This is a genomic window from Streptomyces sp. NPDC032091, from assembly GCF_055580265.1.
Map to the genome: position 1 here is coordinate 117,031 of NZ_JBVILR010000014.1, position 55,142 is coordinate 172,172.

At 73.7% G+C, this 55,142-nt stretch carries 51 protein-coding genes and 1 tRNA gene (2 of these 52 only partly in view); 22 read left to right on the plus strand and 30 right to left on the minus strand.

The window, feature by feature from the left end:
- Positions 1 to 264, minus strand: the 5' portion of a protein-coding gene (locus tag ACZ5NJ_RS22765) for a vitamin K epoxide reductase family protein (protein WP_468766935.1). 375 nt of this gene lie to the left of the window's left edge; only the first 264 of its 639 coding nucleotides appear in the window; its start codon is at positions 262 to 264; its stop codon lies beyond the left edge, outside the window.
- A gap of 191 nt (positions 265 to 455) precedes the next feature.
- Here ACZ5NJ_RS22765 and ACZ5NJ_RS22770 point away from each other — a divergent pair, with 191 nt between their 5' ends.
- Positions 456 to 1,268 (plus strand): DUF6227 family protein, encoded by an 813-nt coding sequence (locus ACZ5NJ_RS22770; RefSeq protein WP_468766936.1) that lies wholly within the window; start codon positions 456 to 458, stop codon positions 1,266 to 1,268.
- Between the two features lie 87 nt (positions 1,269 to 1,355).
- Here ACZ5NJ_RS22770 and ACZ5NJ_RS22775 read toward each other — a convergent pair whose 3' ends face one another.
- On the minus strand, positions 1,356 to 2,924 hold the full coding sequence (locus tag ACZ5NJ_RS22775; protein ID WP_468766937.1) for an MFS transporter: 1,569 nt from the start codon (positions 2,922 to 2,924) through the stop codon (positions 1,356 to 1,358).
- A gap of 62 nt (positions 2,925 to 2,986) precedes the next feature.
- Here ACZ5NJ_RS22775 and ACZ5NJ_RS22780 point away from each other — a divergent pair, with 62 nt between their 5' ends.
- Positions 2,987 to 3,943: a helix-turn-helix transcriptional regulator gene (locus tag ACZ5NJ_RS22780; protein WP_468766938.1), complete on the plus strand. Its 957-nt coding sequence runs from the start codon at positions 2,987 to 2,989 to the stop codon at positions 3,941 to 3,943.
- Between the two features lie 93 nt (positions 3,944 to 4,036).
- Here the strand turns inward: ACZ5NJ_RS22780 and ACZ5NJ_RS22785 are convergent, their stop codons facing one another.
- From ACZ5NJ_RS22785 to ACZ5NJ_RS22800, 4 genes are all read right to left on the minus strand, one after another.
- Complete coding sequence (locus tag ACZ5NJ_RS22785) at positions 4,037 to 5,014, minus strand: sigma-70 family RNA polymerase sigma factor (RefSeq protein ID WP_468766940.1); 978 nt, start codon at positions 5,012 to 5,014, stop codon at positions 4,037 to 4,039.
- 407 nt (positions 5,015 to 5,421) lie between these two features.
- On the minus strand, positions 5,422 to 6,216 hold the full coding sequence (locus ACZ5NJ_RS22790; RefSeq protein ID WP_468766941.1) for a dioxygenase family protein: 795 nt from the start codon (positions 6,214 to 6,216) through the stop codon (positions 5,422 to 5,424).
- A 146-nt stretch (positions 6,217 to 6,362) separates the two neighbouring features.
- On the minus strand, positions 6,363 to 7,916 hold the full coding sequence (locus ACZ5NJ_RS22795; protein WP_468766942.1) for an MFS transporter: 1,554 nt from the start codon (positions 7,914 to 7,916) through the stop codon (positions 6,363 to 6,365).
- Positions 7,917 to 8,020: 104 nt separating this feature from the next.
- A complete protein-coding gene (locus tag ACZ5NJ_RS22800; protein ID WP_468766943.1) occupies positions 8,021 to 8,698 on the minus strand; it encodes a TetR/AcrR family transcriptional regulator in 678 nt (225 codons plus the stop codon).
- A gap of 330 nt (positions 8,699 to 9,028) precedes the next feature.
- On the opposite strand from ACZ5NJ_RS22800, the gene ACZ5NJ_RS22805 reads away from it, so the two are divergent.
- Both ACZ5NJ_RS22805 and ACZ5NJ_RS22810 read left to right on the plus strand, forming a co-directional pair.
- Positions 9,029 to 10,306 carry a M6 family metalloprotease domain-containing protein gene (locus ACZ5NJ_RS22805; protein WP_468766944.1) on the plus strand — a complete coding sequence of 426 codons (1,278 nt, stop codon included), beginning with the start codon at positions 9,029 to 9,031 and terminating at the stop codon, positions 10,304 to 10,306.
- 46 nt (positions 10,307 to 10,352) lie between these two features.
- Complete coding sequence (locus tag ACZ5NJ_RS22810; RefSeq protein ID WP_468766945.1) at positions 10,353 to 10,832, plus strand: RidA family protein; 480 nt, start codon at positions 10,353 to 10,355, stop codon at positions 10,830 to 10,832.
- 9 nt (positions 10,833 to 10,841) lie between these two features.
- Here the strand turns inward: ACZ5NJ_RS22810 and ACZ5NJ_RS22815 are convergent, their stop codons facing one another.
- Positions 10,842 to 12,056: a cytochrome P450 family protein gene (locus tag ACZ5NJ_RS22815; RefSeq protein WP_468766946.1), complete on the minus strand. Its 1,215-nt coding sequence runs from the start codon at positions 12,054 to 12,056 to the stop codon at positions 10,842 to 10,844.
- Positions 12,057 to 12,096: 40 nt separating this feature from the next.
- Positions 12,097 to 12,885 (minus strand): alpha/beta fold hydrolase, encoded by a 789-nt coding sequence (locus ACZ5NJ_RS22820; RefSeq protein WP_468766947.1) that lies wholly within the window; start codon positions 12,883 to 12,885, stop codon positions 12,097 to 12,099.
- A gap of 191 nt (positions 12,886 to 13,076) precedes the next feature.
- Between ACZ5NJ_RS22820 and ACZ5NJ_RS22825 the strand changes: the two genes are divergently transcribed.
- Positions 13,077 to 13,736, plus strand: a complete 660-nt coding sequence (locus ACZ5NJ_RS22825) for a TetR/AcrR family transcriptional regulator (RefSeq protein ID WP_468766948.1) — start codon at positions 13,077 to 13,079, stop codon at positions 13,734 to 13,736.
- Between the two features lie 57 nt (positions 13,737 to 13,793).
- Positions 13,794 to 13,869 (plus strand) — tRNA-Arg (locus ACZ5NJ_RS22830).
- 158 nt (positions 13,870 to 14,027) lie between these two features.
- Here ACZ5NJ_RS22830 and ACZ5NJ_RS22835 read toward each other — a convergent pair.
- From ACZ5NJ_RS22835 to ACZ5NJ_RS22845, 3 genes are all read right to left on the minus strand, one after another.
- Complete coding sequence (locus ACZ5NJ_RS22835; protein WP_468766949.1) at positions 14,028 to 14,249, minus strand: hypothetical protein; 222 nt, start codon at positions 14,247 to 14,249, stop codon at positions 14,028 to 14,030.
- Between the two features lie 79 nt (positions 14,250 to 14,328).
- Positions 14,329 to 16,158 carry an MFS transporter gene (locus tag ACZ5NJ_RS22840; RefSeq protein ID WP_468766950.1) on the minus strand — a complete coding sequence of 610 codons (1,830 nt, stop codon included), beginning with the start codon at positions 16,156 to 16,158 and terminating at the stop codon, positions 14,329 to 14,331.
- A gap of 259 nt (positions 16,159 to 16,417) precedes the next feature.
- Positions 16,418 to 19,429 (minus strand): D-alanyl-D-alanine carboxypeptidase, encoded by a 3,012-nt coding sequence (locus ACZ5NJ_RS22845; RefSeq protein WP_468766951.1) that lies wholly within the window; start codon positions 19,427 to 19,429, stop codon positions 16,418 to 16,420.
- 506 nt (positions 19,430 to 19,935) lie between these two features.
- On the opposite strand from ACZ5NJ_RS22845, the gene ACZ5NJ_RS22850 reads away from it, so the two are divergent.
- From ACZ5NJ_RS22850 to ACZ5NJ_RS22860, 3 genes are all read left to right on the plus strand, one after another.
- The gene (locus tag ACZ5NJ_RS22850; protein WP_079427798.1) at positions 19,936 to 20,676 is read left to right on the plus strand and encodes a GOLPH3/VPS74 family protein; all 741 of its coding nucleotides are present in this window, start codon (positions 19,936 to 19,938) and stop codon (positions 20,674 to 20,676) included.
- Between the two features lie 319 nt (positions 20,677 to 20,995).
- Positions 20,996 to 21,880: a helix-turn-helix domain-containing protein gene (locus ACZ5NJ_RS22855; protein ID WP_468766952.1), complete on the plus strand. Its 885-nt coding sequence runs from the start codon at positions 20,996 to 20,998 to the stop codon at positions 21,878 to 21,880.
- A gap of 198 nt (positions 21,881 to 22,078) precedes the next feature.
- Positions 22,079 to 22,282, plus strand: a complete 204-nt coding sequence (locus ACZ5NJ_RS22860) for a DUF397 domain-containing protein (protein WP_351882617.1) — start codon at positions 22,079 to 22,081, stop codon at positions 22,280 to 22,282.
- 121 nt (positions 22,283 to 22,403) lie between these two features.
- On the opposite strand, the gene ACZ5NJ_RS22865 is transcribed toward ACZ5NJ_RS22860, so the two are convergent.
- On the minus strand, positions 22,404 to 23,261 hold the full coding sequence (locus ACZ5NJ_RS22865) for a hypothetical protein (RefSeq protein ID WP_468766953.1): 858 nt from the start codon (positions 23,259 to 23,261) through the stop codon (positions 22,404 to 22,406).
- A gap of 136 nt (positions 23,262 to 23,397) precedes the next feature.
- Between ACZ5NJ_RS22865 and ACZ5NJ_RS22870 the strand changes: the two genes are divergently transcribed.
- Positions 23,398 to 24,597, plus strand: coding sequence for an aminotransferase-like domain-containing protein (locus tag ACZ5NJ_RS22870; RefSeq protein WP_468766954.1), 1,200 nt, complete (start codon positions 23,398 to 23,400; stop codon positions 24,595 to 24,597).
- Between the two features lie 12 nt (positions 24,598 to 24,609).
- On the opposite strand, the gene ACZ5NJ_RS22875 is transcribed toward ACZ5NJ_RS22870, so the two are convergent.
- The gene (locus ACZ5NJ_RS22875) at positions 24,610 to 25,536 is read right to left on the minus strand and encodes a helix-turn-helix domain-containing protein (RefSeq protein ID WP_468766955.1); all 927 of its coding nucleotides are present in this window, start codon (positions 25,534 to 25,536) and stop codon (positions 24,610 to 24,612) included.
- A 410-nt stretch (positions 25,537 to 25,946) separates the two neighbouring features.
- Positions 25,947 to 27,707: an AMP-dependent synthetase/ligase gene (locus ACZ5NJ_RS22880; RefSeq protein WP_468766956.1), complete on the minus strand. Its 1,761-nt coding sequence runs from the start codon at positions 27,705 to 27,707 to the stop codon at positions 25,947 to 25,949.
- Positions 27,708 to 27,825: 118 nt separating this feature from the next.
- On the opposite strand from ACZ5NJ_RS22880, the gene ACZ5NJ_RS22885 reads away from it, so the two are divergent.
- Positions 27,826 to 28,836 (plus strand): AraC family transcriptional regulator, encoded by a 1,011-nt coding sequence (locus ACZ5NJ_RS22885; RefSeq protein ID WP_468766957.1) that lies wholly within the window; start codon positions 27,826 to 27,828, stop codon positions 28,834 to 28,836.
- A 121-nt stretch (positions 28,837 to 28,957) separates the two neighbouring features.
- A complete protein-coding gene (locus tag ACZ5NJ_RS22890) occupies positions 28,958 to 30,115 on the plus strand; it encodes a lipase family protein (protein WP_468766958.1) in 1,158 nt (385 codons plus the stop codon).
- Between the two features lie 28 nt (positions 30,116 to 30,143).
- Here the strand turns inward: ACZ5NJ_RS22890 and ACZ5NJ_RS22895 are convergent, their stop codons facing one another.
- Together ACZ5NJ_RS22895 and ACZ5NJ_RS22900 are read right to left on the minus strand one after the other, a co-directional pair.
- Positions 30,144 to 31,676, minus strand: coding sequence for an alpha/beta hydrolase (locus ACZ5NJ_RS22895; RefSeq protein ID WP_468766959.1), 1,533 nt, complete (start codon positions 31,674 to 31,676; stop codon positions 30,144 to 30,146).
- A gap of 304 nt (positions 31,677 to 31,980) precedes the next feature.
- Positions 31,981 to 33,852: an AMP-dependent synthetase/ligase gene (locus ACZ5NJ_RS22900; protein WP_468766960.1), complete on the minus strand. Its 1,872-nt coding sequence runs from the start codon at positions 33,850 to 33,852 to the stop codon at positions 31,981 to 31,983.
- Positions 33,853 to 34,089: 237 nt separating this feature from the next.
- Between ACZ5NJ_RS22900 and ACZ5NJ_RS22905 the strand changes: the two genes are divergently transcribed.
- Entirely contained in the window at positions 34,090 to 34,878 is a 789-nt protein-coding gene (locus ACZ5NJ_RS22905; RefSeq protein WP_468766961.1) for an LppU/SCO3897 family protein, read from the plus strand.
- Here the strand turns inward: ACZ5NJ_RS22905 and ACZ5NJ_RS22910 are convergent.
- Positions 34,863 to 35,822 carry a DUF1648 domain-containing protein gene (locus ACZ5NJ_RS22910; RefSeq protein WP_468766962.1) on the minus strand — a complete coding sequence of 320 codons (960 nt, stop codon included), beginning with the start codon at positions 35,820 to 35,822 and terminating at the stop codon, positions 34,863 to 34,865. The two genes, ACZ5NJ_RS22905 and ACZ5NJ_RS22910, sit on opposite strands and share 16 nt — an antisense overlap.
- A 77-nt stretch (positions 35,823 to 35,899) precedes the next feature.
- Between ACZ5NJ_RS22910 and ACZ5NJ_RS22915 the strand changes: the two genes are divergently transcribed.
- Positions 35,900 to 36,226: a hypothetical protein gene (locus ACZ5NJ_RS22915; protein WP_468766963.1), complete on the plus strand. Its 327-nt coding sequence runs from the start codon at positions 35,900 to 35,902 to the stop codon at positions 36,224 to 36,226.
- Between the two features lie 12 nt (positions 36,227 to 36,238).
- Here ACZ5NJ_RS22915 and ACZ5NJ_RS22920 read toward each other — a convergent pair whose 3' ends face one another.
- Positions 36,239 to 36,673 carry a MarR family winged helix-turn-helix transcriptional regulator gene (locus tag ACZ5NJ_RS22920; RefSeq protein ID WP_468766965.1) on the minus strand — a complete coding sequence of 145 codons (435 nt, stop codon included), beginning with the start codon at positions 36,671 to 36,673 and terminating at the stop codon, positions 36,239 to 36,241.
- A 122-nt stretch (positions 36,674 to 36,795) separates the two neighbouring features.
- On the opposite strand from ACZ5NJ_RS22920, the gene ACZ5NJ_RS22925 reads away from it, so the two are divergent.
- A complete protein-coding gene (locus ACZ5NJ_RS22925) occupies positions 36,796 to 37,656 on the plus strand; it encodes an MBL fold metallo-hydrolase (protein ID WP_468766966.1) in 861 nt (286 codons plus the stop codon).
- 28 nt (positions 37,657 to 37,684) lie between these two features.
- On the opposite strand, the gene ACZ5NJ_RS22930 is transcribed toward ACZ5NJ_RS22925, so the two are convergent.
- Positions 37,685 to 38,356 (minus strand): TetR/AcrR family transcriptional regulator, encoded by a 672-nt coding sequence (locus ACZ5NJ_RS22930; protein WP_468766967.1) that lies wholly within the window; start codon positions 38,354 to 38,356, stop codon positions 37,685 to 37,687.
- Between the two features lie 108 nt (positions 38,357 to 38,464).
- Between ACZ5NJ_RS22930 and ACZ5NJ_RS22935 the strand changes: the two genes are divergently transcribed.
- Complete coding sequence (locus tag ACZ5NJ_RS22935) at positions 38,465 to 39,358, plus strand: alpha/beta fold hydrolase (protein ID WP_468766968.1); 894 nt, start codon at positions 38,465 to 38,467, stop codon at positions 39,356 to 39,358.
- Between the two features lie 8 nt (positions 39,359 to 39,366).
- On the opposite strand, the gene ACZ5NJ_RS22940 is transcribed toward ACZ5NJ_RS22935, so the two are convergent.
- The 3 genes from ACZ5NJ_RS22940 to ACZ5NJ_RS22950 all read right to left on the minus strand — a co-directional run bounded on the left by ACZ5NJ_RS22940 (position 39,367) and on the right by ACZ5NJ_RS22950 (position 42,742).
- Complete coding sequence (locus ACZ5NJ_RS22940; RefSeq protein WP_468766969.1) at positions 39,367 to 40,893, minus strand: glycosyltransferase family 39 protein; 1,527 nt, start codon at positions 40,891 to 40,893, stop codon at positions 39,367 to 39,369.
- A gap of 272 nt (positions 40,894 to 41,165) precedes the next feature.
- Positions 41,166 to 41,981 (minus strand): helix-turn-helix domain-containing protein, encoded by an 816-nt coding sequence (locus ACZ5NJ_RS22945; RefSeq protein WP_468766970.1) that lies wholly within the window; start codon positions 41,979 to 41,981, stop codon positions 41,166 to 41,168.
- A 344-nt stretch (positions 41,982 to 42,325) separates the two neighbouring features.
- The gene (locus ACZ5NJ_RS22950) at positions 42,326 to 42,742 is read right to left on the minus strand and encodes an ATP-binding protein (protein ID WP_468766971.1); all 417 of its coding nucleotides are present in this window, start codon (positions 42,740 to 42,742) and stop codon (positions 42,326 to 42,328) included.
- Positions 42,743 to 42,898: 156 nt separating this feature from the next.
- On the opposite strand from ACZ5NJ_RS22950, the gene ACZ5NJ_RS22955 reads away from it, so the two are divergent.
- The 4 genes from ACZ5NJ_RS22955 to ACZ5NJ_RS22970 all read left to right on the plus strand — a co-directional run bounded on the left by ACZ5NJ_RS22955 (position 42,899) and on the right by ACZ5NJ_RS22970 (position 47,439).
- The gene (locus ACZ5NJ_RS22955) at positions 42,899 to 43,756 is read left to right on the plus strand and encodes a helix-turn-helix domain-containing protein (protein WP_468766972.1); all 858 of its coding nucleotides are present in this window, start codon (positions 42,899 to 42,901) and stop codon (positions 43,754 to 43,756) included.
- Positions 43,753 to 44,007, plus strand: a complete 255-nt coding sequence (locus ACZ5NJ_RS22960; RefSeq protein WP_468766973.1) for a DUF397 domain-containing protein — start codon at positions 43,753 to 43,755, stop codon at positions 44,005 to 44,007. The genes ACZ5NJ_RS22955 and ACZ5NJ_RS22960 overlap by 4 nt, the downstream gene beginning before the upstream one ends.
- Before the next feature lie 12 nt (positions 44,008 to 44,019).
- Positions 44,020 to 46,161 carry a WD40 repeat domain-containing serine/threonine protein kinase gene (locus tag ACZ5NJ_RS22965; RefSeq protein WP_468766974.1) on the plus strand — a complete coding sequence of 714 codons (2,142 nt, stop codon included), beginning with the start codon at positions 44,020 to 44,022 and terminating at the stop codon, positions 46,159 to 46,161.
- A gap of 66 nt (positions 46,162 to 46,227) precedes the next feature.
- Complete coding sequence (locus ACZ5NJ_RS22970; protein ID WP_468766975.1) at positions 46,228 to 47,439, plus strand: hypothetical protein; 1,212 nt, start codon at positions 46,228 to 46,230, stop codon at positions 47,437 to 47,439.
- Between the two features lie 11 nt (positions 47,440 to 47,450).
- On the opposite strand, the gene ACZ5NJ_RS22975 is transcribed toward ACZ5NJ_RS22970, so the two are convergent.
- The 6 genes from ACZ5NJ_RS22975 to ACZ5NJ_RS23000 form a co-directional block, all read right to left on the minus strand.
- A complete protein-coding gene (locus tag ACZ5NJ_RS22975) occupies positions 47,451 to 48,416 on the minus strand; it encodes a glycosyltransferase family 2 protein (RefSeq protein ID WP_468766976.1) in 966 nt (321 codons plus the stop codon).
- Between the two features lie 120 nt (positions 48,417 to 48,536).
- Positions 48,537 to 49,859: a dicarboxylate/amino acid:cation symporter gene (locus tag ACZ5NJ_RS22980; RefSeq protein WP_468766977.1), complete on the minus strand. Its 1,323-nt coding sequence runs from the start codon at positions 49,857 to 49,859 to the stop codon at positions 48,537 to 48,539.
- A gap of 394 nt (positions 49,860 to 50,253) precedes the next feature.
- Positions 50,254 to 50,559, minus strand: a complete 306-nt coding sequence (locus tag ACZ5NJ_RS22985) for a DUF4229 domain-containing protein (protein ID WP_468766978.1) — start codon at positions 50,557 to 50,559, stop codon at positions 50,254 to 50,256.
- 96 nt (positions 50,560 to 50,655) lie between these two features.
- The gene (locus ACZ5NJ_RS22990) at positions 50,656 to 51,180 is read right to left on the minus strand and encodes a GNAT family N-acetyltransferase (RefSeq protein WP_468766979.1); all 525 of its coding nucleotides are present in this window, start codon (positions 51,178 to 51,180) and stop codon (positions 50,656 to 50,658) included.
- Positions 51,181 to 51,288: 108 nt separating this feature from the next.
- Positions 51,289 to 52,452 carry an aminofutalosine synthase MqnE gene (gene mqnE / locus ACZ5NJ_RS22995; protein ID WP_468766980.1) on the minus strand — a complete coding sequence of 388 codons (1,164 nt, stop codon included), beginning with the start codon at positions 52,450 to 52,452 and terminating at the stop codon, positions 51,289 to 51,291.
- A 64-nt stretch (positions 52,453 to 52,516) separates the two neighbouring features.
- Complete coding sequence (locus ACZ5NJ_RS23000; RefSeq protein WP_344151061.1) at positions 52,517 to 52,972, minus strand: Lrp/AsnC family transcriptional regulator; 456 nt, start codon at positions 52,970 to 52,972, stop codon at positions 52,517 to 52,519.
- A gap of 121 nt (positions 52,973 to 53,093) precedes the next feature.
- Between ACZ5NJ_RS23000 and ACZ5NJ_RS23005 the strand changes: the two genes are divergently transcribed.
- Positions 53,094 to 53,228, plus strand: a complete 135-nt coding sequence (locus tag ACZ5NJ_RS23005; RefSeq protein WP_281187172.1) for a hypothetical protein — start codon at positions 53,094 to 53,096, stop codon at positions 53,226 to 53,228.
- Here ACZ5NJ_RS23005 and ACZ5NJ_RS23010 read toward each other — a convergent pair.
- Positions 53,225 to 53,896 (minus strand): UbiX family flavin prenyltransferase, encoded by a 672-nt coding sequence (locus tag ACZ5NJ_RS23010; protein ID WP_468766981.1) that lies wholly within the window; start codon positions 53,894 to 53,896, stop codon positions 53,225 to 53,227. The genes ACZ5NJ_RS23005 and ACZ5NJ_RS23010 overlap by 4 nt on opposite strands.
- An 82-nt stretch (positions 53,897 to 53,978) precedes the next feature.
- Here ACZ5NJ_RS23010 and ACZ5NJ_RS23015 point away from each other — a divergent pair, with 82 nt between their 5' ends.
- A complete protein-coding gene (locus ACZ5NJ_RS23015) occupies positions 53,979 to 54,587 on the plus strand; it encodes a rhomboid family intramembrane serine protease (RefSeq protein ID WP_468766982.1) in 609 nt (202 codons plus the stop codon).
- Here ACZ5NJ_RS23015 and ACZ5NJ_RS23020 read toward each other — a convergent pair.
- On the minus strand, positions 54,580 to 55,142 hold the 3' portion of the coding sequence (locus ACZ5NJ_RS23020) for a Uma2 family endonuclease (RefSeq protein ID WP_468766983.1). Its footprint extends 22 nt past the window's final position; 563 of the gene's 585 nt are visible here — the last part of the coding sequence; its start codon lies beyond the right edge, outside the window; it ends in the stop codon at positions 54,580 to 54,582. The two genes, ACZ5NJ_RS23015 and ACZ5NJ_RS23020, sit on opposite strands and share 8 nt — an antisense overlap.

Genomic DNA, 55,142 nt, shown 5'->3' on the forward strand with positions numbered 1-55,142 from the left:
GTTGGGGAAGCCGAAGACGGCCGCCTGGGCGCTCTTCATGACGCTGCCGCAGGAGACGACCGGGTTGAGGCTGCACGCGGGCTTGAAGTCCGGGTCCTCCAGCAGGAGGAACTTGTCGAGGGTGATCACCCAGGAGGCCAGCAGCCCGGCGGCGCCGGTGGCCACCAGCAGCCAGGCCAGGGACCTGGGGGCGTCGGGTTCGTCCTCGGATCGGGTACGGGAGCGCCGCCGCTGGCGCGGGACGTCCACGGTGTTCGTTGCCATGCCGCCCATACTCCCGCGTATCGCCACAAGCCCTGACGAACCCGGGCCATTCAGGGGCAAGTTGACCTGAAGGTGTGGCGGGAACCCCTGATGCTTCCCGGACGTTTTACCGAATCCCGGACGTGATGTCAGAGCCAGGGGCTACGTTGTGCTTCCGCTAAGTGACAAGCTGCGACGGCCTGGAGCCCACCTTGAGCGATCCGTACGAGACAACCGAGGCGCATCTCGGCCGACTCCTGGGCCGCGCCCTCAACTCCTTCGACCTTCCCGACGCGTTGGTCGAGCGCCTCGGCACCGCGCTCGCCCACAGCTCCTCCCTCTACACGACGCACCACAGCCCGTCGGCCGGCGTGTGGCGGGAGACCCACCGGCACACCTACCTGCTCTCCGACGGCGAGACGGTCTCGCTGTGGGAGCTGGCGTACCGGCTGCGGGGCGACGACGGCACCCGGTACGAGGTGTTCGCCGGGCGGGAGGAGCTCACGTGGGCCGGGGCCCGGCTGTTCGGCGAGGCCGGGGCCGGGCCGTCCCCGGCCCCTGTGCCCGGACAGGGCGGAACCGAGGACGGGGACGGGGATGGGGACGGGGGCTGGGGCGTGGACGGGACGGAGGAGGACCTGGCGCTGCTGAGCGCCCTGTTCGCCGCCCCGGATCCGCGGGAGCGCCACCGCGAGTACACGGTGGAGGAGTCCGCCGACCACGCCCGGCGGGTGCTGCGGCGCGCGGAGAACGGCGACCGCCCCGGGCCGGAGGTGGCCGCACGGCTGCGTTCGGCGTACGCGCACCGGATCACCCAGGCCTTCGGCGGGCGGCAGTTCCTGGCGGACGGCCGGGACGCCGGGTTCAGCCTGTACGAGCACGCGTTCGTCCTGCTGGACGGCAGCGAGTGCAGCCTCTGGGAGGTCGAGCACACGGCGACGCCGGACGGGCGCCACATGTGCGAGGTCTACACGACCGAGGCCGCCGCGCGCGGGGCGATGGAGCTGCGCACACGGGTCCGCTAGGGCCTGTCACCGGCGGCGGTGACCGGCGCCGTCCAGTGGAGGGCGCCGGCCGCGTCGACAGGAGCTGCCCGCGCGGGTGCCGGGGTCTCAGGCCTGTGCGGCCTGTTCGACGGCGCCCTCGCGCTCCGAGAGCGGGACCTGCTTGCGCGGCAGGACGAACATCACCGCGAAGATCACGACGAGCACCGCCACTACCCACCACAGCGCACCCCGGAAGGCCTCGACGTAGGGGGCGCCGAGGACGCGGTCGTCATCGATCGACCCGAAGAAGACCACGGAGGTCAGGGCGAGGCCGAGGGCGTTGCCCATCTGGCCCGTCGTGTTGATCAGGCCGGAGGCCGAGCCGGCGTGCTCGCGCGGCACCTGGGACAGGATGGTGTCGTTCAGCGGGGCGACGATCAGGCCCATGCCGGCGCCCATGACGATCAGCGGGGCGGCCATCTGCCAGGAGGCGATCTCCATGCCGTACCGCTGGGACTCCCAGATGTAGAGCAGCAGCCCCGCGGCCATGACCAGCGCACCGGCCTGGAGCACCTTGCGGCCGAAGCGGGGGACGAGCTTCTCGACGGAGAGGCCGGCGGCGACGGAGACGGCGATGGAGAAGGGGATGCCGGTGCTGCCGGCGTGCAGCGGGGTCCAGCCGAGGCCCATCTGCATGTAGAGGGTCCAGACGAGGAAGAAGATGCCGGTCGCCAGACCGAAGGCGAGCTGGACGGTGATGCCGCCGGCGAAGCTCTTGACCTGGAAGAGGGAGAGCTCGACGAGCGGGGAGCCGTCCTTCTTGATCTTGTGCTTCTCGTACGCGATGAAGACGGCGAAGACGACGGGCGAGGCGATCATGCAGGCGAAGCCCCACAGCGGCCAGTCGTTCTCCCGGCCCTGGGTGAGGGGGTAGATCAGCAGGACCAGCGCGAGGGTCGCGAGGACGACGCCGACCAGGTCGAGGCGCAGGGCCTTGGGGGCCTTGGACTCGGAGATGTACTTGCGGCCCAGGATCACGGCGGCGATGCCGACGGGCAGGTTGATCAGGAAGATCGTGCGCCATTCGAGGCCGAAGAGGTTCCACTCGGTGAGCAGCGCGCCGAGCAGCGGTCCGGAGACCGCGCCGAGGCCGACGATCGCGCCGAACATGCCGAAGACCTTGCCGCGCTCGTGCGGCGGGAAGGTGACGTGGATGATCGCGAGGACCTGCGGGACCATCAGCGCCGCCATGCCGCCCTGCAGCAGGCGGGAGGCGACGAGCATCGACGGGTCGGCCGCGATGCCGCAGAGCAGCGAGGCGGCGGTGAAGCCGGCCACGCCGACGAGGAAGAGCCGCTTGCGGCCGTAGATGTCACCGAGACGGCCGCCGGTGATCAGGCCGGCGGCGAAGGCGAGCGCGTAGCCCGCGGTGATCCACTGGATCGCGCTGGTCGAGGCGCCGAAGTCCTGACGCATGCTGGGTATCGCGATGTTGACGATCGTGACGTCGACCAGGTCCATGAAGGACGCGGTCATCACGATGGCCAGCGCCAGCCAGCGCAGGCGGTCGGCCGGGGCGTCGGGAGTGGCCGGGTCGGCGGCGCCGTCCGGTGCTGCTGCGGCGGCCGCGTTCCCCTCTTCTCGTACGGGCCCGTTCTCTCTTTCGGGCGATGCTGTGGGCGTCTCGGTGCTCATGGGGAGAAACGTAGACGGGAACTAGGCCAGGGTGTGTCCTATTTACCTGGCAATCTTGAAGGATGAACGACACACCCGCCCGGCTGCTCACCCTGCTGTCCCTGCTCCAGACCCCGCGCGAGTGGCCCGGCAGCGAACTGGCAGAGCGGCTGGGCGTGAGCGCGCGGACGATCCGGCGGGACATCGAGCGGCTGCGGGACCTGGGCTACCCGGTGGAGGCCACGCTGGGCGCGGTCGGCGGCTACCGGCTGGTGGCGGGTGCGGCGATGCCGCCGCTGCTGCTGGACGACGAGGAGGCCGTGGCCATCGCGGTGGGGCTGCGGGCGGGGGCCGGGCATGCGATCGAGGGGGTCGAGGAGGCTTCCGTACGGGCGCTGGCCAAGCTGGAGCAGGTGCTGCCGGCCCGGCTGCGCCGCCGGGTGGGGGCGCTGCAGTCCGCGACGGTGGCGGTGACGCGGGGCGACGGGCCGAGTGTGGACCCGCGGACGCTGACGGCGATGGCCGCGGCGGTGGCCGGGCCGGAGCGGCTTCGGTTCGCCTACCGGGCGCGGGACGGGGCGGACTCGCGCCGGCTGGTGGAGCCGTACCGGCTGGTCAGCACGGGCAGCCGCTGGTACCTGGTGGCCTTCGACCTGGAGCGGGAGGACTGGCGCACGTTCCGGGTGGACCGGGTGAGCGAGCCGTTCCCGACGGGGGCGCGGTTCAGCCCGCGGCCGCTGCCGATGGAGGCGGCCGAGTTCGTCCGGCGCGGGCTGCGGGGCGGGGAGACCTACCCGGTGGACGTCCGCTTCGCGGCGGCGCCGCAGGAGCTGCCGGGGTGGCTGCGGGAGGGGGCGGTGGCGGAGGGGCCGGGGTCGCGGGTGCGGTTCGAGAGCGGGGACGCGCCGGAGTGGCTGGCGGCCCGGATGGCGCTGACGGGGCTGGAGTTCACGGTCCGGGGGCCCGAGTTCCTGGCCCGGGCGGCGGGCGCGCTGGCCGAGCGGCTGGCCGGGGCGGCGGCGGGGGGCGGGCCGGGGTAGGGGGGAGCCCCGGCGCCTGGGGGGGATAGGCGCCGGGGCTCGTCTGGGGGGTCTCCGGGGAGGTCTTGTCCGGGGAGGCCTCGTCCGGCTGGGTCAGGCGACGGCGTCGAAGCCGGTGTCGCGGGCCATCCGCTTCAGTTCCAGCAGGGCGTGCTTCTCGATCTGGCGGATCCGCTCGCGGGTCAGCCCGTGCTGCTTGCCGACCTCCGTCAGGGTCCGCTCGCGGCCGTCCTCGATGCCGTAGCGCATCTTGATGATCGACGCCGTGCGCTGGTCCAGCTTGCCGAGGAGGTCCTCCAGCTCCTCGCTGCGCAGCAGCGCGAGCACGGACTGCTCGGGGGAGATCGCGGCTGTGTCCTCCAGCAGGTCGCCGAACTGGGTCTCGCCCTCGTCGTCGATCGACATGTTGAGGCTGACCGGGTCGCGCGCCCAGTCCAGGACGTCGCCGACGCGCTTCTCGGTGGAGTCGAGCTCGGCGGCGATCTCGGCGTGCTCCGGGTCCCGGCCGTTCTCACGGTTGAACTCGCGCTGGATCCGGCGGATCCGGCCGAGCTCCTCCACCAGGTGGACGGGGAGGCGGATGGTGCGGGACTGGTCGGCGATGGAGCGGGTGATGGCCTGGCGGATCCACCACGTGGCGTACGTGGAGAACTTGAAGCCCTTGGTGTAGTCGAACTTCTCCACGGCGCGGACCAGGCCGGCGTTGCCCTCCTGGATCAGGTCGAGGAGGGGCAGTCCGCTGCGCGGGTAGCGCCGGGCGACGGCCACGACCAGGCGGAGGTTGGAGCGGATGAAGACCTCCTTGGCCCGCTCCCCCTCGGCGGCCAGGGCCTCCAGCTCCTCGCGCGCCGGGGTCTCCCCGTCGCGCTCGACCTCTCCGTCGAGGATCTGGCGGGCGTAGACGCCCGCCTCGATGATCTGCGAGAGCTCCACTTCCCGGGCGGCGTCGAGCAGCGGGGTGCGCGCGATCTCGTCCAGGTACATGCCGACCAGGTCGCGGTCGACGATCTCGCCGCCCGCGGCGCGGGCGCTGCTCGTGGACTGACGACGGGCGACGGCGCGGGTTGCCATGCGGTGCTCCCTTGCGATGCGATGAACGGTCGCGGTGCGTCTTCGGACACTCTCCCGAGTGCCCGCTTCCGAGGGAAACAACGACTGGAATCGGGACAGAATTCCCACACGCCTCCCTCTTTCCCGGGATCTTGCAGTATCCTGCCCCGCTACCGCCCTGCCCGGGCGGTGGCGGCAGGCCGCGAGAACCCGAAGAGGTGCAGGTCAGGCCCGCCCCGGAGCCACCCGGGCGGCCCGCACGGCCACATCGTCGATGAGACCGCCGTCACACGCGGCGCGTCCGTCCCAACGGTCTCCGCGGGCTGCACTCCCACCCCCCAAGACGGCCCGCGCCGGGTTCTGGTTGCCTGCCCGCCACCCGTTCGGGTGCGGTTCGGGCATATTCCTCCGGCACGGCCGCCAGGGGGCTAGCCGAACTGCAGCGACCGCTTCGACAGCCCCATCCAGAAGCCGTCCACCGGCGTGCTCTGCGCGCCCAGGTCGGATTCGGCGGCGCCGAGGGTGACGAACAGCGGGGCGAAGTGCTCCGTGCGGGGGTGGGCCAGGCGGCCCGCCGGGGACTTGGCCTCGAAGTCGAGCAGGGCGTCGACGTCGTGGGCGGCCAGGGCCTCGCGGCCCCAGGCGTCGAACTCCGCCGACCAGCCGGGCACCCCGGGGCCGGTGTGCCGCAGGGCGGCGAGGTTGTGGGTGAAGAAGCCGCTGCCGACGATCAGGACGCCCTCGTCGCGCAGCGGCGCGAGCCTGCGGCCGAGGTCCATCAGGCGGGCGGGGTCCAGGGTGGGCAGGGAGATCTGGAGGACCGGTACGTCGGCCTCCGGGTACATCTCGACGAGGGGGACGTACGCCCCGTGGTCCAGGCCGCGGCCCGGGATGTCCTGGACCGGGGTGCCGGGGGCCTTCAGCAGGGCGCGGACCGAGGCGGCGAGCTCCGGGGCGCCGGGGGCGTCGTAGCGGACCCGGTAGTAGTGCTCGGGAAACCCCCAGAAGTCGTACACCAGCGGGGCGGGCTCCGTGGCGCCGAGGGCGAGGGGGGCCTCCTCCCAGTGGGCGGAGACCATCAGGATCGCGCGTGGCCGGGGCAGCTCCGCCGACCAGGCGGCGAGCTCGGACGGCCAGAGCGGGTCGTCGGCGAGCGGGGGCGCGCCGTGGCTGAGGTAGAGCGCCGGCATGCGGGCGGGGGCGGGGGCTGCGGGGGTGGTCATCGGGCGCTCCTCGGGCCGTCGGGCCGCTCGTACGGCGTACGTCGTCCGCGGGGAGGGCGTACTCGGTTCACCCGAAAAGACTAACCCCGCTTCGTTCAAATTTGAACGAAGCGGGGTCTTCAGTCATTCCCGCACACGCGCCCCCGTCAGTGGGCGATCACCGGGACGGGCAGCTCGGCGTCCTCCGAGGCCGAGCCGGAACCGGCGGCCACCGGGCCGCCCTGGCCCGGACGGCCCGTGTTGATCAGGGTGAAGGCGAGGGTCGCGCTGACCGCGAGGATGCCCACGGCCCACCAGATCGCCGACGAGTAGCCCTCCACCATGGCCTGCGCCTGGACCAGCTTGGCCGCGACGCCGCCCGCCGAGGCCTCGGCCGCGTGGTCGGTCAGGTACGCCGTGGTCGCCGAGGCGGCGATGGTGTTCAGCAGGGCGGTGCCGATCGCGCCGCCGACCTGCTGCGAGGTGTTGACCATGGCCGAGGCCACACCGGCGTCGGCCGGGTTCACCCCGTACGTGGCCAGGGACATGGCCGGCATGAACGCGGTGCCCATGCCGAGGCCCAGCAGCAGCTGCGCCGGCAGGATCAGCGCCGGGTAGGAGGAGCCGACCTCCAGCTGGGTCAGCAGCAGCATGCCGGTGGCGGCGAGCAGGAAGCCGGGGCCCATCAGCAGGCGCGGCGCAACCCGGGTCATGAGGCGGGCGCCGATCTGGGTGGAGCCCGTGATCATGCCCGCGATCATCGGCAGGAAGGCGAAGCCGGTCTTGACGGGCGAGAAGCCCTTCACGACCTGGAGGTAGTACGTGAGGAAGAGGAACAGGCCGAACATCGCGATGACGGCGAGGCCCAGCGAGAGGTAGACACCGCCGCGGTTGCGCTCCAGCAGGACGCGCAGCGGCAGCAGCGGGGACTTCACCCTGGCCTCGACGGCGACGAAGGCGGCGAGCAGCACGGCGGAGGCCACGAACAGGGCCACGGTGACGCCGTCCGTCCAGCCGGCCGACTCGGCGCGGGTGAAGCCGTACACGAGCGAGACCAGACCCAGGGTCGAGAGGACCACGCCGGGGATGTCGAGGCGGGCGCCGTTGCGCGAGCCGGCCGGCTCGCGGATGACCATCCAGGCACCGGCGGCCGCGACGACCGCGAAGGGGATGTTGACGAAGAACGTCCAGCGCCAGTTGAGGTACTCGGTCAGGAAGCCGCCGAGGATCAGGCCGACGGCGCCGCCGCCGCCCGCGATCGCGCCGTAGATGCCGAAGGCCTTGGCGCGCTCCTTGGCGTCGGTGAAGGTGACCGCCAGCAGCGAGAGCGCGGCCGGGGCGAGCAGCGCGCCGAAGGCGCCCTGGAGGGCGCGGGCGCCCAGCATCATCGCCTCGCCGTTCGCGGCGCCGCCGAGCGCGGAGGCCAGGGCGAAGCCGGCGAGACCGGTGATGAAGGCGTTCTTGCGGCCCCACTTGTCGGCGATACGGCCGCCGAAGAGGAGCAGTCCGCCGAAGGCCAGCGCGTACGCGGTGATGACCCACTGGCGGTTGCCGTCGGATATCCCGAGGTCGGTCTGCGCGGAGGGCAGGGCGATGTTCACGATGGTCGCGTCGAGGACGACCATCAGCTGCGCCAGTGCGATGAAGACCAGGGCCTTCCAGCGACTGGGATCGGCGCCGGCAGCGGCAGCCGGCGAGGCGGACGCGGCTGTTTTGGACATGGGGGTACCCACTTCACTGAACGAAAAAGAAAGGAATGACTGAAAGGGGGGAGATGAAAGGAAAAGTGGCGGTTTCAGAGACTAGGGAAGGAGGGGTCGCCGCGTCACATGGTTTTCACAGGGCCGGCTTTCCGGCTGAGGTCCTGCAACGTGACGGCCGTACCGGGGAGTTGGGAGCGGGCGGGGGCCCGCAGCCCGTCGAGGAAGAGCTGGAGGTGGCGGTGGACGAACCCGGCCACCGTCGTGCAGTCCGTCCCGGGGAGGGGGCGGGCGAGCTGGGAGAGGGCGAGCATCAGGTCGCCGGTGCCGACGTCGGCGCGGAGCAGGCCCGCGCTCTGGCCGGCGCCGACCAGGGCGTCCACGGCGACCCCCAACGCCTCGCGCGCGGCGAGGAGTTCGGGATGGTCGTGGTCGAAGCCGTCGGCAAGCATCGGGCACAGGGCGCCGATCCGCTCGTCGGCGGCGGCGTGGGTGAATCGGCACAGGGCCGCGAAGGCGTCGGGCTCCTCGGCGAGGGCGTCCTCGGCCTGGGCGGTGACCCGGTCCATCACGTAGAGCACCACGTGGTGGACGAGGTCGGCCCGGTCGGGGAAGTGCCGGTAGAGGGTGGCGTTGCCGATGCCGGCCCGGCGGGCGATCTCGTCGAGGGGCGCGTCGGCGCCGAACTCCACGAACATCTCGCGGGCCGCGCCCAGGATCCGCTCCCGGTTGCGCACCGCGTCGGCGCGCGGCTTGGGCATCCGGGTGGCGGGGGCCGGGGCGGTGGCGGTGGCGCTCTGCATTCCGGGCCTCCCTGGGCTGGAACTCGTACGGGCTGACGGTCGCGGGGGTCGCGGGCCCACGGGTCACGGGGTCGCGGGCCCCGTGTCACGGGGGTCGCGGACGGAGCACCGAACCGGGGACTCGTTCCCCGCTTGTGGGGACTCTCTTCCAAACGGGGAACCAGTCCCCGGTTATTTCACTCCTCCGCGTGACCTGCATCACACCCGATTCCTGCGGTTTCCTCCCGTTTGGCCGCTTTCGACGGGCGGGCGTGTCGCGGCCGTCGGAGGGTGAGCGCACAGAGAGCAGCCCGGACCCGGCCGGCTGCCGCGCACCCGAAGGCGATCTCCATGCCGCAGACCCGCCACCGGATACGCAGACCCTGCCGCACCGGCGCGTTCATCGGCCTCACCGCGCTGGCCCTGGGCGTCACCGCCACCGCCGGCGACGGCGTCCACGGCCGGGACCACACCACCTCCGGCCCGAAGGCCGCCACCGCCGAATCCGTCCTGGCCCCCTGCCGGATCTCCGCCACCATGGGCGTCCAGCTGTCGGAGGGCCTGCCCACGGCCCCCGGGTACTCCCGCTCGACGGGCGAGATCCGCGCGCTCAACCTGATGATCGACTTCCCCGACGCCAAGGGCGAGGGCTCGGCCATGGACCGGCTGGCGGAGTTCTTCCCCCAGACCTCCGAATGGTTCCGCACCAGCTCCTACGGCCGGCTGACCTACCGGGCCGAGGCCCCGATACGGAACTGGCTGCGGATGCCGATGCCGTTCGCGGCGTACGGGATCGAGCGCGGCTCCCCGTACGAGCCGGGCTACCGGCAGCTCGTCGAGCACATCGCGCGGGCCGCCGACCCCGAGGTGGACTTCAGCCGGTACGACCTGATCAACATCCTGGTCACCCCGAACGCCGGACCGTCCGCCCTGGACACCGTCCTGTCGGTCACCTTCTCCGGGAACGGGGAGGCCCCGATGGCCGACGGGGTGCCGCTCGCGAACACGTCCTTCGTCTACAGCCGCCAGGACGACGGCTCCGGCTCCTACCGGGAGACCGGCTACCGGGTGCTGCCGCACGAGAACGGGCACGTCTTCGGACTGCCCGACCTCTACACGTCCGACGGCGGCGGCACGGTCGGGCACTGGGACATCATGAGCGAGGACTGGGGCGCCAACAACGACCTCCTCGGCTGGCACAAGTGGAAGCTGGGCTGGCTCGACGGGTCCCAGATCAGCTGCGCCTCGAAACCGGGCGTCAGCGAACACCTGCTGACCCCTCTCGCGGTCGGGGGCGGGGTCAAGCTGGCCTTCGTCCCCCTCTCGGAGAGCGCCGGCTACGCCGTCGAGGTCCGGACGCGGGCCGGGAACGACGAGGCCGTCTGCAAGCCCGGGGTGCTGATCTACAAGGTCGACTCGGACGTGGACACCGGGCGCGGACCGGTGACCGTCTCGGACAGCGCGAGCGGCAGCGGCGGCTGCACCCGCCGGCCCAACGTGCACGCCGAGCTGTCGGACGCGCCGTTCCGGCCGGGCGAGACCTTCACCGACGAGAAGGCGCGCGTCACCATCGCCGTGGTCGCGGCGCTCCCGGGCGGCGGCTTCCGGGTCCGCGTCACCCGCCCCTGACCCTCCCCGTTTTCCGATCTTCCACCTTCCACGTGAGGAGCCACCCGTGAACGCGACCCCCGAGGAACGCCTGGCGGCCGCCGGACTGGAACTTCCGCCGGTCGCCCCGCCCGTCGCCGTCTACGTGCCGGCGGTGGTCAGCGGGCACTACGTCCACACCTCCGGCCAGCTGCCCATGGTCGGCGGCACCCTGCCGCGCACCGGCAAGGTGGGCGGCGAGGTCACCCCCGAGCAGGGCGCCGAACTGGCCCGGCAGTGCGCGCTGAACGCGCTCGCCGCCGTGGCCTCGGTGGCCGGGGACCTGTCGGCCGTGAAGCGGGTGGTCAAGGTGGTCGGCTTCGTGGCCTCCACCCCGGACTTCACCGGCCAGCCGGGCGTCGTCAACGGCGCGAGCGAGCTGCTCGGCACCGCCTTCGGCGACGCGGGCATCCACGCGCGCAGCGCGGTCGGGGTGGCGGTGCTGCCGCTGGACGCCCCGGTGGAGGTGGAGCTCACGGTGGAACTGCACGCCCCGATGGGGGTCTGAGGCCGCGGGTCACCGCCCCGCCGGCGCGCCTCCCCCCACGGTGACGGGCAGCGCGCGCAGTGCGCGGAACCTGAACGTGGTGCTCCACTCCAGCTCCTCCACGGGCACCGCCGGCCGCAGCCCGGGCAGCCGCCGCAGCAGGGTCTCCAGGGCCAGGGTGACCTGCGTCCGGGCCAGCGGGGCGCCGAGGCAGTAGTGGACGCCGTGCCCGAGCGCCAGGTGGGCCTTGTCGGCGCGGCCGATGTCGAAGCGGTCCGGCTCGGGGTAGCGGGCGGGGTCGCGGTGGGCGGAGGCAAGCGAGAAGAGGACGGTGTCGCCCGCGGGGATGCGTACGCCGCCGATCTCGACCGGCTCGGTCGGGAAGCGGCGGATGGCGGTGTGGTTGGGGACCGCGTACCGGAAGAGCTCCTCGACGGCCTCCGGCAGCAGCTCCGGGCGCTCCCGGAGCGCGGCGAGCTGCTCCCCGTGCGTCAGGAGGGTGAGCAGGCCGCCGCTGATCAGGTGCTGGACGGTCTCGCTGCCGGCCATGAGGATCAGGAAGGCGAGGGAGACCAGCTCGTCCTCGCTGAGCCGGTCGTCGCAGTCGCGGGCGGCGATCAGCCCCGACAGGACGTCGTCCCCGGGCGCGGCGCGCCGGTCGGCGACCAGCTCGACGAGGAACCCGTGCACGCTGCGCACCGCCCCCGCCAGCTCCTCGCGGCTGCCGGGCAGGAGCATGGCGGAGATCCATCCGGCGAACCGGCCGTACGCCTCCTGCGGCACGGCCAGCAGGTCCCCGATGACCTTCAGCGGAAGCGGGCCGGCGAACTCGGCGACCACGTCCGCCACCCCGTCCGCCTCCACCCGCGCGACGAGCCGGTCCGCGCCGGCGTCGACCGCCGCCTGGATCGCCGTGCGCATCCGCTCGACGTGGCGGGGCGTGAACCCCTGCGCGACCAGGCGGCGCAGCCGCAGGTGGTCCTCGGGGCCGACGTTCAGCAGGTTCGCGTCCAGCGCCGGGGGCAGGGAGAAACCCTGGAAGCCGCCCCGGGCGTGCCGCTTGTCGACGGAGAACCGGCCGTCGGCCAGGCCCGCGCGCACGTCGGCCTCGTGCGTCACGAGCCACACCGGCGCCCCGTCGGGCAGCGCGACCCGGTGCACGGACCCCTCGGCGCGCAGCCGCGCGTAGACCCCGTACGGATCCTCCCGGAACCCGTCCCCGAACACTTCGACGGCCTCGGCCATGCTTCCCCCTCGCGCGCGGCGCCCTCTGCTGCTGAGCCGATTATGCGGGCACGCCGCCCGGTCCGTGATCTTGGACGGCGGGCGCGAGGAGGGCGTGACCGCGCTCCAGGACCCGTGTGAAGGCCACCGGATCCGTCAGGGACATGATGTGCGGCCCGCGGACGTGGAAGAGGCGGGCGCGGGCGCCGCCGGAGCGGACGGCGGCGGTGAACTCCCGCTCCCGGGTGCGGAAGAGGCGGTCGCCGAGGCCGTTGACGAAGAGCACGGGCAGCCGGCAGCGGCTCGCGACGTCGAGGAAGTCATGCCGGGCGAGTTCCTCGACGACCTCGCCGAAGGCGGGCAACGCCAGGCCGCCGCGCATGACCGCCTCGTAACTCTCGGCCGGGAGGCGCCGCCGGAAGGCCCGGGCGTTGAGGCGGGCGGCGCGGGCCGGGCCGAGCACCGCGAACCCGCGGGCGGCCCCGCGGTAGAGCCGGCCGGCAGGCCCGTCGGGCCGGGCGGTGGAGCCCTGGACCAGGAGCCCGGCGGCGGCGTCCGGGTGCGCGGCCCCGTAGGCGAGGGCGACGTACCCGCCCAGCGAGGAGCCCGCCACGACGGGAGGCCGCCCGGTGGCCCGGGCGGCCTCCTCGACGGCCACCGCGACCTGCCGGACGGCCTCCTCCAGCCGGAAGGGCCGCCCGCGCAGGCTCCCGTGGCCGGGCAGGTCGGGGGCGGTGACCCGGAAGCGGGGGGCCAGCCGGCGGGCGTGGGGGTCCCACATCAGCGCGGAGAGCCGGGTCCCGTGGACGAGCACCAGCGGCACCCCGGACTCCGCTCCGGCGATCCACATCCCCCCAGGAGCGGGAACCAGCCCCGCAACCGCCGCACCACTCACGCGCCCCCCAGCCCCCGAAACCCAACACAACGTTGCGTTGCACTCCCCGCACCCTAACGACCACCCCCCACGAACACAACGCCACGTTGCGTTGCACTGCTGCACTAGGCTGGCGGAAACGAAGGGCTGACGGGACGGTGACGGTGATGGCGACTGCGACGGCGACGACGACGACGGCGACGCAGAGACGGGACGGGGCGGCCGGCGGGCCGCGGCGCAAAGCCGAGATCTTCACGGCCACGCTCGACATGCTGGGCAGCGTGGGATTCGACGCCCTGACCGTCGAGGGGGTCGCGCAGCGCGCGGGGGTCAACAAGACGACCCTCTACCGCTGGTGGCCCTCCAAGTCGGAACTGCTGCGCGACGCCCTGCTGGACTCCCCCCTCTTCCGCTTCGAGCTCCCCGACACGGGCAGCCTGCACGGCGACCTGACCGCCCTGGCCGAGCGGATCCAGCACCTGCTGGACGACGAGCACCGGCGGACCGTCGTCGAGGCCGCCCTGGTGGGGGCGGTACGGCACCCGGCGATGCGGGAGCTCGTGATCTCCTTCCTCGACGACCGCTTCGGCCGGCACCAGCCCCTCTTCACCCGCGCGGCGGCCCGCGGCGAACTCCCGCCCGACGCCGACCCGGCCCCACTGGTCGACGCCCTGGCCGGCGCCCTGTGGATGCGGCTCCTGGTCCGCCGGAGCGCGGTGGCCGACGGCTACACCCACGACCTGGTCGGCCTCCTGATGGACGGAGCCACCCGCTCCACACCCCCCGCCCACCCCGACGGGAAACCGACCCACGGAGCCACTACCTGATCCGCTACGCTGTGCCTGGGCCGCCTCACAGCGACCCCGGGCCTCCCACGAGGCCCCGCCTTCGTAGCTCAGGGGATAGAGCACCGCTCTCCTAAAGCGGGTGTCGCAGGTTCGAATCCTGCCGGGGGCACCAGGCGAAACGGCCCGGACCGATCATGGTCCGGGCCGTTTTTCTGCACCGGCTGACGGCAACGGGGTCACGAACCCGGGCGCTGGCCCGCGGTCCACCAGCCCGGGGTGGCGGGTGCCGGGGGGTGGAGAGCCCTCCCGGGGGGGGAGGGCCCGGTGGTGTCAGCTGAGGCCGGGGGTGCGTTCGCCGATGCGGTCGCCCTGGGGGGTGCCCGACCGCTTGAGGTCGGGCTTCGTGTGTGCGCCGCCCTTCACCTTCGTGCGGGGGCGGCCCTCGAAGCCGTGCCCGGGGCCGTGGCCCTGGTCGCGCCGTGCCTGCAGCTGGAGCCGTTCCACCGCCTTCGCGACCGCGGCCTGGACGTCCTGCTTCTGCTCTTTGCTCATCCCGTCGTCAACTCCCTCGGGAAGCCAAGCAACCATTCGGGTCAATCCGGTTAATGGGATGGTATGCAGTTATGCCGACCTATGCACCCGGATGGGGCGGAACGGGCGTCCGCAGCAGTTCCTCCGGGCAGGGCGTCCCCCGCGGGAGCTGGTACTTCGCCGCGATCCGGTACTCCCCCGGCGCCGGGGCCAGCAGCTCCGTCCACACGTCGCCCTCACCGTCGGGGGCCGCCTTGAACAGGCACCCGGCGGTGTTCGCGTACTCCTTCGGCGCCTTCGACCCCGCCGCGCCCCCCGCCTTCGACGCCGGGGTCTCCTGCGGGGGCTCCACGGCCTTGCCCGCGCCGTCCACCAGCCCCAGCCACGGGGAGTGCGGGATCCGCACCAGCACCCGTCCGGGGGCCGACACGTCGAGGACCAGCTGGTCCGCGCCCGCCCGGACCACCCGCGCCGGCCCGGTCACCAGGCTCGCGGGATCGTCCACCTGGAAGAGGCGCCAGTTCGCGTCGCCCCAGATCTGCCGCAGGTACGGGAGCCCCCCGCGCAGCAGCTCGGCCTCCGCCTCACCGCCCGAGTCGGGGGTGTCGGCCGGCAGCACCACGTAGTGCACCGCCCAGCGCTCCAGCCAGCCCCGGTAGCTCTCGGCGGTGAGGGTGTCGTCGTAGAAGAGCGGGTTGCGCTCCAGGTCGGCCTGGCGGTTCCAGCCGCGCGCGAGGTTCACGTACGCCGGGAAGGCCGAGGACTCGCGGTGGCTGCTGGCCGGGACCACCTCGACCCGGCCCCGGTCGGCGCCGGCCTTCTGCAGCTGGTCGACCAGCGGGGCCAGCTCACGGTTCCAGGCGGCCACCGGGGTGGTGCGCACGATGTCGGTGATGCTGTTGGTGGTGATCCAGGCGTTCAGGCCGACGAACGCCAGCAGCACGGCGTACCAGCGCCGGGTGCGCGGGGCCTCGTAGGGCAGGGCCGCGAGCAGCACCGCCCCGCCGAAGAGCATGACCAGGCGGGTGACGTTCGAACCGACCTGGGAGTCGATCACCCAGGTCAGGAACACCCCGAGGGCGTACACGGCGGCGGCGATCCGGACCGTCTTCCACCGCTTGGGCACGAGGAAGGCGATGGCCAGCCCGAAGACGAACGGCAGCCAGGCCGAGCCGATCTTCATCGGCTGCGTCCCCGAGAACGGGAACAGCCACGCCGACAGTCCGACCACCGCCGCCGGGGCCAGCCCCAGCGCGTACGCGCCCGGGCGCCGCCCGCTCAGGAACAGCGCGGCCGCGACCACCCCGAGGAACAGCCCCGCGACCGGGCTCGCGGCCGTCGCCAGCCCGGCCAGCGGCGCCGCGACGGCGGCCTTGGCCCAGCGGCGCCGGGCCCACTTGCGGGGCCAGCAGAAGACCGCGGCGACGGCCCCCAGCGCGAACAGGGTGCCGAGCCCGAAGGTGACCCGGCCCGACAGGGCGTTGCAGAACAGGCCGTACACCCCCGCCAGGGCGGGCCACAGGGGGCGCCGGACGGCGCCCCGGCAGCGGGTCAGGACCAGCGCGAGGAGCGCCGCCGAGCAGGTCCCGGCGATCATCATCGTGGTCCGGACGCCGAGCACGTGCATGACGTACGGGGACACCACGCTGTACGAGACCGGGTGCATCCCCCCGTACCAGGCGAGGTTGTACGCCGTGTCCGGATGCCGGCCGACGAACTCCGCCCACGCGTCCTGCGCGGCGAGGTCCCCGCCGCTGTTGGCGAAGCAGAAGAACCAGACGACGTGCAGGGCGGCCGCCACGGCGGCGGCGACCGGCACGGGGTGGCGGTGCGCCCAGCCCAGGGCGCCGCCCGCCGGACCCCCGGCGGGCGGGTGCTGTCTCTGCCCGGGTACCCGGCGTCCGGGCTTGTGCTGCTCAGCTGTGGTCACGACCGACGCTCTCTTCCCGGCACGGCACGGCACGACCGTCCCGTCCCGGCTCCCTGGACGCGGGGGGGGGGGGGGGGGGGGGGGGGGGGGGGGGGGGGGGGGAGGGGAAGGGGGGGGGGGGGGGGGGGGGGAAGAGAGTGATCAGCGGATGATTTTNNNNACGTACTCTCCCCTTCCCCCCCCCCCCCCTCCCCCCCCCCCCCCCCCCCCCCCCCCCCCCCCCCCCCCCCCCCCCCCCCCCCCCCGCCGCCGACCCGTATCAGCCGATACGGGTCAGCTTGCTGCCGATGCCCGGCGAGGCCAGCTCCGACTGGAGCGCCACCGGCACCTTCACCTGACTGGCCCCGTCGCCGACGGTCAGCACGCCGACCGCCGTGCCGGCCTTCGCCGTCTCGGGGATCTTGGCGCCGCCGTCGCCGATCTTGATGTCGACGGTCAGCGAGGACCAGCCGACCGCCTGGACGTCGGCGGTGGCGACGACCTTGGTCCGGCCGCCGACGCCGTCGTCCACGTAGCCGACGACATCGCCCTTCTTGACGACGGGCGCGCCTTCCAGCGACTTCTGGGTGGCGACGAGGAGGTTCTTGCTCGCCGCGACGACCGTGTCGATGATCGGCGGCTTGTGCTGGCCGAGGACCGCGCCGACGATCAGCTGGTTGGTGTCGCCGACCTTCTTGTAGGCGGCGAAGAGGAGGTTTCCGCCGGCCTTGGTCGTCGTACCGGTCTTGATGCCGAGGGACTCGTTGTACGGCACCAGGCTGTTCCAGTTCCGCCAGGGCTTGCCGGTCTGGTCGGTCCAGGAGGGCTTGCGGGTGATGTCCGTCAGCGCGTCGATCTCGACGATCTTCAGGCCGAGCTTGACCTGGTCCTCGGCGGTGCTGACGGTGGTCGCGTCCAGGCCCGAGGGGTCGGTGTAGGTCGTGTTCGTCATGCCGAGCTGCTTGGCGGTGTCGTTCATCTTCTTGACGAACGCCTCCTGGGAGCCGGAGTCCCAGCGGGCGAGCAGCCGCGCGATGTTGTTGGCCGACGGGATCATGAGGGCGGAGATCGCGTCGTACTCGGAGATCTTTTCGCCCTCCTTGACCGTGTTGAGGGTGGACTCGTTGTCGGACTTGTCCTTCTGGCCCTCGGTCTCGGCGGTCTTGTCGACGTCGATCATCGCGCCCTTCTCCCCCTTCTTGAAGGGGTGGTCGCGCATGATGATGTACGCCGTCATCGACTTGGTGACACTGGCGATCGGCACGGGCTTCTGCTCGCCGGACGAGCCGATCGTGCCGAGGCCGGCGGCGGCCATGGAGGCCTGGCCCTCGGTGGGCCAGGGCAGGTCGGGCGCCCCGCCGGGGAAGGTGTACTGCGACTTCGCCGTCAGGACGAGCTTCGGCGCGGGCAGCGGGCGCACCAGCTGCACGACGGCCAGGATGACGGCCAGCAGCACCACGATCGGCGCGTAGATCTTGACCCGCCGCACCACCGTCCGGATCGGGCTGGGCGGCGGGGGCGGGTTGTTGGTGAGGTCCGCCAGCATGTCGAGCGGCGGCCGGGGCGGCAGCGGCTGCTGCGTGGTGCGCTCGCTGGGGTCCAGCCGGCGCACGGTGGCGGCGGCGGCCGGATCGGGCTTCGGCGCGGCGGGCTTCGGGGCGGCCGTGTCCGGCCGGCCGTCGGCGCGCAGCGGGACGAAGGTGCTGACGCGGGCCTCGGGGGCCGGAGCGGCCTTCTGCCCGGGGGCGGGCGCGGGCTTCCCGGCGTCCGGCTTGCCCGCGTCGGGCTTGCCGGCGGCGTCCGGCCTGCCGGGTGCGGTGGGCTTGCCGTCCGGGTTCGCGGCGGCGTCGGGCTTCGCGGCGTCGGGCTTCGCGGCGTCCGCGGGCTTGCCGGGGGCGGCGTCCTTGCCGGTGGCGCCGGCCGGGGCGGAACCCGGCTTCACCGCGCGGAAGACGGCCGTGCGCTCGGAGTCCTCGGACGGCCCGGCGGCACGCGGGTCCCGCGCGGCGGGCTTCCCCGCCCCGTCGGACTTTCCGGGCGCGGCCTTGCCCCCGTCCGCCGGACGGGTCCCCGGCTTGACGGTACGGAAGACGGCCGTGCGCTTGTCGGACCCGGCCTCGGGCCCGGAGGCGTCCGCCGCGTCCTCCTCCCCGGCGCCGGCCGGGGCGGAACCCGGCTTCACGGCGCGGAAGACGGCCGTGCGCTCGGAGTCCTCGGACGGCCCGGCGGGCCGGTCGGAAGCGGAACCCGAAGCGGAAGCCGACGCGGAACCGGAACCGGAGCCGGAGCCCGGCTTGGCGCCGGCCGGGCGGTCCGCGCCGGAGTCGGCCTCGGCGTCCCGGGCGGAGTCCGCCGCGGCCGAGGCGGGCCTGACGGCGCGGAAGACGGCGGTGCGCTCGTCCCGCTCCGCCGACGGTCCGGCGGAACCCGGCTCGTCCCCTGCCGGGGCCTTCTTCCCGTCCTCCGCGGGGGCCTGGTCCCGCTGCGCGGCACGCGGATCCCGGGCGGCGGGCTTCCCCGCCCCGGCCGGGGCCGCCTCGTCGGCGTCCGCCGGAGCGGAACCGGGCTTGACGGTACGGAAGACGGCCGTGCGCTCCGACCCGGCGGAACCGGAGCCCCGCTCGGGGCGCGCCTCGGAGTCCTCCGGGGCGGGGTCGGAGGTCTCGACCCCGAACGCGGTGGTCCGCGAACCCCCTGCGGGGCGCACGGAACCGGAACCCGGCTCAGCGTCCGCCGGGCGGTCCTCGTCGGCCCGCTTCGCGGCGGAGGACGGCTTGACGGTACGGAAGACGGCCGTACGCTCCGACGTGCCCGCGGGCGTCGCGGAGCCCGGCTCGCCGGACCGCTCGCCGGCGTCCTCGGAGGCGGGCCGGTCCGTGCCCGCGGCACGGTCGGCGCGACCGGAAGCGGAGCCCGGGCCGGCGGCCGGCTCCGGGGCGGGGTCGGAGGTCTCGACCCCGAACGCGGTGGTACGCGAACCCCCGCCGGACCTGCCGTCACCGGCCGAAGCGGAACCGGAACTCGGCTTGGCGTCGGTGTCCCGGCCGGAGTCCGCCGCGCCCGCGCCGGGCCTGACGGCGCGGAAGACGGCGGTGCGCTCGTCCCGCTCCGCCGACGGTCCGGCGGAACCCGGCTCGTCGCCTTCCGGAGCCTTCTTCCCGGCCTCCGCCGAGGCCGGGGCCGCCGCGTCGGCGTCCGCCGGAGCGGAGGGCTCGGCGGTCTTCCCGGCGCGCTCGGAAGCGGAACCGTCACGGTCCGCCGCGGAGTTCGCCGCCGCCGTCCGGGGTTCCACCCGACCGGGGGACCGCCCGCCGGCGTCCGCATCCTCGGAACTCCGGCCCGAGCCCGCGGCCGAAGCACCGTCCGCACCCCGGCCCGAAGGCGCGTCCGCACCGGCGGCCGCGTCGGAATCCGTCTCCGGGACGCGGTCGGCCGGGCCGTCCTCGGCCGGGTCCGCCGCGTCGCCGGGAACCGGGCGGGACGTCACCGCGTCCTTGAGCGGGACGCGCGGCTGGAAGACCGAGACCCTCGGGTCCTGTTGCCCGGGCCCTGAGGACTTCGCCGCCCCCGACGCTCCTTCACTTACCGACTTGTCGGGGGACTCGCCCGCCACCGTTCCTCCTCGATCGCCGTCCGGCCACTGTCCGAACCGTCTAACAGTGTCCCGTCTCGGGGGCCTCGCCCACCCGCTAGACGAGAACGACATAGCTACTGGTTCCCCCACAAAGCGTCCAGGCGCTCTCGACAGATGAATGTGAGAGGCGTCACCCTGTCACTCATCCACGCGGGGAGGCATGGATGGGCAGGAGCCGCAGAACAATTCCAGAGGAGCTTCTGCTGCTCGCCCTGGACCCGGCCACGGGTACCACGGCGCAGCCGCAGTCGCTCGACCTCGGCCTGGCCGGGGCACAGCTAGTGGAGCTGGCTCTGGCAGGACGGATAGCCCCTGACGGGGATCGTATCGCCGTGGTGATGCCACGGCCGACAGGAGATCCGACTTTGGACTCCGCACTGGAACTGCTGCGCAGGCGCGGCAGCCCGGTACGGGCCGTCCACTGGATCGGCGGACCCCGGCTGGGGCTCCGCCAGATTTACCTCGCCCACCTGGAGCGCTGCGGCATGGTGCACGCCGTCGCGGGCCAGATGTGCGGGGTGCTGCCGACGACTCGCTACCAGGCGACCGACACGGCGATCAGCCGGGAGATCCGTGCCCGGCTCGACAGTGCGATCCGCACCGGCGTACCGCCGGACCCGCGGACCGCGGCGCTCGCCGCACTGGCCCACGCGGTCGGACTCGGCAAGCACCTGTACCCCGGCAACGAGGGGCGTTCGTCCAGGTCCCGGTTGCGGGACCTGATCCGGCACGACCCCATGGGCGGTCTCGTGGCGCACGCCGTGATGGACGTCCAGAACGGTGTGGCCGCACAGCCGCGCCGCGACCGCGCTCCGGCTCCGCAGCCGGCCGCCCGGGCCACGGCGGGCGGCGTACCGCTCCAGCCGCGCCGGACGGGTGCGATGGCCCGCGCGGCCGCGCACTGAGCCGACGCGCCACGCGGCACGCACGGCACGCACGATCCGTACCGCACGCACCACCGGCACCATCCGCACCACCGCACGGCCCGCGACACCCCTAGGTCCACCAGCGGGAAAACGTTCCACCTCCGCGACCGGCATCCCCCAGAGATCCGGTACGCGAGCCGCCGCACGCGGGGCGGCGGGGCCGTCTCACCGGCCCCGCCGCCCCGCGTGCGCGTTTTTCCGGGCCGTTCCCCAGCGCCGTCGCACCCTTCGGTGGCAGTCTGCTGAACAGCAGACACGCACAGAGACAGCTACTGAAGAAGGCGGAGGTGCCGATCCCGTGGCGTCCAATGTCAATCCCACCGTCCGACGCCGCCGACTGGGCATGGAGTTGCGCAAGCTGCGCGAGGACAAGGGCATGACGGCCGAGCAGGTCGCCGAGCGCCTCCTCGTCTCCCAGTCGAAGATCAGCCGACTGGAGAACGGCCGCCGTTCCATCAGCCAGCGCGACGTCCGCGACCTGTGCGAGGTGTACGAGGTGGAGGACCCCCGGCTGGTGGACTCGCTCATGCAGATGGCCAAGGACTCCCGCCAGCAGGGCTGGTGGCACGCCTTTGGCGACATCCCGTACAGCGTCTACATCGGCCTGGAGACCGACGCGGCCAGCCTGCGCACGTACGAGCCCCAGATGGTCCCGGGCCTGCTCCAGACCCCCGAGTACGCCCAGGCGCTGATCCGCGGCGCGCTGCCGGAGACGGCGCCCGCCGACGTGGAGAAGCGCGTCCAGGTCCGGATGCACCGCCAGAAGCGGCTGTCCGAGACGGACAACAACAACGTGGAGGTCGGGCCGCTGCGCCTGTGGGCGGTGATCGACGAGGCGGTGCTGCGCCGGCACGTGGGCGATCCCCAGTTGATGATCCGGCAGTTGGAGTTCCTGATAGAGCAGTCGCAGCAGCCGTACATCACCGTGCAGGTGATGCCGTTCACCATGGGTGCCCATCCGGGTGTGAACGGTCAGTACGCGATTCTGGAATTCCCGGACGCCTCGGACTCGACCGTGGTCTACATCGAGGGCGTCACGAGCGATTTGTACCTGGAGAAGGCGAACGACGTTCAGAAATACAGCGTGATGTACGAGCACCTGCGCGCCCAGGCCCTCAATGTGGAACAGACCCGGCAGTTCATCTCGGGGATCATCGAGGACTACGCGAAGCTGGGGAAGTAGGGAGGTGGCGGGGGGTCCGGCACGGTACACCGTCGGTCCCCGGCCACAAAAGGCCTGAATGGAATATGCCACCCGGTCGAGTGAATGCCTTCTTCCCCGATCGGGAGCTGCCGGTAGCGTCGATCACGTCGGCCCGGGAAAGGGTGCCGGCGCGCAGCCGGGAACTCCCGGAACCACTCTCTGAACCGGAGAAGAACCATGGGCATTCGTCAGGGCGGCACCGAGAACTGGACCAAGTCCTCCTACTCCGGCGGGAACGGCGCCTGCGTCGAGGTCAAGTCCCCCGTCACCGAGGCGATCGCGGTCCGCGACTCCAAGGTGCAGGACGGCCCGTCGCTCACCTTCGCCCCCGGCTCCTGGACCTCCTTCGTGACCGACGTCGTCGAGGGCCGGCTCGCCTGAGCCCCTCGACGCGCACCCCTGACTGGAGCCCTCTCGACCGGTTCGCCGTCCTGGCCGAGGGGGCTCGGCCATGTCCGCGTACGGACGCACGGCCGGCCCCCTCCCCGCACGGCGCCCGGGATCAGCGCAGCCGGTCCACGTACCGGTCGGTCCCCGGCACCGTCGGGATGAACGGGGCCACCAGCTCCACCCGCCCCAGCCCCGACTCCGCGACCTCCGCGTCCAGCCCCTGGAAGCGGTCCCAGCAGGTGCGCGGGTCGGACTCCAGGAACCACAGCAGGGTGAGGCGGCTGTCGACCCCCTCGACCTCCTTGACGTAGGTCATCCGGTCCCCCGGCAGCGGCGTCGGCCGGAAGACGGTCACCATCGCCGCCGGCGAGCCGTGCAGCCGGCGCGGCAGGGCGCGGGAGCGCAGCCACTCCAGCAGTTCCGCGCGCCGCTCGGGGCCCTCGGCGTCGACGACCTGGAGGACCAGCCCGGCGTAGGGGTGGTCCAGGGCGTGGAAGTCGCGGGGGCCGGCGGCGCCATCGCGGTAGACGGTGGCCGCGTGGTCCTGGAAGGCGGTGAAGACGTGCGTACGGTCCTGGTAGACGCGGCCGTCGCGGTTCAGGCGCTTGTTGATGCCGACGGTCCACTTCATGTGCTCGTCGTAGCGGCCCTCGGTCACCCAGTACGTCGACAGGTAGCAGCCGGCCGTCACCGGCTGGGCCACCGCCGACTTCTCCGGGTAGCGCAGCTCCTGGAGGTCGCGGGTGGCCACCCAGCGGCGGCCCGCGTACATCCAGGGCATGGCCATCGCGCCCGCGTAGTAGTGGTCGTCCTCGTACCAGCGGTTGTACGCGTACTCGTGGCCCGGGTGCGGTTCGACCATGGTGATCAGGGCGTGGCCGGGGCGGACCCCGTACGGGCCGACGGCCGCGAGTGCGGCGTAGTCCCCGGCCCGGGTGTCCTCTGGATCCCGCTCTTGTCTGCTCGTCATGGCACCGGTGTAGCTGATGCCTCGTCAGTTCGCGAGGGGGCGGGCGCCGTTCACCACCCGGAATGGTAGGTGCCGTCTGCATCCTTCCTGGCTAGGCTGCGGCCACCCGCCCCACCCGCCCTCCGAAGGAGCCCCCATGTCCGCTGCCGGTCCCGCTCCCCTGCCCGCCTTCGCCTCCCGTGCCCGCGCGGTGGGCGGTTCGCCCGTACGGGAGATCCTCGCGCTCACCGAACGCCCCGGGGTGATCTCCTTCGCCGGCGGGCTGCCGGCCCCCGAGCTCTTCGACACCGCCGGGCTGCGCGCCGCCTACGACAGCGCCCTCGCCGGGGCCTCCTCCGCCGCGCGCGCCCTCCAGTACTCCACCACCGAGGGCGCCCCGGAGCTGCGCGCGGCCGTCGCCGCCCGGGCGGGCGCGCGCGGGCTGGCGACCACGGCGGACGACGTCCTGATCACCACCGGCTCCCAGCAGGCCCTGACCCTGATCACCGCCACCCTGGTGGAACCCGGCGACACCGTCCTCGTCGAGAACCCCACCTACCTGGCGGCCCTCCAGTGCTTCGGGATGGCCGGGGCCCGCGTCATACCCGTCCCCTGCGACGAGGAGGGCCTGCTGCCCGACGCCCTCGCGGAGATCACCGCCCGTGAGCGCCCCAAGCTGCTCTACACCGTCCCGACCTTCCAGAACCCGACCGGCCGCACCCTGCCCGGCGAGCGCCGCGCGGAGGTGGCGCGGACCGCGGCCCGCCTCGGGTTGTGGCTGGTGGAGGACGACCCGTACGGGGACCTGCGCTACGAGGGCGCCCACGAGCCCTGGCTCGCCGCCCATCCGGGCGCCGAGGACCGCACCGCCCTGATCGGCAGCTTCTCCAAGGTCATGGCCCCGGGCCTGCGCCTGGGCTGGCTGCGCGCCCCGGCCGGCCTGCGGCGGGCGGCGGTGGTCGCGAAGCAGGCGGCCGACCTGCACACCTCGACGGTGGACCAGCTGGCCGCCGCCCACTACCTCGCCGCCCACGACCTCGACGCGCACGTCGCCCGGGTCCGCGAGGCCTACCGGGCCCGCCGCGACGCCCTCCTGGCGGGCCTCGGCGGGGCCCTCCCCCCGGGCTCGGAGTGGAACCGCCCCCAGGGCGGCATGTTCGTCTGGGCCCGCCTCCCGGAGGGCCACGACGCGACGGCCCTCCTGAAGTCGGCCGTCGCCCACGACGTCGCGTACGTCCCGGGCGCCCCCTTCTTCACCGGCACCCCCGACCCCCGCACCCTGCGCCTGTCCTTCACGACGCACACCCCGGTGGAGATCGGCGTGGGCCTGGACCGGCTGGGGGCGGCACTGGGGTAGGGGCTGGGGCGGCTAGGCGGCCCTTCTGTCGTCGGACCGGCAATCGCCGCAATGGCCGGGTGTCGGGGCGCGGAAGCCGCGTTCGCAGCCGTCGCAGTTCTGGATCGGGTGGATCACGCGGTCCCCGGGGAGCGGCCCGGTGGTCGGGAGCGGGTGCTTCGGCGCGGGGATCGGGACGGGGAAGGCGGCCCTCAGGCGGTAGGCGAGGAGGCCCGCCGGGTTGCGCAGCTCGTCCGGGACGGCGGCGGTCAGGGTGCGGCGTACGGCCTCGGGCGGGGCGGTCTCCAGCCAGCGGATGGTGTCGGGGACGAGGCGCTCGACGTCCTTCTCGGAGAGGAGGAGGCGGGGGTCCCGGGTCCGCAGACCCGCCAGGAGGTGGGCGGCTTCACGGTGGAGGGGGGTCGGGAAGCCCGCCCAGCGGGGGCGCTCGGGTGGGAACCGCTCGCTCTGTTCCCTGGCTGGAGCGGGCTCGGGGCCGGGGTCCTGGCCCTGCTGGGGCTGGGCTGCGGGCGGCTCGGCTGCGGGCGGCTCGGGCTCCGGGTCCGGGTGGACCGCCGGGTCGGGCTCGGGCTCGGGGTCGGGCTCGGGGTCCGGCTCGGGCTCGGGGTCGGGGTCCGGCTCGGGGTCCGGGTCCGGGTCCGGCGTCGGATCGGGCGTCGGGTCCGGGGGGCCCGGCGGAACGGCCGACAGCGGGACGTTGTACGCCACCGTGTGGGTGACGACCTGGCCGGCGGGGAGGCGGAGGCGGTCGCGGGTCAGGTATCCCGCCTGTTCCAGCTCGCGCAGGGCCATGCCGATGCGGTACGCGCTCTCCGGGAAGCGGTCGGCCAGGGCGCGGATGGTGACCGGCGCGCCCTCGGGGAGCGACTGGATGTGGACGGACGCCCCGATCGCCAGCAGCGACAAGTGCGTGTGCTGGGCGAGGTGGTTGGCAACCACCGTGAAGTCGCGCGTCAGGGGGACCTTCGCGTGCGTGACGCCGGAAAGGCCACCGGATCGGGCGGTTCGGGTGGGAACACGGGGTGGTGCGGGCGTGCCCGCGCTAGGGTGCTGGAAGGCCATCGGGAAGGGTTTCGCTTCCTCGTGGATCAGGCCCTCGGCTGGGGTTGCCGTCCCGCCGGGGGCCGTCTCATGTCTGGAGTTGTCGGCGCGAGCATATGCCCGGCAACCACCTCCGAATCCAGCCGAGTTGGGATAGTTCACCCGTCCGAGCGACTGCGGTCCGGCGGGGAGGCTGGAGGGGTTTGGTCTGGTTCTTTTCCCCGGTTCTTTGGTCTTTTGACGTGCGGGGCGACCGTCCGGCGGGCCGCCGTGTCGTAGGTTTCCGGGGGCCGGTTCGAACGTATGGGCTAGGCGTACAGGGCCTCTATTTCGGCCGCGTAGCGGTCCGCCACCGCCGCTCGGCGGAGCTTGAGGGTGGGGGTCAAGGTGCCCGCCTCGACCGAGAGTTCCTCCGTGAGGACGTGGAAGGCGCGGATGCGGGCCGGGCGGGAGACCGTGGCGTTGGCGGCGGCCACGGCGCGTTCGAGGTGGGCGCGGAGCGCCGGGTGGCTGGTCGGGGCCGGACCGAGGTCCAGGGACGCGCGGGCCGCCCAGGCGGCGAGCTCCGCCGCGTCCAGGGCGAGCAGGGCCACCGGGTGCGGGCGGCGGTCGCCGATCAGCACCGCCCGAGCGACGAGCGGGGAGGCCTGCTGGACGGCGAACTCCACCTCGGTCGGGGTGATGTTCTTGCCGGCCGAGGTGATGACCAGGTCCTTCTTGCGGCCGGTGATCGAGAGGTAGCCGTCGGCGTCGAGGGCGCCGAGGTCCCCGGTGTGCAGCCAGCCGTCCGCGTCCAGGGCCTCCGCCGTCGCGGCGGGGTTCGCGTGGTAGCCGGGGAAGACCATCGGGCCCCGGGCCAGTACCTCCCCGTCCTCGGCGATCCGCACCTCGCAGCCGGGGAGGGGCCGGCCCACCGTGCCGGGGCGGGCGGCGCCGGGGTGGTTGAGGCTGATCGCCCCGCCGGACTCGGTCATCCCGTAGCCCTCGAACACCCGGATCCCACAGGCCCGCAGGAAGTCCAGGGTGGCCGGGGCGATGGGGGCGCCGCCGGTCAGCGCCCACCGCAGCCGGCCCCCGAAGGCCTCCCGGACCGGGGCGTAGAGGGAACGTTCCGCCTCCTCGTACGCCGGCCTCGACGCGGCCGGAAGGCGGTCCTCCGCCGCGAGCACGCCCAGCCGTACGGCCTCCTCGAACCGCTCCCGGCCGCCCTCGCCCCCCTCGGCCAGGGCCAGCGCCACCGCGTGGACCTTCTCGAACAGCCGGGGCACCGAGGGCAGGTGCGTCGGCCGGGCCTGCGCCAGCTCGGCGAGGACGTCCTCCACCCGGCCCCCGAAGTAGCACAGCTCCCCGCCCTCCAGCAGGGTGGTGAACTGGATGAGCTGCGCCAGCAGATGGGCCAGCGGAAGGTACAGGTACGTGGAGTCCCCCGGCCCGCCCTGGACCAGCGGGAGGGTGGCGTCCTGGACGGCGCCGAGGTTGCCGTGGGTGAGCCGGCAGCCCTTCGGGAGGCCGGTCGTGCCCGAGGTGTAGACGATCGCGGCGTCATCCGCAGGGGTCACGGAGGCGGCGCGCGCGGCCAGTTCGGCCTCCGGGGCGGCCTCCCGGGTGGCCGCCGGGGCGACCGCCGGGGCGACCGCCGGGGCGACCCCGTCCATCGTCACGACCGCCCGCAGCGCCGGGAGTTGCGCCCGCAGCGCCTCCACCCGGGCCGCCTGGGCCGCGTCCTCGCAGACGGCCGCCACCGCCTCGGAGTCGGCCAGCACCCAGGCCAGCTCCTCCTCCCCCGCCGTCGGGTAGACCGGCACCACCACCGCGCCCGCCGCCAGCACCCCGAAGTGCGTGTACGTCCACTTGGGCCGGGTCTCCGCGAGCACCGCCACCCGCTCCCCGGGCCCGACCCCCAGCCCCAGCAGCCCCCGCCCCACCTCCCGGACGGACGCGCCCAGTTCGGCGTACGTCCGGGTCAGCCAGCCGCCGTCCGGCGCCCGGAACCTGAGCGCCGTCAGCGGCCCGTACCGCTGCTCCGTCCACTGCGTGAACACCGCCAGGGTGCTCGGCCGACCGTCCATCGCATGCCCTCCCGAAGCCAGGTGACCCCCGATGGTGGGCATCCGCCGGCCCCGGGCGGCATGACCGGAAGCGTCACGCCCGCTGACCCCGGCGCTCACGGCGGCTACCGTCGGAGCCATGGGAAGGCGGACGGTCGGCGTGCACCACGTCCGCGCCGTGCTCGCGGGGGCGCGGCGCGGCGGCGTGGATCTCGTACCGCTGCTCCAGGAGGCGCAGATCCCGCCGCTGCTGCTGGGCGACGACCGGGCGCGGGTCACGCCCGCGCAGTTCGCCCGGCTGTTCCGGGCGCTGTACCGGACGACGCGGGACGAGTTCCTCGGGCTGTCGGCGGTGCCCAGCCGGCCGGGGACCTTCGCGATGATGTGCTACGCCTGCGTCGGCTGCCGGGACCTGGGCGCGGCGGTGGAGCGGGCGGCCGCGTTCTACGGGCTGTTCCCGGGCGGGCCGGAGCTGGCGCTGGAGGTGGAGGGCGGCCAGGCGCGGTTCGCGGTGTGCGGGGACCTGGGGCGGGACGAGGAGCGGTTCCTGTCGGAGTGCGTGCTGGCGATCTGGCACCGGCTCAGCAGCTGGATGGTGGGCCGGCGCATCCCGCTGACCGGCGCGTCCTTCGCCTATGCCGCGCCGCCGCACCGGGGCGAGTACGAGGTGCTGTTCGACTGTCCGGTGCGGTTCGGGGCGGAGCGGACGGCGGCCGCGTTCGACGCGCACTGGCTGACCGCCCCGCTGGTGCGCGACGAGCCGGCGCTGGACGCCATGCTGCGGCGGGCCCCGTTCGACCTGCTGTCGCGGCCCGAGTACGGGACCACGGTGGCGGAGCAGGTGCGCCGTTCCCTGGCGCGGGGGCTGCGCGGGGCGCCGGGGCTGCCGGAGCTCGGGGAGGTGGCGGCCCGGCTGGCGGTGTCCCCGGCGACGCTGCGGCGCCGGCTCCAGCAGGAGGGGACATCCTTCCAGCGGCTCAAGGACCAGGTCCGGCGGGACGCGGCCATCGCGGGGCTGGCCGAGAGCGGTGAGCCGATCGCCGAACTCGCCGCCCGGCTGGGCTTCTCCGAGGACACCGCCTTCCACCGCGCGTTCCGCCGCTGGACGGGCACGACGCCGGGTGCGTACCGGATCGCCTCGGGCGGGTAGCGCCGCCCGGGTGATGGCGGGCGCGGTCAGGGAAAGTGAGCTGCGCGGTCAGCGACATGCCGAGCGGTCGGTCACTACCGTCGGCTCACCTGCCCCCACACGGACGTTGGGAGTTCCGCCCATGCGTTTGCGCCGTACCTCCCTGGCCGCCGCCGTCACCGCCCTGGTCGTCTCGGCCTGGGCGCCGGCCGCCGCCCGGGCCGCCGACGAGGGCTCCGCCGCCCGGCCCGGCGACCTCGTCAGCAGCGCCCCCTCCGCCTTCCACCCGCTGCCCGGCCAGCCGACCGGCACCCGGGCGTGGAAGGTCCACTACCGCTCGACCACCGCCGACGGCGCGCCGAACGTGGTCTCCGGCACCGTCATCGTCCCGCAGGACGGCCGCACCGGCCCCCGCCCCCTCATCACGTACGCCGTCGGGACGGTCGGGCTGGGCGACTCCTGCGCCCCGAGCGACAACCTGCCGTACGGCACCTCCTCCGAGGCCAACCTGATCCAGCAGCTGACCCTGCGCGGCTGGGCGGTGGCCGTCACCGACTACGAGGGGCTCGGCACGCCGGGCCTGCACACCTACACGGTCGGCCCCTCGGCCGGCCATGCCGTCCTGGACGCCGCCCGGGCCGCGATCCGGCTGCCGGAGGCGGGGCTGGGCGCGGACACCCCGGTCGGGATCATGGGGTACTCGCAGGGCGGGCAGGCCAGCGGCTGGGCCGCCGAGCTCCAGGGGTCGTACGCGCCGGAGCTGAAGGTCAAGGGCACGGCGACGGGCGGGGTCCCGGCGGACCTGATGAAGGTGGCCGCGTTCAACAACGGCTCCTACGGCTCCGGGCTGATCTTCATGGCGGCCGCCGGGCAGGACGCGGCCTTCCCCGAGCTGAAGCTGGACTCCTACCTCAACCCGGCGGGCCGGGTCCTGGTCGAGGGCATGAAGGAGGGCTGCGTGGCCATCGACGCGATCGCCGGCTCCTTCAAGCGGATCTCCGACCTGACCACCCGTGACCCGCTGGCCCAGCCCGACTGGAAGGCCCGGCTGGACCAGAGCCGGCTCGGCCGGACGGCCCCGGCGGCGCCGGTGCTCCAGTACCACGCGCTGGGTGACGAGCTCATCCCGTACGCGGTGGGCCGCCAGCTGCGGGCGGACTGGTGCGCGCGGGGCACGGACCTGCAGTTCGACACGATCCTGCTCGGCGAGCACGTCAGCGGGGTGATCAGCCACTCGCCGGCGGCAGCGGACTGGCTGGCGGACCGCTTCGCGGGCCGGGCCACCCACCCCGACTGCTGAACCCCTCCACCGTCCCCGCCCCGCCGGTTCACTCGCCGGCGGGGCAGGCGCGCGTTCCGGCGGGGAGGCGGCCGTCGATCAGGAACCCGTCCACGTAGCCGCGTACGCAGGCGGAGGAGGGGTAGCCGGTGTGCCCGTCGCCCTTGTGGTCGATGACGACCGCCGAGCCGAGGCGGCGGGCCGTCTCCTCCGTCCACTCGTACGGGGTCGCCGGGTCGCCCCGGGTGCCGACGAGGAGCATGCGCGGGGCGCCGGGGTGGTCGATGCGGCGGATGAAGTCGGCGCCGGCGGGGCGTCCGTAGCAGGACAGGAGGGTCATCAGCTGGCGCGGCCCGAAGATCTCCGAGACGGCGCGGAACTGCGCGCCCAGGGCGCCGATCTCCCGGGCGATGGCCGCCGGGTCGTCCTTGTCGTTCCTGCGGTCCGGGTCGTCGGCGCAGTTCACGGCGGTGAGGGCGGCCGTGGCGTTGTCCGCGGGGACCTTGGACGGGGTGCCGGCGGGGGCCGTCGCGGGGGGTGCGGCGAGCTCCTCCAGGCCGGCGGGGTCGTCGTCCGTCTCGGCCCGGGCGAGGGCGTCGGCCAGGCCGGGCCAGGACGTCTTCGCGTAGAGGGCGGAGCCGATGGCGAGGACGGCGTCGTCGCCGGTGAACGGCGCGCCACCGGTCCCGGTCAGGGGGTGTTCGTCGAGGCGGGCGACGAGGGCGTCGACCTTCTCCTTGGCGGTCCGGGTGTTGGTGCCGTAGACGCAGCCGTCCTGGTGGGCGCACCAGGCCAGGAAGTCGTCCAGGGCGCGCTGCTGGCCGCGGGCGGAGGCGAGGGCCTGTTCGGTGAAGGGTTCGGTGAGGGTGTCGACCCCGTCGAGGACCATCCGGCCGGTGTTCTTCGGGTACAGGGCGGCGTAGACGGCGCCGAGGCGGGTGCCGTAGGAGAAGCCGAGGTAGTTCAGCTTCTTCTCGCCCAGGGCCTGCCGGACGGTGTCCAGGTCCCGGGCGACGTGGACGGTGCCCATGTACGGGAGGACGGGTCCGGAGTGCCGCTCGCACTGGCGGACCTCGGCGCGGAGGGCGGCCAGCTGGGTGGCGGGGTCGCCGGGGTCGGTACCGGGCTCCGTGCCGGTGCCGGTGCCCGTGCCGGTGTCGGCCGTCTGGGCGCCGCCGCAGGAGACGGGGTCGCTGAGGCCGACGCCGCGCGGGTCGAAGGCGACGAGGTCGTAGCGTTCGCCGAGTTTCGCGAAGAGGGAGGGGTCGGCGGCAAGGGAGGCGATGCCGGGGGCGCCGGGGCCGCCGTAGTTCAGCAGGAGGGACCCGAGGCGGTGGTGTCCGGTCGCCGGGAGCTTGGCGAGGACCACGCGGGTGGTGCCCTTGGCGGGGTGGGCGTGGTCGAGGGGCACGGTGAGCGTGGCGCAGCGCATGCCGGCCGGGACGGGCTTCTCGGGGCAGTCGCCCCACCGGAGGGCGGGGCCGGTGCCGGGTCCGGTGCCGGCGGCGGCGGTGAGGGCGGCGGCCAGGGCGGTGGCGCAGGCGGCGGTGCGTATCCGCACGGGGGTACGGGTTCGGGGCACGGCACGCTCCCTCGGGTGGCCCCCCGGAACCGGTCAGCCCACGATAAGCGGCCCCCGCCGCCCCCGCCCGCCGGGCCGGGGGGGCGCCGCTGCGCGGGGCCGTCCCCTACCCGCCCTTCCACCGTTCGCCGGGCTCCGCCCGGACCCGTTCCGAGCGCTCCGCGCCCGGTGCGCTCAAACGCCGCGCGGGCTGCATATGGCCCCGCCTGCGGCGCGGGGTCCGGGGGCGGAGCCCCCGGGGAACGGTGGAAGGGCGGGTAGGGGACTCCGCTCCGCGCAGCGGCGCCGACGGCCCCCGGCGGGGTCAGGCGCCGCGTGGGGTCGCGTACAGGGCCTCGATCTGTTCCGCGTAGTCCCGCGCGACCTCGCCCCGCCGCAGTTTCATCGACGGCGTCAGATGTCCCCGTTCCTGCGTGAACTCCCCCGGCAGGACCGCGAAGCGGCGTATCGACTCCGCCCGTGACACCAGCTGGTTCGCCTCGTCGACCGCCCGCTGGAGCTCGTCGAGCAGCTCGGGGTCCGTGAGCAGGTCGCGGACCGGGACGTCCGCCTTCCGCCGCATCTGGCGCCAGTGCGCCAGCCCCTCCGGCTCCAGGGTGATGAGGGCGGCGACGTAGGGCCGGTTGTCGCCGATGACCATGCACTGGCCGACCAGCGGGTGCGCCCGCAGCCAGTCCTCCAGGGGCGCGGGGGCGACGTTCTTGCCGCCGGAGGTGATGATCAGGTCCTTCTTGCGGCCGGTGATGGTGAGGTAGCCGTCGGCGTCGAGTTCGCCGATGTCGCCGGTGGCCAGCCAGCTTCCGGGCGGCTGCGCGGAGACGTTCCAGTAGCCGGCGAAGACGTGCCCGCCGCGCAGCAGCACCTCCCCGTCGTCGGCGATCCGCACGGCCGTGCCCGGCAGCGGCCAGCCGACCGTGCCCAGGCGCGGCCGCTGCGGCGGGGTGACGGTCGCGGCGGCCGTCGTCTCGGTGAGGCCGTAGCCCTCGAAGACCTGGATGCCGGCGCCGGTGTAGAACGCGGCGAGGCGCCGGCCAAGGGGCGAGCCGCCGCTGAGGACGTAGCGGACGCGCCCGCCGAGCGCGGCGCGGATGCGCCGGTAGACCAGCGGGTCGTAGACGGCGTGGGCGGCCCGCAGCATCAGCCCGGGCGGATCGCCCCCCTCGGCCGCCTCCCCGAAGCGCTGGGCGATGCGGGCGGCCCGGTCGAAGGAGGCGGCGCGGCCCATCCGTTCGGCGGTGGCGCGGGCGGTGTTGTGGACCTTCTCCAGGACGTAGGGGATGGCGAGCAGGAACGTCGGCCGGAAGCCGGCGAGGTCGGCGAGGAGGTCCTCGGTCGCGATGCTGGGCGCGTGGCCGAGCTTGACGCGGGCGCGCATGCAGCCGACGGCGACCATCCGGCCGAAGACGTGCGACAGCGGCAGGAAGAGCAGGGTGGAGGCGGGGTCCTCGCTGACGGAGGTGAAGACCGGGTGCAGGAGGGCCACCGCGTTGTCGACCTCGGCGAAGAAGTTGCCGTGGGTCAGCGTGCAGCCCTTGGGCCGGCCGGTGGTGCCGGAGGTGTAGACGAGGGTGGCGTAGGAGTCGGGCGTACGGGCGGCCCGGCGCGCCTGCACGATCGCGTCGGGGAGGTGTTCCCCGGCCTTGACGAGCCGGGCGATGGCGCCGGTGTCGATCTCCCACAGGTGCGCGAGGCCGGGCAGGTGGGCGCGTTCGGCGCTGATGAGGCGGGCCTGGACGGTGTCCTCGACGGCGCAGGCGACGGCGCCGGAGTCCTGGATGATCCAGCGGGCCTGGAGGGCGGAGGAGGTCGGGTAGAGGGGGACGGTGACCAGCCCGGCGGCCCAGCCGGCGAAGTCCAGCAGGGTCCACTCGTAGGTGGTCCGGGCCATGATCGCGAGCCGGTCGCCCTCCGCGAGCCCCTCGGCGATCAGCCCCTTGGCGACGGCGAGCACCTCGGCGGCGAACTCGGCGGCGGTGACGTCCCGCCAGGTCCCGTCGCGCTCCTTGCGGGCGAGAACGGGCTCGTCCGGGGCCTCGCGGGCGTTGAGGAAGGGCAGGTCGCCGAGCGATCCGCCGGCCGGTGTCCCGGCGAGGGCGGGTACCGCCACCTCGCGCACCACTCCGGCGACGATCGTCTTGACGGGCTCGACCAGCTTCGGCGGCTCGGCAGCGTCCACGGCTCGTTCTCCTCGGTCGATCGCAGGTTACCGCCGGTAATCTACGCACGCGCCCAGCCGGCGAACACCCTTGTGACCGGCCCTCCTCCACAGCTCCACACCCCCCGAACGATCTCCACCCCGGGCGCGCACACCTCACGAACCGGTTCCGACGGGCCGGAACGGCTGCGTCGGCGAGGGCGGAGGGGGAAGAATTCCGGACGTCCGCCAGGGCACCGCCACCTTGAGGAGCAGCCGGTGTCGTCAGAGGGAATCCAGGAAATCCAGTTAACGCTCACCCCCGCGCAGGCCGCCGCCGGAACGACCGTCGAGGTCCCGCTGGCGTCCGGGACCGTGCGCCTGCGCATACCGCCGGCCCGGAGCGGCGACCTCGTACGGGCCCGCGTCGGCGGCGAGGAAGTGCTGCTGCGCATACGGGTGTCGGGCCCGGCGGCGCCGGGCCCGGCCGGACCGGGCATGCCGGGCCCGTTCGGTCCGGTCACGGCCCCGCAGCCGGCGGCGCCGGCCGGGAAGTCGGGCGCCCTGGGCTGTCTGCTCGCGCTCGGCGTCGTCGTCGCCGTGGTCGTCGGGATCGCCGTGTCGAGCGGCGGCGACGACTCGCACCCCACCGCGTCCGCTTCCGCGTCCGCCTCGGCCACGCCCTCGTCGACGTACAGCCCGTACACCCCGCCGACGTACAGCCCCCCGACCTACACGCCTCCGGCCGCCGCCCCCACCTACGACCTCCCCTCCCCCTCGCCGACCACCGAGGCCCCCCGGCCCTTCGAGGAGGGGACGTGCCTCAACGGGCAGCTGCCCGACTCGACGACGGCGACGCGCGTCACCGGGGTCCACGAGGTCTCCTGCAAGGCCGACGACGCCCACTACCGGGTGATCGAACGCTTCCCCGGCACCTCGGACATGAGCCGCTGCGACGGGAACTCCGATACGGAGTACGGGTTCTCGTACCGCTACACCATCAACGGCAGCGTCCTCAACGAGTACGTGTACTGCCTGGTCGGCCTGGGTTCCTACGCCCGGCGCTGATCCCCGCGCTCCCGCAGCGAGTTCAGCAGGGCGGCGCCGCGCGCGGCGTCGTCCACGCTGACCGCGAAGTCCCGTCCTCGGGCCCGCACGACCAGGCACTCGCCGCCGCGCAGCATCACGGTCGTGCCCAGCCCGTTGATCCGGTAGCCCCAGCCGCCGGCCCGGGCCGCGCCGCGTTCCTCCACGCGGGCCGACTCGATGTCCTCGGCGGCCCAGCGCCGCACCGGGTACCCGAGCGGGCCGAAGGCGACCTCCAGCCCCCGCCGCGTCACCCGGGCCCGTACGGAGGAACAGGCCACCACCGCCAGGGCGGCGAACCCGAGGGTCCCCGCCGTCAGCCACTGCCCCTCCGCCAATCCCGCCAGCCCCGCCGCCGCGGCGCCCAGCGCGGCCAGCCCCAACAGGCCGGCCAGCAGCCGCAGCCAGGGGTTCGTGGCGCTCGACAGCCAGACGAGGCGCTCCCCGTCCGGGACCTCCCTCCGCGGCCCTTCCGCGGCCGGCGGCTCCGCCGCCCCCGCCCGGCGCCCCGGCAGCCCCGCTCCGGTCCCGGCCGCCAGGGCCACCGCGACCACGACCGCGACGCCCCAGCCCGTCACGTCCGCGGCCTGCCGCCAGTCGGTGGCGTCCAGGTTGGCCCGTACGATCGAGGCCTGCGCCCCCGCGAGCATCACCCCGCCGAAGGCCAGCGCCGACCGGCCCCAGGCCCGCCGGGGCCCGCGCCGGGCCCCGATCATCACGGCGGCCACCACGACCACCCACACCAGCGCCGGGACCACCGCGGCCGCCCACAGCGGCGACGACCCGTCGGGCCCGTCCGCGTCCGCACTCCAGTGGGTGGCGACGGGGTCCGGCAGCCGGCCGGCCGCCGCGAGCGGCAGCCCCACCAGCAGCGCCAGCACCCCGGCCCCCCAGCCGGCCACTCCCCACACCCCGCGGTCCTTCACGGCATCCCCTGATCATCTCGATGAGCTCGGCCCTGCCGTACCGGCCTCTCGGGTCCACCCGCGGTGATGATGTGGGCATGACCTACCGACGCCGCCACGACAGTATCGACCTGCCGCAGGACCGGGGCTGCCTGCGGTGGGTCCTGGGCGTACCGCTGGCCGTCCTGGTCTACCTGCCGGCCGCCTACCTCTGCCAGGTCTCGTTCGCCCTGCGCCCCGACGACGGCCCCTACGACCCGGTCCGCGACGACGCCCTGTTCACGGCGCACGCGTGCGTGGTCCTGTGCTTCGCGGGGCTGCTGATCACCGCCGTGCCCGTCTTCCACCGCACCCTGGGCCGCTGGTGGTACGCGGCGCCCTTCGCGCTGGCCTCGATCGCCTTCCTGCGCGGCCGGCTGCTCTGACGCACCCGGCCCTCAGGAACCGGTGACGGCCCGTTCCAGCAGGTCGCGCAGCACCCGCTGCTCCTCCGGCGCGAGGCAGGCCACCGGCGAATCGACGTGGAGGAGGTCGAGCAGCCGGGTCCGCAGCGCCGCGCCCTCGCCGGTCAGGACCAGGAGTTTGGCGCGCCGGTCGGTGGGGTGCGGATGGCGGCCGACCAGGCCCTGCCTCTCCAGCCGGTCCACGACGAAAGTGGCGTTGGAGGGCTCGCAGTTCATCCGCTCGGCGAGCTCCCGCATGGTCATCGGACCGCTCATCTCCCGCAGCGCGGTCGCCTGCGAGGCGGTGAGGCCCAGCGTGGCGGCCCGCTCCCGCACGTGCTCGGCGATCCGCTGGGCGAGTCCGTCGACCAGCCCGCAGAGCTGCCGCTCGGCGACGGCCTGCGACTGCGGTTCGGGGGACTTCGTCATGGCGCCCACCCTACAACCCGCCCGAGAACCTCATCAAGTTCAAACAATTACAGCTTGAATGATTCAAGCTTGATGCTTATGGTGATCACCGTCGCCCGCCGCCACCTCACCAGGGAGAAGACATGGCCGACTTGACCGCATCCACCGCCCCCGACGGCGCCCGCCTGCGCCGCCCCTCGGGCATCCGCTCCCTCCGCCTGGGCGAGACGAAGGTGACCTACGTCCCCGACGGCGCCGTCCGCCTGCGCCCCCTGGACCTGCTCCCGGACACCACCGACGCGACCTGGGCCGCACACCCGGAGTACCTGGACGAGGCCGGCCACCTGACGGGCAGCGTCGGCTCCCTCCTCGTCGAGCACGGCGGCCGCGCCCTCCTGATCGACGCGGGCATCGGCCCGCACGCCTTCGAGAGCCCGGACGGCCCCCTGCACTCGGCCCACGGCGGCGCCCTCCCCGACGGCCTGGCCCGACTGGGCCGGAGGCCCGAGGCCATCGAGGCGGTGGCCTTCACCCACCTGCACCCCGACCACCTCGGCTGGGCCTGCGAACCCCTCCTCGCCCACGCCGAGTTCCTGATCTCCGAGCCGGAGTGGGCGGCCCGCGACGCCCTGGAGCCCCGCGCGGCGCAGGCCCTCGCGAAGAACGTCCGCACGATCACGCACGACGAGGAGGTCTTCCCCGGCGTCCGCGTCCGCGTCGCCCCGGGCCACACCGCCGGCCACACCGAGTACGTCATCACGGGCGGCGGCCGCCGCCTGATCGCCTTCGGCGACGCCCTGCACTCCCCGCTCCAGGCCGCCCACCCGTCCTGGTCGGCCGGCTTCGACCACGACCTCCCCGCCACGGCCGGCCACCGCCACCGCCTGGTGGCGGAACTCGCGCGGCCGGACACCCTCGGCTTCGGCGTCCACTTCGCGGACGTGGTCTTCGGCCGGGTCGCCGAAACCGCCGGCGGCCCGGCCTGGCACCCGCTGGACGCCTAGGCGGTGCCTTCCGGAGCCCGTGGCGGAGTCAGCCCAGGACTCCGCCGAGGGCGCGGGTGAGTACGGTGGCGAACCGGTCGCGGGAGGGGGGTTCGGGCCGGGTGGCGGCGAGCATCGCGGCGATGCGGGGGTGGGTGCCGGCGGTGGCCACGTGCCGCAGGTAGGAGGAGCGGCGCCGGGCGCCGGGGTCCGCGGCAGCCAGTTCGTTCTGGACGAACAGCGCGGTCAGCGCGTTCAGTACGGCGAACGCCTCGACCTTGCGGTCGGGCTCGGCCGGGTGGTCGGCGAGTACGTCGAGCAGGTGCTCCAGCAGGTCGGTCCCGTGCGGGCCGAGGGTCGGACGGGTGACGACCACGGCCGGCAGCCAGGGGTGACGGCGCATGATCCGTCGGGCCTGGTGGGCGATCTCCAGGAGGTCGGCCTGCCAGTCGCCGCTCGGGGCGGGCAGGCGGTATTCGCGGGCGGTGCTGTCGATCATCAGGTCGAGCAGGTCGTCGCGGGTGGCCACGTAGCGGTAGAGCGAGGCGGCGCCGGTGCCCAGGGCCGTGGCGAGGCGGCGCATGGAGACGGCGTCCAGGCCCTCCCGGTCGGCCAGTTCCACCGCGGCGGCGGTGATTTCGGCGCGGCTGCGTTCGGCCGGGCGTCCGACCTGGGCCTGTTCCGGCCGCAGCCAGATCACCGGTTCCTGCTGTCCCGCCACTGCCACCTCCCGCGTTGCCGCCACTCTACCGTTCCGAGTACGGTGTTCGCGAACGACGTTTGCGAACGACGTTTGCGAACGAACGGGAATCGTGCAGAGGGGGTCGCCATGCCGCGCTTCGCCTACAACGACGGGATCCGGATCGCCTTCGAAGACCTCGGCGGGGCGGGCGGAGACCCGCTGCTGCTGGTGATGGGACTGGGCACCTCCCGGTTCTGGTGGCCGGACGGGCTGGTGGAGGAACTGGTCCGCCGCGGCTTCCACGTCGTGGCCTACGACCAACGCGACGCCGGCCAGTCCACGCACCTGCCCGGCCGGCGTGAGGGCCCGCCCGTCGCGGCCCTGCTGCGGCACGCGCCCCCGGCGTACAGCGCCGAGGACCAGACCGACGACGCGATCGCCGTCCTCGACGCGCTCGGCTGGGAGCGCGCCCACCTTTTCGGCCACTCCCTGGGCGGGCTCGTGGCACAGCGCGTCGCGATCCGACACCCACACCGCGTGCACACCCTCACCACCTCCTCGGCCGTGCCCAGCGACGTGAAGGGACTGGGTGTCCTGCGCTACCTGCGCCTGGCGTCCCTGGCCCGGTTCACGAGGTTGCGTCACCCCGAGACACCGCGGGGCGACCTGGCTCTCGCCCTGGCCGTCGCCCGCATCCTGGCCGCACCCGGCCGGCCCGTCGACGAGGACGACGTGCGGGGGTTCGTGGACAAAGAGGCCGCGCACCGGATCGCCGGCTTCCGTGACCGGAAGGCACAGAGCCGCCAGATCGGTGCGAAGTGGCACGGCGGCCCGCTCGCCGGGATCACCGCGCCGACCCTGGTGCTGCACGGATCGCGGGACCCGCTGCTGCGCGTGTCGGCCGCACGCGACATCGCCCGCGCCGTCCCCGGCGCGCGCCTGCGCGTCCTGCCGGATGTCGGGCACTTGCTCGTCGGCGACGTCTGGGCCACGTACGCCGACGAACTGCGTGCGCTCGCCGACGGCCGGTCCGCGGCGTAGACCCTGCCCTACGGTGTGCGGACCAGCAGGGCGACCGTCAGGCCGCTGTGGGACTCCGTGCCGTAGGAGGTGTACCGCGCGCGCAGCGCCGCGGCCTGGTCCTTGGGGACCTCCCGCAGCACGTCGGGGTCGTCGCCGGGCACCACCACCCAGATCCGGGCCTCCCCCCTCAGACACCGCGCCGGACGGGGGCAGTAGAGCGGGAACAGCTCGTCGTTGTCGGCCGCGGTCCGGGCGAGGAACACCTCGCGCGGACTCACCCCGGGCCGCAGGTAGTAGCGCACCCCCTGGTCGAGCATCCAGGGGGCGCCCCGGACGTAGACCACCGCGTCCCCGGGGCGGTAGTACTTCCCGATGGTCCGCGCCGCACCGGCGTAGTCCGCGGCGTGCGGCACGTCGTGCTCGAACGGGCCCCTGACCCGGCGCTGGTCGGGCAGCACCAGCACCGCGACCACGGCCAGGACCGCGGCAGCGGCCCGCCAGGACCGGGTCGCCCCGGCGAGCCCCGCCCCCGCCAGCAGCGCCCAGGCCGGCAGGGTGAACAGGACGTACTGGTAGCGGAAGTAGGAGACGTCGCCGTGCGACGCCGCCCACAGCACGAGCGGCGGCAGCACGGCGACGGCGGAGCAGAGCAGGAAACCCTCCCGCTCCTCCCGCCACGCCGGCGCGGCCAGCGCGAGCACCACCCCGGCGCACAGGGCCGAGGCGAACAGCTGGGGCCAGATCTCCACCAGGCCCCAGGCGTCCGGCTCCGGCAGCCAGAAGAGCTGGCGCGACGCCTGGGACCTGCCGAGCAGGACCACCGGCAGCGCGCACACGGCGGCGGCCGAGACCGCGGCGAGGAAGGGCCACGGCCCCCGCCCCTCACGGCGCGCCCGCAGCACCGCCGCCGGGGCGTGGCACAGCACGATCGTCAGCGCGATCAGGTGCAGCAGCCCCAGGACGGCCAGGCACAGCCCGTACGCCGCCCAGCGCGCCGCCCGCCGCCACGGCCGGCGGGCCCCGTCCCACGCCCTGAGCAGCAGGAACGTCGCCAGCGTCGCGAACAGCATCACGAGGGCGTAGCTGCGCGCCTCCTGGGCGAACCGGCTCGCCGCGGGAAGCACCGCGAAGAGCGTCCCGGCACACAGCCCGGCCCGCCGCCCGAACAGCCGCCGCCCCGTCAGGGTGACCAGGGCCGCGGTCGCGGCCACGGCCAGGACGGTGGGCGTGCGCAGGGCCAGGTGGGAGTCCCCGAACACGGCCGTCCAGCCGTGCATCAGGAAGTAGTAGGTGCCGTGCACCGCGTCGACGTGGTGCAGCAGGGCCCAGATCTCCCCGGGACTGCGCCGGCTCACCTCCCAGGTGACCAGCTCGTCCGTCCCCAGGAGCGTGCCGTCGATCCCGACGAGGGACAGGACCAGCGCGGTCAGCGCGGGCCAGATCCACAGCGTCGCGCCCGACCGCGCGAGGGCGCCCTCTCCGCCCGCCCCGGATGCTTCGGCTTCTTCGGCGTCTTCGGGTTCTTGCTGCGGAGACCGCACGAGGATCGTCACGGCCCCACGCATAGTGTCGTCCTCCCGCCCGCACCCGCCGGGCCACGCCCGCGCGGGCGCTTTTCACCCCATCGGCGGCCCTAGGTCGTCTCTTTCGGATCTTGCCGGTCAAGCCCGCGTCGTCCGGTGCCGTGCATCGGCGGCTTGGCGGGGCGCCGCCGTACTGGACGTACTTGGTGCCCCGCCAAGGCGGCGAGGTGCGGTGCCGGGCGGCGCGGGTCTGGGGGCACCTCCCAGCGGTAGCTGGGGGAGCACGATCCGGAAGAGACGGCCTAGGCGGCGGTGTCCAGCTCCTCGGGCGGGCAGGTGCGGCAGCGGCCGGGTTCGGGGGCCCGGAAGGCCTTGTCGCAGCCGTCGCAGTTCTGCAGCGGATCGGTCCGCGGGCGCGCCGCCCGCGGCGCGGGCGCCTCGCGGGGCAGCTCGGGAGGGATCCCGGCCCGCAGCCGGTAGCCGAGCACCGCGACGGGGCTGCGCATGTCCTCCGGCAGTCCGGCGAGGAGCGCCCGCCGCACGGACTCCGGCTCCGCGCCCCGCTCCAGCCAGGCGGTCACCCCGGGCGCGAGCCGGTGCACGTCCCGCTCACCGAGCAGCAGCCGGGGATCGTCCACGCGCAGCCGGGCGAGCAGCGCCGCGGCCTCCTGCCGTACGGGCCCGCGCGGCCGGGGCGGTTCGGGCAGCGGCACGACCCTCCGCGCGGGCGCGGGCTCCGGCGCCGGACCGGCCGGGGGCGCCGGGGGTTCGGGCGGTGCGGGTGGTGCGGGGGGCGGGGGTGTGGGTGGCGTCGGGGGCGGCTCGTCCGGCGGCGGGCCCGTCTGCGGGCGGCCGTGGAACATCGTCCGGGTGACCAGGCGCCCGTCGGCGGTCCGCACCCGCCTGCGCTCCAGGTACCCGGCCGCCTCCAGCTCCCGCAGCCCGCCGGCGATCCTCACCTCCCCTTCGGGAAACCGCTCGGCCAGCGTCTTGATGCCGATCCGACTGCCGTCGGGGAGGGACTGGATGTACACCGCGAGCCCGATCGCCAGCAGCGACAGTCCGGGGTGCCGGACGAGGCGCGCGGCCACCGCGAGGGGGGGTTCGTCGTCCGCCACGTAGACGTGGGTGACACCTGATCGGACGGTCCCGCCGGGAACGCGGGACGCGGCGCGCGTGGGCGCGTTAGGCTGCTTGTGAGCCATAGGGAAGCCGGTTACTTCCTGCTTGGTCAGGCCCTCGCCCGGGATGCCAGTCCCGACGGGGGCCGTCTCATGTCTGGGGTTGTCGCGGCGAGCATATGCCAGCCAACCACCCCGAAATCCAGCCGAGTTGGCACAGTTCACCCATGCGAGTGAGCAGCCGCCGAGCGGGGGGTCAGGGGGGTTGGTCGGTGGGTTTTCACCCACCGACCAACCTTGGTCGGTTGATGTCGGGCGCCCCCGGATCCCCGTTCTCCGCGTCACGGTCCGGGGCGCGCGAAGTCCACCTCCGCCCACACCGCCTTGAGGGGCGCGGGCCCCTGCCGCACCCCCCACCGGTCGGCCAGCTCCGCCACCACCAGCAGCCCGCGCCCGCCCTCCGCGTCCGCATCCGCGTCGCGGACGCACGGGACCCGGTCCCGGCGCGTGTCCACGACCTCGATCCGGAGCGACCCGCCGGTCAGGGTCAGCAGCACCCGGAAGTCCCGCCCGGGAACCCGCCCGTGGGTCACGGCGTTGGCGGCCAGCTCGGCCACGATCAGCCCGGGGCCGTCGGTGGGCAGCCCCCAGGAGGCGATCCGGTCGACGGCGATCCGCCGGGCCCGCCGTGCACCGAGCGGGGTGGCGGGGAGCCGGATGTCGAACTGGCGTGTGGGGCAACCGATTTGAGTATTCACGTCTCCCAGCGTCGAGCGGCCCGCCTACCGTGAACAGGGACATCGCCCGTACGTCCGGGGTTTGTCCCGCCCTTGTCCGGACCTGTCCCGGCTGTCCAGAGGGCCGCGCGGGCATGCGGTGTTGAGTCATTTTCGGTGCGTCGGAGGTGGACCCGCATGACGGTGGACAGTGACGGTACGGAAGACGCGGGCTGGGAGATCGACCCGGACGACGAACAGGGCATCGCGGTCCTGGCCGCACTGGGCCGCCAGCTGAAGGCCTGGCGCGAGGAGGCGGGCAAGCGGGCCGGGGACTTCGGCCTGGAGATCGGGTACGGGGAGGACATGGTCCGCAAGGTGGAGGCGGGCAAACGGATTCCTCGTCCCGAGTACCTGGACGGGGCGGACCGGGTCCTGGGTGCGCGGGGGCGGATCGCGGCGATGAAGGCGGACGTGGAGCAGATCCGCTACCCGAAGAAGGTCCGCGCCCTGGCGAAGCGGGAGGCCAAGGCCGTGGAGATCGGCGCGTACCGCATCCACGGGGTCCACGGCATCCTGCAGACGGAGGAGTACGCCCGGGCCCTCTTCGAGATGCGGCAACCGGCCTATTCACAGGACGAGGTGGAGCGCTACCTGGCCGCCCGCATGACCAGGCGCACGATCTTCGATCGCACCCCGGCCCCATCCCTGAGCATCGTCCAAGAAGAGGCAAGCCTCCGGCGACCCATCGGAGGCACAATGGTGTGGCGGCAACAGCTCGAACGGTTGCTGGAGGTGTCCCAGTTGCGGCATCTGGCCTTCCAGGTGATGCCGATCGACCGCGCGGTCCATGCCGGCATGGACGGTGGGATCGAAGTGCTGAAGTTCGACGACGGTACGGCCGTGGGCCGCTCGGAAGGCGCGTTCGGCGGACGTCCGGTCTCCGACCCGAAGCAGCTCCGGATCTTGGAATTTCGCTATGGCATGATCCGAGCCCAAGCCCTCACCCCCGTGGAATCGCGGGCCTTTATCGAGAATCTGCTGGGAGCGACATGACCGACCACCCCGAACTTCATTGGTTCAAGAGCAGCTACAGCGACGGCAGTGAGGGCGATTCCTGCGTCGAGGTGGCGCACCGCTGGTTCAAGAGCAGCTTCAGCGACAGCAGCGAAGGCGACGACTGCGTCGAGGTGGCGAACACCCCGGCCCTGGTCCACGTCCGGGACTCCAAGGACACCGCGCTCCCCCACCTCACCTTCAGCCCCGCCGTCTGGAGCGGGTTCGTCTCGGATCCCGCCGGCTTCTGAGGAGGGGGAACCATGAGGGCGGGGGAGCGCCTGGCCGGGCGGTACCGGCTGGACGTGCGGCTCGGGCAGGGCGGGATCGGGGAGGTCTGGCGGGCGTTCGACGCCGATCTCGGGCGGCCCGTCGCCGTCAAGGTGCTGCTGGAGTTCGACGCGTCGGACGAACTGCTGGGCCGGTTCCGGCGGGAGGCGGCCATCGGGGCGCGGCTCCAGCATCCCGGCATCACCGTCGTGCACGACATCGGGCAGCACGAGAACCGCCTCTTCATCGTGATGGAGCTCCTGGAGGGCGAGGACCTCGCCCACCTCCTGGCCCGCTCCCCGGCCGGCGGGCTACCGGTTCCCGAGGCACTCGATCTGGCGCTCCAGGCGGCGGAGGCGCTGGCCGCCGCGCACGCGCAGAAGGTGGTGCACCGGGACCTCAAGCCCGCGAACCTCTTCCTCCTCACCACCGGCGGCCGCCTGAAGATCTGCGACTTCGGCATCGCCCGCACCGCCGACAGCACCGGCGGCCTCACCGTCACCGGCCGGGTCTTCGGCACGCCCGCCTACATGGCGCCCGAGCAGTGGCGGGGCGAGCACGTCGACGCCCGGTGCGACCTGTACGCCCTGGGGTGCGTGCTGTTCGCCCTGCTGACCGGGGCGCCGCCGTTCCCGGCCGCCGAACAGGTGTGGGTGCTGATGCGGCGGCACCTGGACGAGGCGCCGTCCGCGCTGGACTCCGTACGGGCGGGCCTGCCGGCGGACCTGGTGGAGCTGGTGGGGTCCCTGCTGTCCAAGGACCCCGCCGAGCGCCCCGACTCCCAGACCACCGCGACCCGGCTCCGCGCCCTGCTCACCCCGCCGACGGCCCCGGCGGCGGAGACCGGGCCCGCACCCGTCCCCGTACCGAGGCCCGCGCCCGTCCCCGTACCGGAGCCGGTGCCCGCAGCCGGGCCCGCGCCCGCACCGGCCTCCGCCTCCGCCCCCACCGTCACCGCCGACCCGACGGCGGGGCGGCACGCCGGCCCCACCGTCGAGGAGCCGCACACCCCCGGACGGCACGCCCCCGCCCGCACCGCCCCCGCTCGCACCGGTGCCGGTCCGGCCGCCGCGCGCCGGGGGCCGGGCCGGCGCACGCTCGTCCTCGGCGGGCTCGCCGCGCTCGCGGCGGCGGCGGGCGGGACGGCCGCTGTCCTCTCCCTCGGCGACGAAGGCGACGGCGGGGCGCCCGCACTCCACCCCGCCGCCACCCTCACCGGGCACGAGGCCTCCGTCGAGTCCCTGGCGTTCAGCCCCGACGGCACGACCCTCGCCACCGGCAGCCGCGACCGCACCCTCCGGATCTGGGACCTCGCCACCGCCAAGGCCACCACCGTCCTGCGCCACGACGCCCTGATCCGCGCGGTGGCCTTCGCCCCGGACGGCAAGACGCTCGTCAGCGGCGGCGAGGACGCGAGCGTCCTGCTGTGGAAGCCCTCCCAGCAGACCCCGCTCGCACGGCTGACGGACCACACGCGCCCGGTCCGCTCGGTCGCCTTCGCCCCTGACGGCACCGCGGTCGCCAGCGCGGGCGAGGACATGGTCATCCGGATCTGGGACGTCCGCACCGCGAGCCGCGCCTACACGCTCGCCGGACACACCTCGGGCGTCTGGTCGGTGGCGTTCGCTCCCGACGGCAAGACGCTCGCCAGCGGCGGCGGCGACCGGTCCGTGCGCCTGTGGGACCTGGCCGCACGAAGGGGCGCCGTCCTGCCCGAGCCGACGGGGGACGTGATGTCGGTCGCCTTCAGCTCCGACGGCGGCTTCGTCGCCGGCGGGGTGAACTCCGGTTCCGGCGCACCGTCCGACACCTCCGCCGGCTTCGGGAACACCGCCATGGCCGGACCCCTCGGCGAGCTCCGGGTGTGGAACGCCAGGACCCGCGCGCAGACCACCTACCGCCCCGACCTCCCCTACAACGTCGCCTCGGTCGCCTTCCGGCCCGGCAGCACCACCGTCCTCGCCACCGGCGGCTGGGACGGCGCGGTCCGGGTGTGGAACCTGGCCGGCACGGCCCTGCCGGGCCCGGTCAAGGGACACAGGAGCCCCGTGTGGTCGGTGGCGTTCAGCCCCGACGGGAAGACCCTCGCCAGCGGCGCGGGCGACGGCACGGTCCGCCTCTGGAAGGTCTCCTGAGCGGCCGGTCCGGCCGGCGGCCCTCCGGGTGCGGCCGCGCGGGAGGCTCGCCAGACTGACGGGGAGATGATCCGATCCCCGCGGGCCGGCCGGCTGCGCGCCGCGCTGCCGCCGGTCGTCGCCTGGCTGGTCTCCCAGCTGGTCACCTGGGCGGTGGCGCACGCCTCCGTCGCCGGTGACGGCTCCCCGGTGGCCTACTGGTCCACGGGCGCCCGCCGGCGCTGGGACTCCGAGCACTACCTCTCCGTCGCCCGCGGCGGCTACGAGATGTTCCGCTGCCGGGACCGCTACGCGAACTTCCCCGACGTCATGTGCGGGAACGTGGCCTGGTTCCCCGGCTACCCCATGGCCGTGCGGGCGGTGTCGGGGACCGGGCTGTCCTACGAGCTCTCCGCCGCCGTCGTCACCGAGGCGGCGCTGCTCGGGATGTTCGCGGTGCTGTGGTGGCTGCTCGGCGCCCGGCTCACCCGGGCGACCGCGCTCACCCTCGCCGTCGGCGCCGTCTTCCCCGGCGGCGTCTACTTCCACGCCCTGTTCCCGATCGCCCTCGCGACCCTGGCCCTGCTGGTGTGCGTCGCGGGGGTGGGGCGCGGGTCCTGGTGGACGGCCGCGGCGGGCGGTTTCACGGCCGTCGCCTGTCACCCGGTCGGCGCCGTGGCCGTCGTGATGCTGCTGTCGAGCGCCCTGTTCGCCTGGGGCGGGGCCGCGTGGCCGGTGCGGTGGGCGAAGGCGGGGGCGGCGGCGGTGGCCGCCGGGTGCGGGGTGCTGTGGGCCAAGTGGCTGATGTGGCAGGCGACGGGGCACTGGGACGCGTACGAGATCATCCAGCGGTCCAGCTACGGGCAGGGGGACCTGCACCAGCCGTTCGCCGAGATGGTCCGGGCCTACCGGGTCCCGTTCCGCGACTGGTACACGCCGAAGGCGCCCGGCGGGCGGCTGCCGTGGCTGGTGGAGCACGCCCTCGCCGCGCACCGGCCGCAGTTCTGGCTGGACACCGCGTTCGTGGTGCTGGTGGTGGCGACGGCCGTCGTCCTGCTGGTGCGCGAGCGGCGGCTGTCCGTCGTGGAGTGGGCGGCGCTGGTGCTGACGGTGGCGGTGTTCCTGGTGCCGTTCGTCGCCGGGGCGCAGATGTCCTGGTACCGGGGCCACGCCCAGATGTTCGTCGGGCTGGTCCTCGTCCGCCGCATGTCGCCGTGGGTGCAGGTCCCGCTGCTGGCCGCCTGCGCGGCCCAGTACGCCCTGCTGGGGGCGATGTTCTTCGCCGGGGTCCTGGTCTGAGGCGCGAGGGGCTACGGCCCCTCCTCCCCGGTGTCGCGGGCCACGACGTACGTCGGCCGGGCCTGGACGGCGGTGTGGATGCGGGCGACGTACTCGCCGAGCATGCCGAGGCAGAAGAGCTGGACGGCGCCGAAGAACAGCATCGTGATGATCAGGGAGCTCCAGCCGGGCAGCGGGTTGCCGGTGGCGTAGACGGTCAGGGCCCAGACGAGGAAGGCGAGGCAGACGACGGAGCTGAGCGCGCCGATGGCGGTGGCCAGCCGCAGCGGGACGGCGGAGAAGGCGGTGACGCTGTCGAAGGCCAGCAGGACCATCTTGTGCAGGGGGTACTTGGAGGTGCCCGCCGCCCGCTCGGCGCGCCGGTAGGCGAGCTGCCCGCTGGGGAAGCCCAGCCAGGGGATCAGCAGGCGGTAGATCTGCTGCTGGTCGGGGAGGGTCTTGAGGGTGTCGACGACGGCGCGGGACAGCAGCCGGAAGTCGCCCGCCTGGGCGGGGACGTAGGCGCCGGCGAGGCGGCGCATGAGCCGGTAGTAGGCGCCGGCGGTGCGGCGTTTGAAGCCGCTGTCGGTGGAGCGGTCGGTCCGGACGCCGTAGACGATGTCCAGCGCCCCGGCCCGGGCGAGGGCGAGCATCTCGGGGATGAGCTCCGGCGGGTCCTGGAGGTCCGCGTCGATGCTGGCGACGTAGGCGCCGCGGGCCCGGTGCAGTCCGGCGGTGAGGGCGGCCTGGTGGCCGCTGTTGCGGCGGAGGGTGACCACGCGCAGCTGCGGCCAGCCGGTGCGCAGCCGCTCCAGCAGGAGGGGGGTCCGGTCGGTGGAGCCGTCGTCGACGGCGAGGACCTCGTACGCCTCGCCGCACCCGTCGAGCACCGGCCGGAGCCGCGCCGCCAGGACGGGCAGCACCTCCTCCTCGTCGAAGACGGGGACCACGACCGACAGGGTCGGCCCGTCCGGGCGCGAGTCGTCCACAGCCCTCATGATGCGCGAACCCCCCGGCCCCGGCACGCGGAGCGCAGCGCAGCGGCCCCCGCCCGGGCGGGGGCGGGGGCCGCGGGGTGCGGTGCGCGCGGCGGGCGCGGCGGCGCGGTCGCGGGCGCGTCAGGCGGCGACGGCGACCGGGGCCGGCTGGGCGGCGGGGGCCTCGTCCAGCGGGGAGGACGAGGCGGTGGCGTAGGCCTCCTTGTCCAGGATCCCCTCACGGGCGGAGACGAGGACCGGGACGACGGCCTGGCCGGCGACGTTGGTGGCCGTGCGCATCATGTCGAGGATCGGGTCGATCGCCATGAGCAGGCCGACGCCGGCGAGCGGCAGGCCCAGGGTGGAGAGGGTCAGGGTGAGCATGACCGTCGCGCCGGTCAGGCCGGCCGTGGCGGCGGAGCCGACGACCGAGACGAACGCGATGAGCAGGTACTCCTTGATGCCCAGCTGCACGTCGAAGATGTTGGCGATGAAGATCGCGGCGAGGGCCGGGTAGATCGCGGCGCAGCCGTCCATCTTGGTGGTGGCGCCGAACGGGACGGAGAAGGAGGCGTACTCCTTCGGGACGCCGAGGCGCTCGGTGACCTTCTGGGTGACCGGCATGGTGCCGACCGAGGAGCGGGAGACGAAGGCCAGCTGGATGGCGGGCCAGGCGCCCTTGAAGAACTGGACCGGGTTGACCTTCGCGACCGTGGCGAGGAGCAGCGGGTAGACGCCGAACATGACCAGGGCGCAGCCGATGTAGATGTCGGCGGTGAAGGTGGCGTACTTGCCGATGAGGTCCCAGCCGTAGCTGGCGATGGCGGTGCCGATGAGGCCGACGGTGCCGAGGGGGGCGAGGCGGATGACCCACCACAGGGCCTTCTGGAGGAGTTCCAGGACGGACTCGGCGAGGTTCAGGACGGGCTGGGCCTTGGCGCCGAGCTGGAGGGCCGCGATGCCGGCGACGGCGGCGAGGAAGACGATCTGGAGGACGTTCAGCTCGGTGAACGGGGTGACGATGTCCTTCGGCACGATGCCGGTCAGGAAGTCGATCCAGGAGCCGTGCCGCTTGGGCTCCTTGCCGTCGGCCGGGGTGAGGCCGGTGCCGGCGCCCGGGTCGGTCAGCAGGCCGATGGCGAGGCCGATGCCCACCGCGATCAGCGAGGTGATCATGAACCAGAGCAGGGTGCGGGTCGCGAGGCGGGCGGCGTTGTTCACCTTCCGCAGGTTGGTGATGGACACCAGGATCGCGAAGAACACGAGCGGGGCGACGGCCAGCTTGAGCAGCTGGATGAAGATGTCGCCGACCTGCTCCAGGGTGGTCTTCAGCCAGCTGACGTCCTGGCTGCGGGCGATCCAGCCGAAGAGGACGCCGAACGCGAGGCCGGCGACGATCTGGGCCCAGAAGGGGAACTTGAACGAGGCCTTGGCGGGAGCCTGGGCCTGGGGGGACGCGGACACGGCAATCTCCGGGGGACGCGCGGACGTACGGCGGAAGGTTTCTGCGGGGGATGCGGTACGGCGGCAGCCGGGAAGGGGCCGGGCCGGCCGGCGACCGCTGCTGCGGGCGCTTCAGCGGCAACAGCAACAGGCCGCGGACACGCGGCGGCAGAGGTCGACGTGCAGGCGCGCCACGAGCGGGGAGCTCGGGCTCATCGGGTGCGCTGCGGCGGTCAACATGTTGAACACGCTAACACTTCCGCTTTGAGAAACTCAAAGGGATGCTTTGAGCACCAATCGCGGCGGAGTGGACCGGCGGGGCCTGCGGGAACCCGGGAACGCCGAAGCCCCAGCGGGACGGGGGGTGTTCCCGTCGCTGGGGCTCGCGGAAGGGGTACGCGCGGGGCGCGCGGCGTCAGGCGCGGGCGGCGTCGTCGGCCGCGTCCTCCTGGCTGCGGTTCGCGGCGAGCTTCTGCTTCGCATCCGCGACGCGTCCGGAGATCTGCGCGGACATCTCGTCACGCTGCTTGCGCAGCAGGATGAAGGACAGCGGCGCGGAGAGCACCAGCGCGAGCAGCACGATCCAGGCGGGGTTGGCGGCGCCCAGCCCGGCGGGCACGAGGCCGAAGTGGACCAGCAGGGCCACGAGGACCAGACATCCGACGAAGATGCCCAGGCGCATCGCGGTGTAGCGGATCGTCGCACTCGGCTTGAGGGACACGATGACCCCTTCTTTCTCATCGGAAACGTCGGACACGTCGGCAGGTACCCGTCCAGTGAAGCACGCCGGGCCGCGGCCCACGGCTGTCGGGGGGCCTCAGAGCAGGGGCAGTAGCATCGTGATGCCGTCGCGGTCGTCGCCGGGGGCCACGCGGATGGCTCCGGGGACGCGGCCGACCTCCTTGTAGCCGCAGGCGGCGTAGAAGTGCTCCAGGCCGAGGCCGCCGCGGCACTCCAGGACGACGGCCTCGATGCCGTCCAGGGTGCGGGCCGCGTCGGCGAGGGCGGCCATCAGGGCCCGGCCGGCGCCGCGGCCCTGGAGGGCGGGGCGGACCATGACCGTGTACGCGTACGCCCAGTGCGTCATGAGGCGGTGCGTGTTGGGGGCGAGGAAGGCCGCGGCCGCGACGTTCCCGTCCCCGTCGCGCCCGACCAGCAGCCGGTGGCGGCCCTCGGCCATCGCGACGAGGTGCCTGACCAGTTCGGGCCGGATGTCCTCGATGGTGACGGGCGGGACGAAGCCGACGGCCCCGCCGGCGTTGGAGACCTCGGTCCACAGCTCCGCGATGCCGTCGCGGAGGGCGGGGTCGACGACGGGATCGAAGGTAAAAGTAAGGGTCACCAGCGAAGAGTATTCATTACCCATCCCCTCGGCAACGGCTTTCCGGACATACGGAAGGCCCCGGTCCGTCAGGGACCGGGGCCTCTCCGTGCGGTGCCGGGGGGGGCGTCAGACGCGCATCGCCTGCGGGGTCTCGCGCAGCGCGGCGTCCGGGCCGGGGTACTCGCGGATGATCTCGTAGCGCGTGTTGCGCTCGACCGGGCGGAAGCCGGCCTCGCGGATCAGTTCGAGGAGGTCGTCGCGGGTCAGCTTGTTCGGGGTGCCGTAGTTGTCCGCGTCGTGCGTGATCTTGTACTCGACGACCGAGCCGTCCATGTCGTCCGCGCCGTGCTGGAGGGCGAGCTGGGCGGTCTGCACGCCGTGCATCACCCAGAAGACCTTCACGTGCGGCACGTTGTCGAAGAGGAGACGGGAGACCGCGAAGGTCTTCAGCGCCTCGGCGCCCGTCGCCATCGTCGTGCGCGCCTGGAGCTTGTTGCGGACCTTGCCGTCCTTCATGTCCACGAAGTCGTGCTGGTAGCGCAGCGGGATGAAGACCTGGAAGCCGCCGGTCTCGTCCTGGAGCTCGCGCAGCCGCAGCACGTGGTCCACGCGGTGGCGCGGCTCCTCGATGTGCCCGTAGAGCATCGTCGCCGGGGTCTTGAGCCCCTTCTCGTGCGCCAGGCGGTGGATGCGCGACCAGTCCTCCCAGTGGGTGCGGTGGTCGACGATGTGCTGGCGGACCTCCCAGTCGAAGATCTCCGCGCCGCCGCCGGTCAGGGACTCCAGCCCCGCCTCGATCAGCTCGTCGAGGATCTCGGAGGCCGACAGGCCCGAGATGGTCTCGAAGTGGTGGATCTCCGTCGCCGTGAACGCCTTCAGCGAGACGCTCGGCAGCGCCTCCTTGAGGGCCGACAGCGACCGCGGGTAGTAGCGCCACGGGAGGGACGGGTGCAGCCCGTTGACGATGTGCAGCTCGGTGAGGTTCTCGCCCTCCATGGCCTTGGCCAGGCGGACGGCCTCCTCGATGCGCATCGTGTACGCGTCCTTCTCGCCCGGCTTGCGCTGGAACGAGCAGTACGCGCAGGAGGCGGTGCACACGTTCGTCATGTTGAGGTGGCGGTTGACGTTGAAGTGGACGACGTCGCCGTTCTTGCGGGTGCGCACCTCGTGGGCGAGACCGCCCAGCCACGCCAGGTCGTCCGACTCGTAGAGGGCGATGCCGTCCTCACGCGTCAGCCGCTCGCCGGAGCGGACCTTCTCCTCCAGCTCGCGCTTGAGCCCAGCGTCCATGCCGGTGTCTCCCTGTCTTCCTGTCCCTGTCCCAGCCTGTGTGCAACCGCCACCCACCGTACTCTCAGGCGTCCTCGGGCAGCTCGCCGACCCGGTTCTCCCACTTGGTGGAGAGCACGATCGTGGTACGGGTGCGCGAGACGCCCTTGGTGCCGGAGAGCTTGCGGATGATCTTCTCCAGGCCGTCGACGTCGCTGGCGCGGACCTTGAGCATGAAGGAGTCGTCGCCGGCGATGAACCAGCAGTCCTCGATCTCGGCGAGGTCGCGCAGCCGGCGGGCCACGTCCTCGTGGTCGGCGGCGTCGGAGAGGGAGATGCCGATCAGCGCGGTGACGCCGAGCCCGAGCTCGGCGGCGGCCACGGTCGCGCGGTAGCCGGTGATGACGCCGGCCGATTCGAGACGGTTGATCCGGTCGGTGACGCTGGGGCCGGAGAGGCCCACGAGACGGCCCAGCTCCGCGTACGAGGCACGACCGTTCTCACGGAGTGCCTGGATGAGCTGCCTGTCCACCGTGTCCATTACGTGGAGCCTTCCATTATTCGGCGTTCCTGCAAGTTTAGGTATAGAATCAAAGGCGCACAGGGTCAACACCCTGTGAATCTTTCAACAGATCAATGACGATCTTCAGGAGTGGTTCACCGTGTACACGATCGAGATGGCCTACGCGCACATGCGACAGCTCCAGGAGCTGGCCAACCGATCCCGCACCGACCAGCCCGCAGCCGCCTACCGCAACGACAAGACCCGCAGGCCGCTCCGCGCCAAGAAGCGCTAGTCACGGGGGCGGGCGCTGCCAAGCTCCCCCTCCCAACGGCGGTACAGACCGTGCGGCACCCCTGCCGCGTCGAGCACCCGCCCCGCGACGAAGTCCACCAGGTCCTGGATGTGCGTCGCACCCGCGTAGAACGCCGGAGAGGCGGGCAGCACGACCGCGCCCGCCTCGTCCAGCGCCACCAGATGCCTCAGCGTCTGCCCGTTCAGCGGGGTCTCCCGCACCGCGACCACCAGCCTGCGCCGCTCCTTCAGCGTCACGCTCGCGACGCGCTGGAGCAGGTCCTTCGACAGCCCGAGCGCCACCCCGGCCACGCAGGCCGTGGAAGCGGGCACGATCAGCATCCCCTTGACCGGGTACGAACCCGAACTCGGCCCGGCCGCCAGGTCCCCGGCCGCCCAGTACCGCACGTCGTCCAGCCCGGACACCTCGAAGGTCCCCGGCTTCCCGTCGGCGCCCCGCGCCAGCCACTCGGCCAGATCGTCCCGCCAGTGCGCGTCCCGGAAGGCGATCCCGGTCTCGTCCAGCAGAGTGAGCCGCGAGGCCCGGCTGACCACCAGGTCCACCGCCTCGCCCGCCGCGAGCAGCCCTCGGACCACCGAGGCCGCGTACGGCGTCCCCGATGCCCCGGAAACCCCCACCACCCAGGGGGTGCGCTTGCGCTCAGTCATACCTCCGAGACTATCCGGCCACACCCGCGGGCCACTCGTTAAGGTGTGCCGGACGCACGACACGCCCCGGGGGACATGGCACATGAGTACGAACGCGGTGGACACGAAGGTCCCGGACTGGTCCCGGAGGGAACGCGCGGCGGCCGCCGCCAAGCTGATGCTGGGCTGGGTGGCACTGCTGTGGGCCCTGGAGGCGGTCGACTACGCGACGGGGCACGCGCTGGACCAGTACGGGATCAGGCCGCGCGACACCGACCATCTGATCGGCATCGTCGCGTGCCCGTTCCTGCACTTCGGCTTCGGCCACGTCGCCTCCAACAGCATCCCGCTGCTGGTCTTCGGCTTCATCGCCGCCCTCAGCGGCATACGCCGGTTCCTCGCCGTGAGCGTGCTGATCATGCTGGCGGACGGGATCGGCTGCTGGCTGGTCGCCCCGCCGAACACCATCGGGGCGGGCGCCTCCGGCCTGGTCTACGGCCTCTTCGGCTACGTGGTCGTCCGCGGCTTCGTGGAGCGCAGGCCGCTGAACGCCGTGGTGGGCATCGTCATCGCGGCCTGGTGGGGTGGATCGCTGCTCCTCGGCATCCTGCCCACGGACCCCGGTGTCGCCTGGTACGCCCACCTCATCGGCCTCGCCGCAGGCGTGGCGGCCGCCCTCCGGTACCGCCGCCCGGCCCGCCGGGTCAGCTGACGGCGGAGGGGTCCACCGGCAGCCCGGCCGTCTCCACGGACAGCTTCCCGATCCCGCTCTCCACGACGACCGTCCCGCCGTACGGGATCACGTCCCGGCCCCGGTAGCCGTCGGGGCCGGGGTTCCACAGGGTCGTGCACTGCGCCTTGTAGGGGTCGAAGATCAGGTAGTGCGGGATCCCGCGCCGGGCGTAGGCCCGGTCCTTGACCTCGTAGTCGTTGCGGACGCTGCTCGGCGACACCACCTCGATGGCCAGCTCGATCAGGTCGGGCGGGTACGCACTGAGGTTCTTGTCCGCCTCCGGCGCGGGGATAAGCGCCAGGTCCGGGCAGAACTCGTTGTCACCGTCGAACGGGACAGCGACGTCACTGATGAAGCCCCACTCCGCCGACAGCTGTGCTTCCAGCACGTTCCACAGCAGCCGGATCGTCCGGGCGTGGTGCGGCTTCAGCGGACTCATCACGATGGCGCCCTCGACAATCTCCATCCGGTAGCCCGGGAACATGTCCTCGAACCGGCTGAGCTGCGAGTGCAGGCGGTCGCTCTCCGAGACGG

Coding starts and splice junctions, on each gene's coding strand:
- ACZ5NJ_RS22775 (WP_468766937.1), bottom strand. CDS start 2,924: ATGAGCACCGAGACGCCCACAGCATCGCCCGAAAGAGAGAACGGGCCC.
- ACZ5NJ_RS22780 (WP_468766938.1), top strand. CDS start 2,987: ATGAACGACACACCCGCCCGGCTGCTCACCCTGCTGTCCCTGCTCCAG.
- ACZ5NJ_RS22785 (WP_468766940.1), bottom strand. CDS start 5,014: ATGGCAACCCGCGCCGTCGCCCGTCGTCAGTCCACGAGCAGCGCCCGC.
- ACZ5NJ_RS22790 (WP_468766941.1), bottom strand. CDS start 6,216: ATGACCACCCCCGCAGCCCCCGCCCCCGCCCGCATGCCGGCGCTCTAC.
- ACZ5NJ_RS22795 (WP_468766942.1), bottom strand. CDS start 7,916: ATGTCCAAAACAGCCGCGTCCGCCTCGCCGGCTGCCGCTGCCGGCGCC.
- ACZ5NJ_RS22800 (WP_468766943.1), bottom strand. CDS start 8,698: ATGCAGAGCGCCACCGCCACCGCCCCGGCCCCCGCCACCCGGATGCCC.
- ACZ5NJ_RS22805 (WP_468766944.1), top strand. CDS start 9,029: ATGCCGCAGACCCGCCACCGGATACGCAGACCCTGCCGCACCGGCGCG.
- ACZ5NJ_RS22815 (WP_468766946.1), bottom strand. CDS start 12,056: ATGGCCGAGGCCGTCGAAGTGTTCGGGGACGGGTTCCGGGAGGATCCG.
- ACZ5NJ_RS22820 (WP_468766947.1), bottom strand. CDS start 12,885: ATGTGGATCGCCGGAGCGGAGTCCGGGGTGCCGCTGGTGCTCGTCCAC.
- ACZ5NJ_RS22825 (WP_468766948.1), top strand. CDS start 13,077: ATGGCGACTGCGACGGCGACGACGACGACGGCGACGCAGAGACGGGAC.
- ACZ5NJ_RS22835 (WP_468766949.1), bottom strand. CDS start 14,249: ATGAGCAAAGAGCAGAAGCAGGACGTCCAGGCCGCGGTCGCGAAGGCG.
- ACZ5NJ_RS22850 (WP_079427798.1), top strand. CDS start 19,936: ATGGGCAGGAGCCGCAGAACAATTCCAGAGGAGCTTCTGCTGCTCGCC.
- ACZ5NJ_RS22860 (WP_351882617.1), top strand. CDS start 22,079: ATGGGCATTCGTCAGGGCGGCACCGAGAACTGGACCAAGTCCTCCTAC.
- ACZ5NJ_RS22865 (WP_468766953.1), bottom strand. CDS start 23,261: ATGACGAGCAGACAAGAGCGGGATCCAGAGGACACCCGGGCCGGGGAC.
- ACZ5NJ_RS22870 (WP_468766954.1), top strand. CDS start 23,398: ATGTCCGCTGCCGGTCCCGCTCCCCTGCCCGCCTTCGCCTCCCGTGCC.
- ACZ5NJ_RS22880 (WP_468766956.1), bottom strand. CDS start 27,707: ATGGACGGTCGGCCGAGCACCCTGGCGGTGTTCACGCAGTGGACGGAG.
- ACZ5NJ_RS22885 (WP_468766957.1), top strand. CDS start 27,826: ATGGGAAGGCGGACGGTCGGCGTGCACCACGTCCGCGCCGTGCTCGCG.
- ACZ5NJ_RS22890 (WP_468766958.1), top strand. CDS start 28,958: ATGCGTTTGCGCCGTACCTCCCTGGCCGCCGCCGTCACCGCCCTGGTC.
- ACZ5NJ_RS22915 (WP_468766963.1), top strand. CDS start 35,900: ATGACCTACCGACGCCGCCACGACAGTATCGACCTGCCGCAGGACCGG.
- ACZ5NJ_RS22920 (WP_468766965.1), bottom strand. CDS start 36,673: ATGACGAAGTCCCCCGAACCGCAGTCGCAGGCCGTCGCCGAGCGGCAG.
- ACZ5NJ_RS22925 (WP_468766966.1), top strand. CDS start 36,796: ATGGCCGACTTGACCGCATCCACCGCCCCCGACGGCGCCCGCCTGCGC.
- ACZ5NJ_RS22935 (WP_468766968.1), top strand. CDS start 38,465: ATGCCGCGCTTCGCCTACAACGACGGGATCCGGATCGCCTTCGAAGAC.
- ACZ5NJ_RS22955 (WP_468766972.1), top strand. CDS start 42,899: ATGACGGTGGACAGTGACGGTACGGAAGACGCGGGCTGGGAGATCGAC.
- ACZ5NJ_RS22960 (WP_468766973.1), top strand. CDS start 43,753: ATGACCGACCACCCCGAACTTCATTGGTTCAAGAGCAGCTACAGCGAC.
- ACZ5NJ_RS22965 (WP_468766974.1), top strand. CDS start 44,020: ATGAGGGCGGGGGAGCGCCTGGCCGGGCGGTACCGGCTGGACGTGCGG.
- ACZ5NJ_RS22970 (WP_468766975.1), top strand. CDS start 46,228: ATGATCCGATCCCCGCGGGCCGGCCGGCTGCGCGCCGCGCTGCCGCCG.
- ACZ5NJ_RS22975 (WP_468766976.1), bottom strand. CDS start 48,416: ATGAGGGCTGTGGACGACTCGCGCCCGGACGGGCCGACCCTGTCGGTC.
- mqnE (WP_468766980.1), bottom strand. CDS start 52,452: ATGGACGCTGGGCTCAAGCGCGAGCTGGAGGAGAAGGTCCGCTCCGGC.
- ACZ5NJ_RS23000 (WP_344151061.1), bottom strand. CDS start 52,972: ATGGACACGGTGGACAGGCAGCTCATCCAGGCACTCCGTGAGAACGGT.
- ACZ5NJ_RS23010 (WP_468766981.1), bottom strand. CDS start 53,896: ATGACTGAGCGCAAGCGCACCCCCTGGGTGGTGGGGGTTTCCGGGGCA.
- ACZ5NJ_RS23015 (WP_468766982.1), top strand. CDS start 53,979: ATGAGTACGAACGCGGTGGACACGAAGGTCCCGGACTGGTCCCGGAGG.